This window comes from Peptostreptococcus sp. MV1, assembly GCF_000758885.1.
GTDB lineage: Bacteria > Bacillota > Clostridia > Peptostreptococcales > Peptostreptococcaceae > Peptostreptococcus.
Window position 1 is genome coordinate 1 of the sequence record NZ_JRNB01000083.1, and the last position, 50,600, is coordinate 50,600.

A 50,600-nucleotide genomic window follows, 5' to 3' on the forward strand; every position below is an offset into this window, starting at 1 on the left:
CGAACGGCACGCTCCGTGGTGTGAGAGGGAGGAGAAAGTCCTCCCTACTCGATTGGGAGTCAGGTCCTGTAGGATAAAAATAATTTATTTGGAGGAAAGTTATGGAAAAGTTGGGATTAAACGAGATCAGAAGTAGGTTTACTAAGTTTTTTGAATCAAAGGAGCACTATATAGCAAAGTCACATTCTTTGATTCCTAGCAATGACAAGTCTTTGTTGTTGATAAATTCAGGTATGGCGCCATTGAAAAACTATTTTTCAGGTGTAGAGATACCACCAAAGAACAGGATGTCAACAGTTCAGAAGTGTATCAGAACAGGAGATATAGAAAATGTAGGTGTGACAGCTAGACACGCTACCTTCTTTGAGATGATGGGTAACTTCTCGTTCGGAAATTATTTCAAGAAGGAAGCCATTACTTGGGCTTGGGAATTTATAACTGAGTGGCTTGAAATACCAGAAGAAAAAATTTGGGTGACAGTATATGAAAGTGATGATGAAGCTTATGACCTATGGAAAAATATGATAGGCTTCCCTGAGGACAAGATTGTTAGGCTGGGCAAGGATGACAACTTCTGGGAAATAGGCCTAGGACCATGTGGACCATGCTCAGAGATATACTTTGACAAGGGAGAAAAGTATGGTTGCGGTTGCGAAGATTGTAAGCCAGGTTGTGACTGTGATAGGTTCTTGGAATTCTGGAACCTAGTATTTACTCAGTTTGATAGAAAAGAAGACGGTAGCTATGGAGAATTAGACCATAAGAATATAGATACTGGTATGGGTCTAGAAAGAATGGCCTGTATAATGCAGGACGTGGATACTATATTTGAGGTTGACACTATAAAGTCTGTCTTGAATAAGGTATGTCAATTGGCAGGAATTACATACGGACAGGATGCTAAGAAGGACAAGTCTGTAAGAATTATAACTGACCATATCAGGTCTGTGGCCTTTATGGTTGGAGATGGAATACTACCATCAAATGAAGGAAGGGGCTACGTTCTTAGGAGACTATTGAGAAGGGCAGCTCGTCACGGTAGGCTATTGGCTATCAAGGGCAACTTCTTAAATGACATTGTGGATGTAGTATTTGAGACCTGTGGAGATGCATATCCAGAGCTAATAGAAAAGAAGGGCTATATCAAGAAGGTAATAGGTATAGAAGAAGAAAAGTTTGGTGAAACTCTTGAGCAGGGTCTAGAAATCTTGAAGTCATACACTGAAGAGTTAGTAGCCGCTGGTGGAGATACGATCTCAGGTAAGCAGGCCTTCAAGCTTTATGATACATTTGGTTTCCCTCTAGACCTTACTATGGAAATACTAGAAGACGAAGGTCTAAAGGCAGATACTCAAGGTTTTGAAATAGAAATGCAGGCCCAGAAGGATAGGGCTAGGGCAGCTAGAGGTAACAGGGAAGGCGATGCTTGGAAGGAAGACCCTCTAACATCATTAGAAGATGCTAGCTCAAGCTTTGAAGGTTACCATGACCTAGTTAAGACTTCAAAAATAAAGGCAATGGTAGTTGACAATGCCTTGGCCGATTCTATAGAAGAGGGAATAGAGGCAGCCATAATCCTAGACCAAACTAGTTTCTATCCAAACGGCGGTGGCCAGGTTGGCGACAAGGGGCAGATAGCAAGTGATAGGGGATTATTTGAAGTAGAGGATACTGTAAAAGGGGCTAACGGAAGCATCAAGCACATTGGTAGGCTTGTCAGTGGAGCATTTAGCCTAGGTGACCAGGTAGAGACAAGGGTAGACAAGTCCCTAAGAATGGATGCCGCTAGAAATCATACAGCTACCCACCTACTACACAAGGCCCTAAAGGAAGTCCTTGGAGACCATGTAAATCAGGCGGGTTCATTGGTTGAGCCGGATAGGTTAAGGTTTGATATAACGCACTTTGAGGCTATGACCAAGGAAGAAATTGCCAGGGTAGAGGCTATGGTAAATGAATTTATCCTAGAATCTCACCCAGTTACTGCTCAAATTATGAATATAAATGAAGCTAAGTCTATGGGAGCTATGGCCCTATTTGGAGAAAAGTACGGTGAAGAAGTAAGGGTAGTAAAGATGGGTGATTGTTCAGTAGAATTATGTGGAGGTACCCACCTAGATAATACTGCCCAGGTAGGTATGTTCAAAATCTTATCAGAAGGTGGAGTTGCTGCTGGCGTTAGAAGGATTGAAGCTATAACAGGCAGGGCTGTATACCACTACTTACTTGCAAAAGATTCGCTAATTGCCAACATTAGTGATATAATGAAGACAAGGGAAGATAACCTAGTTGTTAGGGCTACTTCAATAGTTGATGAAAACAAGCAGCTAGAGAAGGAAGTACATGATCTAAAATCTAAGATGAGTATGCAAAATGCTGGTAATGCTCTAGATGATAGTATAGATGTAAATGGAGTCAAGCTTCTAACAGCAAAATACGAAGATATGGATATGGATACCCTAAGAGAGGTGGCAGACAACCTAAGAGATAAGTTGGGTACAAGTGTTGTAGTCCTAGCAAATGTAGCTGGTGATAAAATCAACTTTGTAGCAACAGCTAGTAAGGATGCTATTGAGAAGGGTGCCCATGCCGGCAATATAGTAAGAGAGGTTGCCAAAATCGCTGGAGGTAAGGGCGGTGGTAGACCTAATATGGCCCAGGCCGGCGGAAGTGACAAGACTATGGTAGACCAGGCTCTAGCAAGTGCCCATAAGGTGGTTGAGTCACAGATTAAATAGTAGCAAGGAGGTTACTTATGGAAAAAAATTTAGAATACACAGTGAAATTTGAAACCTTGAATCAGGACAAGATGACTGTAGCCCAGACTATAGAGTATGTATATGACGCTCTAATAGAAAAGGGATACAACCCAGTCAACCAGATAATAGGATACATCCTATCAGGTGATTCAAGTTACATTACTAGCTACAAGAATGCCAGAGCCGCTATCAAGAGGTTCGAAAGAGATGAAATTCTAGAAGAAGTAATAACTAAATATTTGCATATAGAGGAGTAAGAGTTATATGTTTAAGAAAAGTTTGGCCTTGATAGTTTGCCTAGTCATGGTTTTTGGACTAGTAGGTCCTGGACTTGCTGAAGCTTCCCAAAAAGAGGAATCAGTATTTGCTACTGAGCGGGCAATGACTAGGGGAGAAATTGATCCAAAGGCCGATAACAATACTGCCAAGAACAAGGGCAAGGTAATACTTATTGACTTGAATAGGACAAATTACGAAAACCTAAAAAATATAAAGTTTTTAGCTGGCAGGTTAGAAAAGAGTGGCTACCTAGGTATGATGAATATCAGGGGTGACAAGGGCTACGATGACAGAAGAAACTATGCTAGTATGGGTGCAACAGGTAGGGTTAATATCCTGCCTGATACACCTGTGAACTTTAGCCAGTTTGAGGGCAAAAACCTATACAGGTATGCTACAAGTCAATCTCCTAAGAAGATAAATATGCTGGGGGTAAATAACGTAGACCAGTACAACCAGACCAAGGGTGAATTCAAGTCAAAATTGGCTTATCTAGGAGATACACTAGTCTCTAACGGAAAAAAGGTGGCTGTTCTAGGCAATAGCGACTATATTGATATGAACACAGGTCAAGAAATAAGAAATAGGGACTTTGCCCTTATGGTTATGGACAGCAGGGGTAGGATTGCCGACGGAAATGTAGACCTTATAAACAAAAAGGACCAGACCTTCCCCTTTGGTATATCTACTGACTACGATAGGTTGAAGAAAGACACTCAAAACTACTACAAAAAGTCGGATTTTTTGATGGTAAACCTAGGTGATACCTATAGACTAGATGAGTACAAGGTCAACCTGAACAAGAAGACCTATACTAGGATGAAGTACAGGATATACAAGCCTATTAGTAATTACTTGGAATATGTCTTTGATATGGCTGGCCCAAATGACACAATATATATAATGGGTTCATTTCCTAGCAATTTAGACTATGCCAACAACAGGAGATTGGCTCCCCTAATTAGGTTTGATATGTCTGAATCTAGTAAGGGGCTACTCATGTCATCTACTACTAGAAGAAAGGGTATTTTTGCAAATTTAGACCTGGGTGTAGATATATTAAATAGGTTCGGCCTAAAGAACCCTGAAATGGTAGGGCGTGTCCTAACAAACAAGCCTATGGACAATAGGGATGACTATATGGCCAAGGAGTACAAGAAAATTATAGCTATATCATCTATTAGGATGTCTATCATAAACATATATGTAGCTGTAATATCAATATCTTGGATACTAGGGGCCCTTGCCCTATGGCAGAGGGACAAGCTGCCTAAGAAGCACAAAAAGAAGATACTAAACTTCCTAAAGGAAATGGTTAAGTTGGGTCTAATAATGCCACTAGCCTTCCTGTCAGCCCCAATATTAAGGCCAGGTAGCCAGGTGCAGATTGCCCTAGCCATAGTATTTATGACTGTCTTACTGTATATACTAGGCAGTAAGATTTTTAAGGGTGATGACTTGAAACAGGTCGGTTTTTATTCTATCCTCATGATACTTTTGATAGTTATAGACTCTGTAATATCAACACCTTTGATGCAGAGTAATATAATGAGCTATGACCCTATGATAGGAGCTAGGTATTACGGGGTAGGAAATGAGTACGAAGGGGCGACTATAGGTAGTGCAATATTGGGTCTTGCCATATTGCTTGAGTATAAAAAGATACCTAAAGCTTGGGTGGCTATCTTCTTATTTATCGTTTTGATTACATCAGCCTATCCGAGTATGGGGGCCAATGTAGGTGGGGCCATTTCAGAATCAATAGCCTATATAGCCTTTGTATTAATGATATTTGGTGTGAAAATAGACTTCAAAAAGTCTATCCTAGTTGTACTTGTTTCTGGTTTAATTGTAGTAGTCTTTGCCGCAGCTGATATAATGTTGGGGTTAGGTTCTCACCTTGGTAACTTTATAAGACAGGTGCTAGCAAATGGTCCAATGGAGATATTTACAGTATTTGCTAGAAAAATTGATATGAATATACAGTTGGCCCAGACAACAGTATGGGTAAATATCCTATTGATAGGTTTATTAATACTAGGATTTACAATCTTTAGACCAAATAGGAACTTCTCCTATATGAAGGAGAGCCACAAGATAGTCTATGATGGATATCTAGCAATAGTTGTCGGTTGCCTAGTCACTTTATTGGTGAATGACTCAGGTATAATAGCAGCGGCTACAGATTCGATTTATTTGTTGATACCTATCATAATAATATTGATAAACAAATTCAATCAAAAAGAAGACAAGTATATTAATTAGGATAAGTAGGTGTAGATGTGTTAAGTGGAAGAATAATGGGGCTTGATATTGGCGACAATACTATAGGTGTCGCTGTCAGTGACCTGATGGGTATGACTGCCCAGGGTGTCACTACGATCAAGAGGTCCAGCAAAAAAAAGGATATAGAAGCCTTAAGGCAAATAATAGAGGAAAGACAGGTAAACCTGATAGTATCAGGTTTGCCTAAGAATATGAATGGGACTATCGGTCCCCAGGCAGAGAAGGTTATGAAGTTTTGTGACCTTATGAAAGACGAATTAGGTCTGGAAATCAAGTTCTGGGATGAGAGACTGACAACTGTATCAGCAGAAAGGATGCTGATAGAGGGAGATGTCCGCAGAAAAAATAGAAAAAAGGTCATAGATAAGCTGGCAGCTGTCTTAATCTTGCAAGGTTATCTTGATTCAATTTAATTTCGCTTAAAGTGTCAATAGAAAACATTTTTCTATTGACATTTTTTGAGAATTGATATACTATTAATGTAAGAAAGTTATCAATTGAAAAGGACGGCGATAAAATGGAAAATAACAACACAATGGAATTACTAAAAGAAAAATTAAAGGCAACAGGTTTTAAGATTACACCACAGAGAAGGGCTATAATCGAAGTATTGATAAACAATGAAAGCTCACATATGAGTAGTGAAGAGATATACGACAAGGTTCGTGTGAACTGCCCAGAAATAGGTCTAGCTACAGTTTATAGAACTATGCAGTTACTTGATGAGATTAATGGTATATCCAAGTTGAACCTAGATGACGGTTGTATCAGGTATGAAATAAACGTTGAAGGCGAGGATACACATCATCACCATCACTTGATTTGTAGAGAATGTGGCGCTATCATAGAGGTTAAGGAAGACCTATTGGATTCTATAGAGGCTACTGTGGAAAATAACTACAATTTCCAGATAAAGGACCACGACCTAAAGTTCTATGGACTTTGTAGCAATTGTAAGGATAAATAGTTGTCAGTAGAAAGTGATTATATTAGAAAATCAGATTTGAATGAAATTTAATATTAACAAGAAACTCAATAAATAAAAAAGCCCATGACATTGGTAGGTAAGTTTTAACCTCCGATAGTCATGGTTTTTTTATAGGATTAATATTTTATAGGTCTAATTTATAGTCTTCGTCCTTGATAAGGCCACGTTTTTTCATTATATTTGCCACTAGAAGTGACAATGTAGCAGGCAGTACAACATGTAGAAGTATGATTATAATTAGTAGGTGAAGCTTGTTCATCTGACCAGACATAGTCTGCCATGTCATCAACTGACCTACTAGTCCTGATGTTCCCATACCACCACCAGCAGGATTGTTCTGCATTTTAAATACTAGGGTAGCAAGAGGTCCCAAGATAGCGCTGGCCACAATTGGTGGCAACCATATAATAGGTTTTCTCATTATATTTGGTACCTGTAGCATGGATGTACCCAAGCCCTGGGCCAAGAGTCCATTCCAGCCATTGGACTTGAAACTAATAACAGCAAAGCCTATCATCTGGGCTGAGCAACCAACTGTTGCGGCACCTGCTGCCAGACCAGAAAGAGATAGGATTATTGAAAGGGCTGCAGAACTAATAGGAAGTGTCAAGATGATACCCATCAGGACAGATACTGCTATACCCATTAAGAATGGCTGTAGCTCTGTTGATACACGTATAAATTCTCCCAGACTTGCCATGGCCATAGCCAGGTAAGGTCCTACAAAATAGGCTACCATGCCACCTGTAAGGATTGTTACCAGTGGTGTGATGATAATATCTACATTGGTCTTGCCGGATACTAGACGACCGATTTCAGCGCTGACTACAACGGCTATAAAGGCACCTAGAGGGTCTCCTGCACCGGGTAGGATCAGTTGCATCTTGTCACTAAGTAGAAGCCCATTTGAAAAGGATCCTCCAAAGGCACCCAAAAGTCCTGTCACACTAGATGCTAGAATAACCAGCTTAGGTGATTTCAAGGCATGGGCTACACCTATACCTATGACTGGCCCAGTTAAAGACATGGCTACTACAGCTACTGTGAGTAGGAATGTAGCTATGCCACCTGTAAAGATACCGCTGATCTGCTTAATAATAAGTCCGATAATAAGAGTTGAAAACAAGCCCAAGGCCATACCGTTTAGGCCCTGTATCAGGTATCTATCGAATAATCTCCAGGCCAAAGAATCTTTGTTTTTTGACATATTAATTTACCTCCGATAATTTAGTAATATTTATGAAAATACAATGTATATTAGTGTATATACACATATATATTATATATTGGATTAACCTCAAAAGCAAGAATTAGATAGGACAAAATAGGGACATATAGGAGGGGTGTGTTGAGTTTATTTAATTTTTAATATATAATTTATCTTGAGAATTTTAAATGAATGGAGTTTTTATATGAATTTTAATAATATAAAATATGAAAGGATCGACTATGATTCAGTCAAAAAAGTATACGAGGAAGCAAATTCAAAGATAAGGTCAAGTACGGACTTCGAGGAAATCAAGTCCATAATATCAAGCTTGAACAAGACTAGGGTCCACCTTCAAACTATGAAGGAAGTAGCTGCCATAAAGTATTCTATAAATACAAAGGATGACTATTATGTGGAGGAAAATAAGTACTGGGATGAATATGGACCACTCTACCAGGACCTGGACTATAACTTTTACCAGACTCTTTTGCTTATAGATTTCAAGGACGAAATAATAGAGGAGTACGGTCAACAATTTTATAGCTTGATGGTCTGCCAGGTTAAGAGCTTTTCAAAGGATATAATAGGTCTCTTGCAGGAGGAAAACAGGTTGATGTCCGATTATACGGCCCTTTTAGCATCAGCCAAGATAGATTTTGATGGTAGGGTATGCAACCTATCAGATATGAACTACTATATGGAGTCTCTGGATGATTCAGTGAGAGAGGATGCAATAAGGGCACATACTGGTTTTTTTGAAGAAAATGAAGAACACTTCGATAATATATTTGATGGACTAGTTAAAATAAGGCACCAGATGGCCCTTAAAATGGGTTATGACTCCTTTGTTGATATAGGATATTATAGGATGCGGAGAACTGACTATGATAGGCATATGGTGGCTGATTTGAGGGAAAGGGTATTGGATACTTATGGACCAAAGGCCCAGGCCCTCTACCATGACCAAGCCAAGAGAATAGGCAGGGATAAGATTGACTATTTATGTGAAAAGGTTGAATTTCCTGACGGTAATGCACAACCCAAGGCAGATGCCAGTCAAATATTTGAGTCCGGCAGACGTATGTATTCTAGCCTGTCAAAAGAAACCAAGGAATTTTTTGATTTCTTGACTTCAAATGACCTTTTTGATGTAGAGGCAAGGGAAAATAAGGCCATGGGAGGATATTGTACAGTCCTGCCTGAATACAAGATGCCTTTTATATTTGCCAATTTTAATGGTACTGTGGACGATATAGATGTCTTGACACATGAAGCAGGTCATGCCTTCCAGATGTATATGTCTAGACATATAGAAATGCCAGAATTGATATTCCCTACATTGGATTCCTGTGAGATACATTCAATGAGTATGGAATTTTTCACCTATCCCTGGATGGACCTTTTCTTTGGTGATGATGTTGAAAAGTACAAGACCTACCATTATGCATCTGCAGTGAAATTTTTACCGTATGGGTGTCTGGTAGACCATTTCCAGCATGAAATATATAAAAATCCAGATATGAGCCCAGCCCAGAGGAAGTCCACTTGGAGGAAGCTAGAAAAGAAATACCTTCCTTATAGGGATTATAGGGATTTGGATATTCTCAATAGGGGAGGTTACTGGTTTAGACAGGGGCATATCTTCAAGGACCCATTTTATTATATAGATTATGTATTAGCTCAACTTTGTGCCTTGAATTTTTATAAAAAAATGCAAGAAGATTATAAGCTGGCTTGGGAGGATTATATAAAGATATGTAAGTTAGGTGGCAAGTATTCATTTTTAAATTTAGTAAAAGTTGCAAATATCGATAATCCTTTTAATTAAATTAGGTAAAATAGGACAATGATGTTTGACTTGACAAAAAATTAAAAAGATTATAAAATGGAGTGTGGGAGTATATCCCTACAAAAATTTATGATTTGAAAGCTGGAATTTTTGTTAATATGCGAATAAACGAATATTGAATGAAAATGAACTTTGAAAACAGAATAAGACAAAGGAGGTGGACGCAATTATACCTTATATAATAATAACTGCTATAGTGGCAGTATTACTAGGGCTATTAATTGGTTATGTTATCAGAAAAAATATCTCTGAAGCCAAAATCGGCCAGGCAGAAAATCTTGCCAAGGAGATTGTTGAAAAGGCGAACAGGGATTCTGAAACTGTGAAGAAAGAAAAACTTCTAGAAGCTAAAGAAGAAATTCATAGATTACGTACTGAAGGCGAAAAAGAGAACAAAGAAAGAAGAAACGAAGTACAGAAATATGAAAAGAGAGTTTTACAGAAAGAGGAGACTCTAGATAGGAAGATTCAGTCTTTAGAGCAGAAGGAAGTGAACCTACAGAGGAAAAATGAGGCAGTTGCGAGAAAAGAAAGTGAAGTAGAGGAAATAAAGGTCCAGCAACAGCAGAAATTGGAGAGTATATCAGGCTTTACGACAGAGGAAGCCAAGGAAATCATACTTTCTAATGCAGAGAGAGATGTCAGAAGAGAGATGTCTCTGATGATAAAGGAAAAGGAGGCCCAGGCCAAGGAAGAAGCTGAGAAGAAGGCTAGAGAAATCATTGGCTATGCTATCCAGAAATGTTCTGCAGACCATGTTGCTGAAACTACTGTATCAGTAGTTAACCTACCTAATGATGAAATGAAGGGTAGGATAATTGGTAGAGAAGGTAGAAATATCAGGGCTTTGGAAACATTGACTGGTATAGACTTGATAATAGACGATACTCCAGAAGCAGTAATCCTATCAGGCTTTGATCCAATTAGGAGAGAGGTGGCCAGGATTGCTCTTGAGAACTTGATCAGTGATGGTAGAATACATCCAGCTAGAATTGAAGAGATGGTTGAAAAGGCTAAGAAAGAAGTCCAAAACATCGTCAAGGAGGCTGGTGAGCAGGCCATGTTTGATACAGGCGTGCACGGTCTTCATCCAGAGCTTGTCAAGCTACTAGGTAGACTTAAGTACAGGACTAGTTATGGTCAGAACGTATTGAAGCATTCTGTTGAGGTTTCTATACTCGCAGGTATCATGGCAGAGGAAATTGGTGCAGATGTCAAGCTAGCTAAGAGGGCTGGTTTGGTGCATGATATCGGTAAGGCTGTTGACCACGAGATAGAAGGTACACATATAGAAATAGGTATGGACCTATTGAAGAAGTACAAGGAATCAAAGGATGTAATACACGCAATGAGTACCCACCATGGTGATTATGAGCCACAGACAGTTGAGGCTGTCTTGGTTACAGCTGCAGACGCTGTTTCTGCTGCTAGACCAGGTGCGAGAAGAGAGACTCTTGAAGCTTATATCAAGAGACTTGAGAAGCTAGAAGAAATAACTAATTCATACGAGGGTGTAGAAAAATCATTTGCTATCCAGGCAGGTAGAGAGGTCAGGATAATGGTTAAGCCAGATTCAGTAAGTGACGAAGAAATGCACTTATTGGCTAGAGAAATGACTAAGAGGATAGAAGAAGAACTAGAATATCCAGGTCAGATCAAGGTAAGTATAATTAGGGAAACAAGGGCTACTGATTACGCAAAATAAGCAATTGTGAGATTAAAAAAGGAACCAAGAGGTTCCTTTTTTGTGTATAAAGTTAAATTATATGGTATAATAATGAAACAAGTATATTTGTTTCTTACTATTAAATGGGAGGTATTGGTTTTGAAAAAGTTCACAAATATAGTTTCAAATCTTGACGCTCTAAAACTAAAAAAGGTTGAGGAATTTATTTACAATAATGTAGATGACAAGGTGTTTATACTTCCAAAGGTAGTGCCTTTTAAGGGGGTAAATACAGACATGCTATACATAAAAGATAATAAAATTCTGTTTATAAAATTTATGGATACTACAGAAGACTTATTTTCTTTCTTGGATGAAGAGATTCTTGAGATAATGAAGGAAGAATTTGAGTTGATGTGTGAAAACATGTCTAGATATTTCCCACAAATTGCCTATAACTACGTTTTTGTAATGCCATATATAGATTATATAGAGGACACATATGGTATGGATGATTTTGTTAAAGAAAATATTATATGTGGATCAAGAGTAAAAGAGTTGATAACTGAAGATGATATAAATTTTGACCAATATCTAAAAGAAGCAAATGATGAAATTAGCCTTTCAATGTACCTATTGAGGATTTGCACGGAATATTTTGCTTTTACTACAGGTGTAAATACAAGCAACAAGTTAAAGAAAATCAGCTTTCATGATAAGTATCTAGACTATAGGTTTGCCCTGATGGATGACGAACAGATAGTAAATATAGCTTCGGCCAACTACGGTAATCATGCTATCCTAGGTGGATCTGGAACAGGTAAAAGTGCTGTTATGATGGGTAGGGTCATAAAGTTATCCAAGATATACCCCCACCACAATTTTTTGATACTAACCTTTACAAAACAACAGGTCAATAAGTATATTGAGCTCTTGGACATATTAAAGGTTGATACAGAAAATATAATGGTATACACATTTAGTTCATTTATATTCAAGCTTGCCAAGATAAACAATCTGGTAATAGACTATAATTTAGTTAAGAGTCACTATGACAAGGCCTTTGCTAATATCATGAAGCAGGTGGATAATTCTGTCAAGAATAAGAAGATGTTTAAGGGTATATTTATTGATGAAGCAGAGAATATGAATGAAGACGATATCAAGCTGATATACCAATTCTTGTACTCAAGCAAGAGGGTATTTAATGTGAATGTCTGCAAGTCATATAATATAAATAATAGTCTCAATATATACAAGTGTAAGATTAAGGAAGACATAGAGTATGAAGATGAACTTTTCTTGGAAAAGAATTATAGACAGTCTGAAGAAGTAGTTGACTTTATCAATCGCTTCTGTGATAGGTCAAATGACTATATAAGGTCCCTGAGGGACAATATCTCCAGTACAATTTTTATGAAGACCAAGTCCATATACAAGGGTGGTATGAATGTAAACATACTAAAGGTTGATGACCTAGATGACCAGATACATTCTGTTATATGGGAGATCCAGCACCTTATAAAGGATTGTGGATTTAAGCCAGAGGACATAGCAGTTGTCTACCCATTTAATAAGAAAAAATTAAAGAATGGCAAGATGATATACTTCCAGTATATGCTGAGAAAGTCATTGGAAGATGCAGATATAGCCTATATGTATGCAGATGACACTGTTACCAATCTTACGCCAAAGACAGGTGTTACCATTTCCAACATATATTCGATAAAGTCCCTGTCATACAAGGCCATTATTATATGTGAACTAGAGATGCTCTACAACCACAAGGTCAATGCAGAGGACCAGGACTACCAGGTAAATGACTTCGTGGGTGACCTCAACAAGGTATATACTGCCATGACAAGGGTAGAGAATTACCTGTCAATCATAGTATCATATGATAGGGATTCCAGTGATATATTCAAGCTTTTGATGGACTAAATAGATCTAGCTGGAAATGTTAGTAAAATACAAGCGTTTTATAAGAGATAATAATGAGGATAAAATAGACAAATAAATTAAAAGAGGTTTAGCATACCGCCATATGTAGGTGGGAGCTAAACCTCTTCTATCTTTACTGGTCCAAGTGGCCAGTTATTTTTTTACTTATTTTATCCCAATATTGCAAAGTATAAAAATACGATTATACCTAGGATAATTCTATAAACACCAAAGGCCTTGAAGTCGTGCTTTTTGATATATGACATAAAGAACTTGATAACTATGACAGATACAATAAAGGCCACTAGTGAACCTACAAACATTACAAACCATTCAAAGCCTGTAAATGCAAAGCCTGCCTTCAATAATTTTAACAGGCTGGCACCCAACATAGTTGGTATAGCTAGGAAGAATGAGAATTCTGCAGCTATAAACCTAGATGTACCGATTAGGGTAGCACCTATGATAGTTGAGCCTGACCTAGAAGTACCTGGTACTAGGGCTAGGCATTGGAATAAGCCTATCAAAAGAGCCGTCTTGTATGATACCTGACTAAATTTTGTAATCTGAGGTCTCTTGTGCCTGTTTTCTATCCAGATCATAATTACACCGTATATAATCAAGGCTCCTGCTACCACAGAAGGTTTAAAAAAGATTTGATCTATCTGATCTTCGAATAGTACTCCTATGATACCAGATGGTAATACGGCAATCAAGACCTTTATCCAGAGGTCCCAAGTAGCCTTTTTTGCCTTTGGACTCTTCCTGCTTGAAAACGGATTTAGCTTATTAAAATATAGGATTAATACTGCTAATATGGATCCAAACTGTATAACTACTAAAAAGGTATCTATAAATTTCTTTGAGCCTGCCAGGTGTAAGAACTGGTCGACCAAAATCATATGTCCCGTGCTACTGACTGGTAGCCACTCTGTTATTCCCTGGACAATACCGAGGAAAACCGCCTTAAAAATTTCTAACAAAAATACATCCTCCTTTTGTAAAATTCTACTACTAATAGTACCACAAGAAAGGTTATAAATCAATGATTTGACTTATAAAGATTTTATTAAAAAGTCCCCCAGGAGACTTAAATCTGGCTGGGGGAAAAAAATAATTGTATCTATGTAGTTTTACTTATGGCCAGCAGCCTTGTAGGCTTCTAGACCAAGCTTCATGCATTCAGCAGCGGCCTTTAGGTCATCAGCATTAAGTATGTAGGCTAGTCTCACTTCATCTCTTCCTAGTCCAGGAGTAGCGTAGAAGTTTTCAGCTGGTGTAGCCATTGTAGTTGCACCATTGTGTCTGAATTCATTTAGCATAAAGATTACGAAGTCTTCTGCATTTTCTACTGGAAGCTTGACCTGCATATAGAAGGCTCCTGTTGGCTTTTCACAAACAACACCAGGGATTTCCATGATTGCATCGTATAGGACATCTCTTCTGTGGCAGTATTCCTTATTTACTTCTTCAAGGTAAGACTTTGGTGTCTTGTATAATTCTGCTGCACCAACCATTTCTAGTGTAGGTACGCATAGTCTTCCCTGACAAAGTTTTAGAACTTGGGCTATGAAGTCCCTATTCTTACAAGCTAGAGAGCCTATTCTAGCTCCACAAGCAGAGTATCTCTTAGACACAGAGTCAACAATTATTACCCTGTCCTCAACATTTTCTAGGTTACCAAAGCTAGTATACTTCAATCCATCATATACAAATTCCCTGTATACTTCGTCAGCTATTATCCATAGGTCTTTTTCTATAGCTATTTCTGCTAGCATCTGCATCTCTTCAAGAGTATAAATAGCACCAGTTGGGTTACCAGGATTTGAAAGTAGGATAGCCCTAGTGTTTTCGTCAATGCTCTTAAGAACTTCTTCCTTAGCTGGTAGGTGGAAGCCATTTTCAGCTCTTGTAGTAATAGGATTTATCTTAACGTCTACGCAAGTTGCAAAACCGTTGTAGTTAGTGTAGAAAGGTTCTGGTATAAGTATATTTTCACCAGGATTGCAAAGTGTTAGCATAGCAAATAGTAGGGCTTCTGAACCACCATTAGTTATTAAGATTTCACCATTTTCAAAGTGCATATCATAAGTCTTGTAGTAGTCTATCATAGCAGACACTAACTCTTCAGAACCAACTGAATCTGCATAAGCTAGGACAGATTCATCAAATTCTCTGACAGCCTTCATAAAACCTTCTGGAGTCTTGATGTCTGGCTGTCCAATATTTAAGTGATAAACCTTGACACCGTCTTTTTTTGCTGCTGTTGCATATGGAACAAGCTTTCTTACTGGTGAAGCCTGCATTGAACCAACTCTGTTTGAATATTTCATAATTTTCCTCCTGTATATCTAAAAGTTAATAACGTTTTCTTACACAAGAATAATATAACACAAAAGTAGAAGAAAATAAACAATTATTGAATATATTTATAATTTAACAAAGTGATACTGGCTTTTTTAGAGGTTTTGACTAAGGATTATGTTTGTAAAGGCCATAAAAACTATAATTTATTGATTTTGTTTTATCAGAGGTGGGTTTTTATTAAGCCTTATATGGTATATAATATAGCTAATAGATTATTGTGAAAGCTAATATGAGGTGAAGTTATGAAAGAGATGAGAAGAGACCAGATAACAGGTGATTTGATTATATATTCTAGCTACAGAAATAAGAGACCACACGATACTGTCAAAATTAATAAAAAAGAGGAAGATGAAGGAAAAATAAACAGTGATAAGTGTCCGTTTTGCAGAGGAAACGAGCACTTAAATGATATACCTACCTATCTTATAGAAGAGGATGGAGAATGGATAGCCAAGTCTGTGAAAAATAAATTTCCTATAATTGATTTGGAAACAGAACATATTTTTGGAGAGCACGAGGTCGTAGTCGAGACATACAGGCATAATGGAAGCTATTATAATATGTCTCTTCAGGAGTTCAGCAATGTTTTTGATATGTATATAGATCGTTATAAGGGCTTATCATCCAGGTCTGGGATTGAGTATATAAATATATTTAAGAACTCTTTGAGGGATGCCGGAGCTTCACTTATGCACCCACATTCACAGATAGTATCTTTTAACCTTATACCTGCTGAGATAATCAAGGAACTAAAAGTAGCACGATCCTATATGGAGCATCACCATGAGAATTTATATGATCATATAGTAGAAAGTGAGATTAGTCATGCCAAGAGATTGGTCTATAACGGAGAAAAATTTTTGGTGTTTATACCCCAAGCTACTAGATATAATGGTGAAATAAGAATAATATGTAAAGAAGAAAAGAAGATTGACCAGTGGAGTCAAGATGAAATTGGTGAAATATCATATATATACAAGAAACTTTTTAAGAAGTGGGAAGAGTATAATGACGGTGAGATTGCATTTAATGTAATTATACACACATATCCTCTGAGTGGTGACTATGATGACGTATTTAGGACGCATTTTCATATTATACCTAGAAAGTTTAATTTTGGAGGATTTGAACTTAGTACCAACTTATTTGTGTGTGGCACAGATCCAGAAGAGTTGGCAGCAAGTTTAAGATTTTACTAGTAGGTATTATATTTTAAGTTAGTTTTTGAGATAAATTGACTCAATTTACTTGAAATTATTTACAAGTTGATATATAATGTAAAAAAACAAAATGCGAATATTAAATGGAGTTATTCAATAATAATTCATATATTTTAGGAGGAAATATGTCAAGTTTACTGTACTATATAAAAAAAGAAGATCATTCAAGTGAAAGATTAAAGAAGATACTTGAGGAGAATAGATATATAAAGTTTGTTTCACTGATGGGTGTAGACCTAGGTGGTAATGCCACTGATGAAAAGATACCAGTTAAGTTGGTTTTGGAAGATGTCGAAGAATTTTTGAATGCGTCTATACAGACTGATGGATCTTCAGTTGAGCTTTATAATATAGCCACTCTAAACAATGCCAAAGTAGACCTAAAGGCTGACCTAGATGCGGTATGGTTTGTGGACTATAATCACGATTTTATAGATGAAGAGACTGGTTGTCCGGTTGGAACCTTGAAAATACCTGCATTTTTAATACACGATAACAAGAAGGTGTGTTCTAGGGGTACCCTTGAAAGAGCGGATAAATATTTTAAGGATAGCATAAGTGATATAATAAAGAATAATCCTCAAATTCTAGAAAACACGAACATTGACAGTCCGGATGATATAGAAAGTATTGAATTAACATCAGCTACTGAATTGGAATTCTGGGTTAATACGCCAGAAGACAAGGCTGACTTGGAAAAATTATTCGTATCGCAGAGTTTGAAAGAGCAATATTGGAAGAGGACGCATGGAGTAATTAGAACTTGTCTGGAAAAGTGTCTTATAGCCTTAGAAAATTATGGGTTGGAGCCGGAAATGGCCCACAAAGAGGTTGGAGGTATCCACAGTTCTATAAATATAAAGGGTTCTACAAATCACGCCATGGAACAGCTTGAAATTTCTTGGAAGTTCAATACGCCTCTTCAGGCAGCAGATAATGAACTATTGGTAAGGGAAATAGTATATGATATATTTGAATCAAGTGGTTTGGAGGTCAGTTTCAAGGCCAAGCCAATTCATGGTGTAGCAGGTAGTGGTGCCCATGCCCATGTCAGTGTGGCGGTCAAGCTAAAAGATGGAAGTTTTGTCAATCTATTTGCACCTAAGGACCTAAGACAGGATTACTTGAGCCCTATAGGCTATGCGTCTTTGATGGGTATGCTGAAGAACTATGAGGTACTAGCTCCAATAGTTACTAATACAAATGATGGCTTCAATAGGTTGGTACCAGGCTTTGAGGCACCTGTATGCGTAGTTACATCACTAGGTCATACATATGATACACCATCTAGGAACAGGTCTGTCTTAGTTGGTCTGATCAGGGATATAGAAAAACCAAAATCATTGAGGTTTGAGTTGAGATCACCTAACCCACTATCAAATAAATATTTGGTAATAGCTGGTTGCTACCAGACTATGTTGGACGGTATTAAGGCAGTCGCAGAGGCTGGTCAGTTTGATACTAAGGTATTGGAAGCTGAGTTGTCAAAGTCTCCTAGTGACAAGGGATTCTACCTAGAAGAGGGTAGGGCTTACAGGGATGAAAATAATGTATTCAACTACTATACACTTGAAGAAAGGAATAGTAGGTTTGGTCAACCACCAGCAACTGTATATGAGGCTATGCTTGCATTTGAAACATATCCAGACAAGTTGAAGTCATTGACACAGGGTGCAGTATTTACCGATGCAATTATAGATTCCTTCAAGGTTGGTTCACTTGACAAGTGGAAAAAGAAATTATCATCAAGGATAATAGATAGGAATATTAGGCTTTTGACATCCTTTGTAAAGCTGCACACAAATGATAATATGGATGCCATAGATGAAGTAATGTGGGATGCCATAGAGCAGATTAAATATGACCTTATGAAAAATACCCTAAAGGGTCCATCAATCTATGGAATGATAAAGAGTGCCATAGATATCGGTAACTACAAGGAGGCTTCCGACCTACAGATAGAGGCCAAAAAAAAGATGGAGGAAGTCCAGCAATTGTATGTTAATTATAGGAAAAATATTTTATAAGTAGAGCTTCCTAAGACCTGCCCAAGTTAGATAGAGAGCTTAAAATATATTTAAATAATCTAGTTAGGATAAAAAGCACAAGTAGAAAATGGAGGTTACATGTCCTTACATAGACTATCATCTGTTAATTAGACTCTGGTTCTAAGAAAGTGATAAGTCTATCGTGTAAATATGTGACCTCCATTTATTTTTTACTTTAATCGAATATTATATTTGGCAAAGTCTTCCTAAGAAGTCTTCAAACATTATTCCATCGTTTCTATCTATTCCATCAAGGCTAGCAGTGTAGTTTACTGCTTCATATATAAAATCAGTGGCAACCTGGCAACTATGACCTATATCAAAGCCCCTAGTGATAAGGGCAGTAACTATTGAAGTAAATATATCTCCAGTACCACTAAAACTCATCTTGTTGTATGGCTTGCCGATCTTGGCCATAGTATCAGTATGCGCATCATATGATACATTATAGATATACCCATCAACGAGGAAGCCTGTAATTATAACTAGACCAGGCCCTTGTTTAGCCAGGTCCCTACAAATGTTTTTTAGGTCGGTATCACTATAGTCGAAATAGTTAGAATCTAGTCCCAACAATAGGTTTGCCTCAGTTATATTAGGTGTGATTAAATCAGCCATTGACACCAATTTTTTCATCTCCAAAACATAGTCACTGTCGAAAATAGGGAACATAGTTCCTAAATCACCGAGTACAGGATCCACAACAACTAGGGCTTTTGGGTTTAAATTTATTAAATTTTCAACCAACTTGATTTGTTCAATCGATCCCAAAAAACCACTATAGATGGTATCAAATTTTTGCCCAAGATCTTGCCAAGTTTTGATATATTCTTGGATTGACGATGTAAGGTCTACAAATGTGTACTTTGGATATCCAGTTTGACTAGATAATACAGATGTAGGCAGCGGGCAACACTGGCACTTTAGAGCTGAAATAAGAGGCAGGGCAACAGTGAGTGAACACTTACCTATACCAGAAATATCATTTATACAAGCAATTTTTTTCTGCATAGCAATTCTCCGTTCTAAATATATTTTCAATAACTATTATATCATCTATATAATCTAATGTCTAAAAATACTGCGGGGTGGTTTATATTTTGAGAAAAAAATAATACTTGTATGGAATGTATGAAAAATTTTAAAATTGTAAAAAAATATTTAATATTTCTATCATTTTTATTGACTTAAACTCATAAGTATGTTATTGTTAGAGAGTAGTGAATCACGAAAAGAAAGTGGTTCATAGTTTTAGGAGGAAGTTAATGAAAATCGGAACAGTAAAATGGTTTAACAACGAAAAAGGATTTGGATTTATTTCAGTTGAAGGAGAAAATGACATATTTGTACATTTCTCAGCAATTCAGGGAGATGGATACAAGTCTCTAGAAGAAGGTCAGAAGGTTGAGTTTGAAGTCGTAGATGGCACAAAGGGACCTCAGGCTGCGAATGTAACAAGAATATAATTTGAGATTTAAGATATAAAACATATATTAAGTAAAGAATTTTATCAAGATTACATTGATGGACCAACATAGTTGGTCCATTTTTCATGTAAATTTTTAATTTACTAGATATCTCTGTAAAAAAATGTTATACTTAAAAGTAGGGATAGGTTGAAAATATTCTAAAAGGAATAAAAATCTATAATTAATAAATATATTTATTCAAAATGGATATAGAAAGATGATTTTAAATATATTAGGAGGTTTGGTTATGAACATAATGTTTTTCATTACGCCAAAAAAAGATGTAGTAAGTGTAAGCGACAAGGATAATTTAAAGACAGTCTTGAAGACGTTAAACGAGCACAAGTTTTCTTCTGTGCCAATTATCAATGCTGAGGGAAATTATATAGGAACAGTTAAAGAAGGAGATTTGTTGTGGTATCTTTACCAGCAGTCTTCTTTTGATGATAGGTTGATGGAGACTACCAATATTATGGATGTACCTAGGAGGTCTACTAATATAACAGCCAAGGTGGATGCAAATGTTGAGGACCTATTGCATATCTTGATTAGCCAAAACTTTGTTCCGGCCATAGATGATTCTAATATATTTATTGGCATAATAAAGAGAAGAGATGTAATATCCTATGCCTATGACAAGATTAAGAACGATGAGGGATATATGAAGGACTTTTTCCATGCTAGAAAGTTGTCCGTTAAGTAGATAACTGAAGTACGCTTTTATAGTAGAGCTAACTAATAAGGAGGGGATTTTATGTATAAGGAGAAAATGGTAACCGGTGCAATGATTGCAACTATGCTTTCAGCCAGCCTAGTAGCTGCAATGGCAATTGACAATGTAGTATTTGAAGATACTAACATATAATATAAAAAAGGCTCAGTACTTGCTACATGTACTGAGTCTTTTGGATTTAAATAATATTTAGAAGGTATGAGACCTAATTCATATGAAGATTACTTCATATTATTTCTTGTAACGACTACACCGATTTTACCTACTGGATTGTAAGTAATCTGTACCAATGTATTTTTCTTTAACTTTTCTAGGTCTTCACCACCATACTTAAGGTCTAGCTTGATTGGCTTTTTTCCCTGCTTGATTAGGACTGTATGACCGTCCTTGCCTTTTTTCTCAAGGCTGATAAGATTACCCACATAAGGAGTAAATTCCTGGTATTTCTTACCTTCATTCTTTAAGTAGAAGTATCCACCCACTGCTGCTAGAATTTCTAAACCTAAAAGTGCCCACCAAGGAATCTTTGCAACTACTCCTATAACTATCAATACTACCATTGCTACGATTGGAATAATAGCCTTCTTCATCATTAATTTTCCGATTATGTCGTTTGCCTTTTTTTCAGGACCAGTCATAGTCTTCTGTCTTGCATACTGGTCAGCAAATCTATCTCTTATGCCCATAATTAGCCTCCGTTTCCTATAATTTCTTAAAATAATATATAAAAATACTATACTATTTTAACATAGATTGTTGGAAAATAAAAGGTATAATGTAAATATTATGCGATTTCATTAATTTGAATTTATTTTTTCAGAGATAAATTTTAAGATTGAAACTTGACTATAGAGGGCCTATTTTGATACTATGAGGGTGTAGATTGGTTTGAGAATAAAGTTTTGTATATAATATGTATATAATATATTAGGGTGTGGTATAGGTGTCTAGACATAGTTTGAAAAAAAAGAAGAAAGAAAAAGAAAAAATAGGTTTTATTGAGATGTACTTTAGGTTGGTCAGTCTCTTATTCTGGCCTGTTTATTGGTATAAGTGGACGGTTATAACAGTAGAAAATTACAACACAATACTTTTTAAGATTTATGGTGTTCTGGATATTCTCTTTATATTTCTATTGCTAGTTTTCTTTTTGTTTAAAAGAGACAAGAGGTGGTGGTACTTTATATTTTCCCTATCGATGGCTACCTGCTATTTGGTTTCCCTTTACAGTTTTATAATGGTTCCTGTCGATATTAACTGGCTTTATATCAAGATAGGTACTATAATTATAACTATGATAATATCTTGGAATCTATTGAGAAGAGAGAAAAATGACATAGGTGTAGTAGGTTTATTGACAGGTGTATTACTGCTGATAATGACATATTTTTATTAAATGTTTTGAAGTGATTAATAATATTTATATGCAAAACATTATTTGTACTTTTAAATAAGGGTTCTAATAGCAGATATATATGGACATAAGTCATAAAAAATGCTATGATACTAGATGTAAGACAATAGAAATTATTAGGAGGACGAAATGGAAGAATTAGATTTTTTAGCTAAAGTTGGCGACAAAGTTATAACTCAGGAAGACCTTGAAGCTGCTATTGCTAGCTTAGATGGATATCAGAGACAGCAGTTCGATAATGAAGAAGGAAGAAAGAGAATCTTGGCTGACATGATAAACCAGGAATTGTTCTATCTTGATGCAATAGAAAAGAAGATGGATCAGGATGATATATTTGTAAATGAAATGGAATTAGTAAAGGCAAATATGTTGAAGCAGTACGCTATCAATGCTTGTTTGGCTGCAGTTGAAATAACTGATGATGAAAAGTTAGCCTACTATGAAGAGAACAAGGATGAATTCAAGGAAGATGAATCTGCTAGCGCTAAACATATCCTAGTAGATAATGAAGAATTGGCCTTAGAAATAGAAAAGAAGATAAACAAGAAGGAAATATCTTTTGAAGATGCAGCTGTAGAATACTCTTCTTGCCCATCTAAGTCTAATGGTGGCGCCCTAGGTACATTCGGTAGAGGTCAGATGGTTCCAGAATTTGAAGAAGCTGTCTTTACTATGCCTGTTGGAAAAGTATCTTCTCCTGTAAAGACTCAGTTTGGTTACCACCTAATCTTAGTTGATGAGCGTAAGGAAGCTAGACAATTAGAATATGAAGATTGCAAAAAGGATGTAGAACAGTCTCTTGCATTCAAAAAGCAGAACGAAGCCTTCCTAGCTAAGATGACAGAGTTGACTGAAAAGTACAAGGACATCTTAACTATAAAGGGAGTAGAAAAGTAATCTATAATTTTAAATTTTATGCTTGATATTAATAAGGGGGATTCGTCCCTCTTATTGTGTTTTTATGAAGTTTTTGTAAATTTACTAGTAGACTACTTTAAATCTGCTAATTAGTGGTATAATACGAGGTATGAGAACTATTTTAGAAAGGATACACTATGAAGAAAATACTATCATATTTTACAAGGCATATACCGGCAATACTATTGATGATATTGGTTTTGGGACTACAGGTTAGGTTCGAGCTACTTTTGCCCCAATATACGTCGAATATAGTAAATGTAGGTATACAACAGGAGGGTATAGAAAATTCCATACCAAGGGTTATGGATGAGCAAACTTATGCTATCTTACTTTCCCTGTCAGAGATCAGTCATAAGAATACAATAGCCAAGTCTTATGAGAGGTGGGTTCCTAGTGAGAGTAATGAGCAGAGTAAAAAAATAGAAAAAAGTAATAAAAATTCAGGATTGATTGACCAATCCAAGCGTGATAATATATACTATCTTCTAAAACCGGAAGTAAGTGAACATAAGTTGGACGAATATATGGCCAATTCATTGGTTAATTTGGCTTCATATATGGCCAGTAATTCACAAAGTGCAAGCATGGGACCTGGAGCCAAGGCTATGGCAGGTTTGGTCAGGGATAAAAATATGCCTGACTTTATGAAAAAGCAGGTGAGTATCAGGGTTGTTGGTCAGATATACAAGAATCTAGGTATTGATACAGGAAGTATGCAGAAGTCATATATGTGGAGGACGGGTGCTACCATGCTGGTTCTAAGTGTTATGGCCGGTTTATTCTCAGTAGCAGTGAGTTTTATAGCTGCTAGGGTGTCTACCAAGGTATCAAAGAGCTTGAGGCATGATTCCTTTAGGAAGGTCTTGAAATTTTCTAATAATGAGATGGACAAGTTTTCCATATCATCCCTGATAGCTAGGTGTACAAATGATATACAACAGATTCAGCAGTCCTCTATACTTGGTTTGAGGTTTGTCTTCTACGGACCATTGATGGCTATTGGGGCCTTCAGGAAGGTATTTAAGCTAGAAGTATCTATGCTTTGGATAATTGCCCTGGCTATTTTAGTGACAATCATGTCTATAGCAGTAATAATGATATTTGCCATACCTAAGTTCAAGATAATACAAAAGGTAGTAGATAGGATGAACCTAGTTACTAGAGAATTCATATCAGGAATAGAGGTAAATAGGGTCTTTGGAACTGCAAAATACGAGGAGGAAAGGTTTGATAGAGTCAATACTGAACTCACTGGAGTCAACCTTTTTATAAATAGGATTATGTCGCTGATGCAGCCTTTGATGGTGTTTATAATGAATGGGGCAACCCTCTTGATTATATGGTTTGGGGCCAAGCAGATAGACCTAGGTCATATCCAAGTCGGTGATATGATGGCCTTTATCCAGTATACTATGCAAATTATAATGTCCTTCCTATTTATTACAATGATGTCAGTAATGCTACCAAGGGCCATGATAAGTGCAAACAGGATTAGTGATGTATTGACAAGTGATATAAGCATAGAGGACAAGGGTACTATAAAGGCCTTTGCCCAAGAAGGAAATTTGGTATTTGAAAAAGTATCCTTTAAGTATGAGGGTGCTTTTGAAAATGTACTAGAAGATATTTCGTTTGAAGCTCAAAAGGGAAAGACAACAGCAATAATTGGTTCTACTGGCTCAGGTAAGACTACCATTGTAAATCTAATTCCTAGGTTCCTTGAAGCTACTAGTGGCAAGATATATCTTGATGGTGTAGAAACAAGGCAGATTCCAATGGCTGTCCTAAGAAGTAAGGTTTCAATAGTTCCTCAGAAGTCAGTCCTATTTTCAGGCACTATAGCGTCTAATATAGAATATGCCAAGACTATTAGGAGCTATAAAAAGATTAAAAATGCGGCGGAAATTTCCCAGTCTATGGGCTTTATAAATGCCAAGCCTGATGGTGTAGATGCCAGTGTGTCTCAGGGAGGTACAAATTTATCAGGTGGCCAAAGGCAGAGACTATCTATAGCTAGGGCCATTGCTAGAAATCCTGAAATTTTGGTCTTTGATGATAGCTTTTCAGCCCTAGACTCCAAGACTGATAGGATGCTTAGACGTGAAATTCATGACAAGTTGGGAGACAAGACACTGATTATAATTGCCCAGAGGATAAATACTATCATAAATGCAGATGAGATAATCGTCTTGGATGATGGTAAGATAGTGGGCAAGGGTAAACACCAAGACCTTCTAAAGACTTGTAGGGTTTATTACGAAATAGCTGAATCACAGTTGACAGAGGAGGAATTGAGAAATGCTAAATAGAAAAAATAAAAACAGGTCCTCTGATATAGGCAAGAAGAATAATAGGAGAAAAGTTAAAAGTACAGCAAAAAGTGCCAATAAAAAGTTCAAGGAAGATAAAAAAGATATAAATTTCTCTAGAACTATGAAGAGGTTACTTGACTATACTAGGGGAGACAAGATAAATATTATAATGGTATTTATCTTCTCGATTGTATCCACTATCTTTGCCATAGTAGGCCCCAAGATAATGGGTAAGGCTACAACTGAGATATTTAATGGCTTGGTCAGCAAGATTAAGGATGGAGGCCAGGGCATAAATTTTAATAATATACTTAAGATAGTAGTCATTCTGGCAGTCCTATACATAGTCAGCGCACTCTTCTCATATGTTCAGTCGTATATTATGAGTGGGGTTGCACAGAGAATATCTTACAGGTTGAGGGAAGAAATATCACAGAAGATAAATAGGCTACCCATGGCCTATTTTGATAAGAATAGCAAGGGAGATATTATATCAAGGGTGACAAACGATGTAGATACACTTAGTCAGACTATGAACCAGAGTTTGATGCAGATGATCACTTCTATAGTAACAGTAGTTGGTGTATTTATAATGATGTTATCTATTAACTTTTGGATGACACTCGCAGCCCTAATAGTATTACCTTTGACCATGTTGGTTCTATCTTTGATTATCAGGAAGTCCCAGGTCTTTTTCAAGCAACAACAGAAGTACCTAGGAGACATTAATGGTAAGATAGAAGAGACCTTCTCTGGACAAAATATAGTCAGGGGCTACAATGGTGAAAAGTTTGAGATAAATGAATTTGACTCTATTAATAGGTACCTCTATGATACAGGTTGGAAGTCACAGTTTCTGTCTAGTATCATGATGCCTATAATGAATTTTGTGGGTAATCTAGGTTATGTGATAGTATCCATCCTGGGAGGCTATATGGCAATTAATGGCAAGATAGCAGTTGGAGATATCCAGGCCTTTATCCAATATATGAGGTCCTTTACTCAACCGCTCAACCAGATAGCCCAGATAATGAATTTACTCCAGTCTACGGCAGCAGCTGCAGACAGGATATTTGAATTTTTGGATGAGGATGAAATAGACCTATCCAAGAAGGATGTGCTCGAAAAGGAAGTAGAGGGCAATATTAGCTTTGACCACGTAAGGTTCGGCTATGATAGTGATAATATCATTATCGAGGATTTTAGTTTGGACGTGAGGGCAGGTCAGAAGATTGCAATAGTTGGTCCTACAGGGGCTGGAAAAACGACCCTGGTAAAACTATTGATGAGATTTTACAAGCTCAATTCTGGAAAGATTAGCATAGATGGTGTGGATATAGACACGCTTGACTTGGAAAACTATAGGAAGAATTTTGCAATGGTGCTCCAAGATACATGGCTATTCAGTGGAACCATAATGGAAAACCTAAAATACGGTAAGCTGGATGCTAGTGATGAAGAAGTTTATAAGGCTACAAAGGCTGCTCATGTTGATAGATTTATAATGACTCAGAAGCAAGGGTATGATACAATATTAACAGAGGACTCGAAGAACATATCTCAGGGGCAAAAACAGTTACTGACAATTGCCAGGGCTATACTTTCAAACCCAAAGATATTGATTCTAGATGAAGCGACGAGTTCTGTTGATACTAGGACAGAGGTCCTAATACAGCAGGCCATGGATAATTTGATCAAGGATAGGACTAGTTTTATCATTGCTCATAGATTGTCCACTATTAGGGATGCTGACTTGATTTTGGTCTTGAATGAAGGGGACATAGTAGAACAGGGTAGCCATGAAGAACTCTTGGCTAAGAATGGTTTCTACAGTAGCCTATATAGGTCACAGTACGAAGAATTGGAAGGTGCTAATTGATATGAAGATAGATTGGAATAGAAAATATACTACCATAGCTGTTTATGCAATAATTGTGATTGTCTTTGGAATTTCATTTTGCTTGAGTGTGATGAAGTTTTCAAGGTTGAGTGAGCTGACGTCTACCTTTATATCGATTTTGAAACCATTTATTGTAGGCTTTTCCTTAGCCTACTTACTAAACTTCATACTGGAATTTTTAGAAGGCAAATTTATTCTGAAATTATTGCCAAATGCAGGCAAGAAGACAAGAAGATACCTTTCAATGATTATTACATATGTTTTGGTTACAGTGTTTGTATTTTTATTCTTTAAATTCATATTTCCTCAGGTTGCAGAGAGTATAGTAAGACTAGTAACAGATTTCCCTAATATAGTTAACCAGATTTATAACTATGTTGATAAATTTGTAAGACATATTGACCTACCACGTGCAACTAGGTTGGCTGTAAACCAGAAGGTTAATGAAATAGGTAAGTCTGCTATAGACTTTGCCACAAATTTTGTTCCTTACCTTGCTAATTTCTTTTTAAATATAGTAAAAAGTATATGGAATTTGATTTTGGGTATAATCATATCTATTTATATATTAGCCGACAAGGAAGGTTTTTTCCACATGTGCAGTAAATTCATATTTGCCATGTTTTCTAAGGAAAGTTCTGACAATATATTAAAGGTAACTAGGCTTTCTAATGACATATTTGGCAAGTTTATTATTGGAAAAATTATAGACTCTATTATAATAGCAATAATAACCTTTATAATATTGACTATTGTAAAGATGCCTTATGTAATTCTGTTGACATTTATAATAGGTATTACAAATGTGATTCCATTCTTTGGTCCATTTATAGGAGCAATACCATCAGTGCTTTTAGTACTGATGGTAGACCCAATAAAAGCACTATGGCTAATATTGATTATATTCTTGATTCAGCAGCTGGACGGCAATGTGATAGGACCTAAGATACTAGGAGATTCCATAGGGATTTCATCATTTTGGATCTTGTTTTCCCTATTAGTAGCTGGAAAATTCTTTGGTATAATAGGTATGGTTATAGGAGTACCTTTGTTCGCTGTGATTTATACCATGGTTGGTGAAAGTGTAAATAACAGACTGAAAAAAAAGGGCTTGATAGGTTCTGTAGAAAATAAAAATAAATAAAAATGAAAAATATAGCTGGTCTAGAGTTTGTATATACAATATGATAAACTCTGTTCCAGCTATTTTTATTTCTATTAAAATTAGATTATGATTAGGAGTGCAAATACTTGTTGTTAGCTGGTTTTAAACTAGAGTAATTTGAATGTGTTTTTTTCGTAGTCTATTAGGCCATCATCTTTTAATCTGCTGAGCTCTCTAGAGAGTGCAGACCTATCCACACCTAAAAAGTCTGCCATATCCTTTCTAGAATAAGGTATAATGAAGATATTTTTACCCTTCTTGACCTTATTTAGCTCTAGAAAATGTAGAATTTTTTCCCTAATATTTCTCCTAGACACAATATCTATTTTTGAAAGAAGTATGAGATTTTTATCTGCAAATGTATGTAGGAGTTTGGATATAATTTCTTGCTTATCTTTTATCAGGTCCAGGTCACCTATATTTTCTATTGATAAGAGTTGTTCTGTGTTTATCAAGAGAAGAGTAGACTTCTTGTTAGTAGTCGCTGTTACAGGACTAATCTTTCTGCTAGTGAAAGAGAATACCTCAGCAAAAATTTGGTTTTCACCGACCGAGTCAATGATGTTTCGATTTCCATATTCGTCAGTTTTGGAAAGTATAACCTCACCCTCTAGCAGAATACACATATTTTGATAGTATTCACCTTCATTGAAGATGATTTGATTTTTATCAAGTTGTATAAGTTTTGAATTAAAGGAATTTAATATTTTTTCTAAAGCATCTTCGCCCAAGTGTGAGAATAGGTTTATTTTATTTAATTTTTCTAAGTACTTTTTTTCAATCATATTTACCTCCTGTGTCTTGCTTCTATATTATATATTATTTATCTACAACTAGTATGTAACTATTATATCAAATATTAGAAAAAAGATGAATAAATCTTATTTTTATTAAATTGAAATAAAAAAACAGCTAGAATAATTATCAAAAAAATATATATAGGCGGTTTATTTTGTTTTTTAAAGGATATAAATATGAATAGAGATATTTAGATACTTAGTTATATAAAAAGGCTTGTAACCTTTGCCTAGATATATGGATTAGTTTTAGGATTAATAGGAGGAGTTTAAAATGAAAGAAGTTGCTATTTTAGCAGGAGGATGCTTTTGGTGTATGGTCAAGCCGTATACATCTTATGAAGGCGTTGAAAAAGTTGTAAGTGGATATATAGGTGGACACAAGGAAAATCCAAGCTACAAGGAGGTTTGTGCTGGAGATACTGGACATTACGAGGCTATTCAGATTTTCTTTGATAATGACAAAATTACTTTTAAAGAGATACTAGACATTTTTTGGAAGCAGATAGATCCGCTAGATGGGAATGGCCAATTTGCAGATAGGGGTAGTCAGTATAGAACAGCTATATTTTATACAAGTGATAGACAGTTTGAAGAAGCTAAAGAATCTAAAAAAAATATTGAAGACCTTTACTATGGTGGAAAGCAAATCGCAACAGAAATAATAGAGGCCAGTCAATTTTATCCTGCTGAAGACTACCATCAAAATTACTGCAAGACTAATTCCAAGCACTATAGTGTATACTACAAAAATTCAGGAAGATACAATTTTGTCAAGTCTAATTGGGATAGAAACAATTTAGGTAGGGACGATTTGAGAAAGAGGTTGAGAGACATAGAATTTGAAGTTACACAAAACGATATGACAGAGGTTCCTTTTGAAAATGAATACTTTGATAAGTTTGACAAGGGTATATATGTGGATGTTATAGATGGAAGACCCTTATTTACTTCTAAGGACAAGTTTGATTCAGGTTGTGGTTGGCCGGCATTTAATAGACCTATAAAGGATACTGTTTTGATGGAGAGAACAGACTATTCATTCGGTATGGAGAGGACTGAGGTCAGGTCGGCAGGTTCTAACTCTCATTTAGGTCATGTTTTTAAGGATAATCCAAATTCTGACACTGGTCTTAGGTATTGCATCAATTCAGCCGCCCTAAAGTTTATACCTTATGATAAAATGGAAGAGTGTGGTTATGGTGATTACAAAAAATATCTAGACTAGGTTCAGTTTTAGGTATAGGGCCTATATAAGTGCCTAGCTGTATAGAGTATTTAGCCATACTTGCACAAAATATTTTCAAGGAGATTGTTTATGTTTGAAACAGAAACTTTATATTATAAGGATAGGCATATGAGTAGGTGTCAGGCTGAATTACTATCTCTGGATGTAGATCAGGGATCTATATATATGGTCTTTGATAAGACTATTTTTTTTCCAGGAGGTGGCGGACAGGCCCAGGATAGGGGATATATTCTAGATCCAGCTGGACTCAAGTTGGAGGTATGTGGATTTAAGGAAAGTGACAAGTTAATTTACCACAAAGTTAGATTAGCCAAGGATAGTTCTGATTTATTATTTAAGGGTAATAAGGAAACTATTATGTCCGATGAATGCGATTACATAAGGTCTAATGTTAGTCTGGGTACTAAGTTTGATATGGTTTTGGATTGGGATCATAGGTTAGATGGTATGCAGCAACATACGGGTCAACATGTGCTGTCAGGTGTATTTTACAAGCTTTTTTCTAGGAACACCTTAGGCTTGCATATAGGTAAGGATGTATCACAATTGGATATTGTAGGGGAATTTGACGACGAAATGGTCAAGCGTGTTGAGAGGTATGCCAATTATGTGATATCCCGTGATATGTTGGTGGATAATTATGTTTTAGATAAGGAACAAGTGGCTGAGACTCATACCAGGAGACCATTGCCAAATACAAGTGGAGATATAAGAATTTTAAAAATTGAAGACTTGGATATAAATGCGTGTTGTGGTGTTCACTGCAATACTACAGGTATGTTAAGGCTAATAAAAATCAAAAAATACTATAGACATAAGGGTAATACTCGCTTTGAATATTTGTCGGGTGCAAGGGCCATATCATATTTGTTAGACAGGGATGACTACTTTAGTCAGATACTCCTAAAGTATGATACAAATGAAGTGAATATATTAAAAGCTCTTGGAAATTTGGAAAGTAAGAAAGATGACTTTGCAGAGAGGAACAAGATTCTTTTGGACTACTATCTAGAAACCAAGTCCAAGAAACTATTAGATGGTGCTGTAGAGAACTCAAAAGGTATCTTAGTAGTCAAGGAACAACTTGAAGAAGAGGATTGGATGGTTGAAGCTTTAGCCAAATATATGACGAATAGGCACAAAGTTATAGTTATTTTAGCCAGTCTAAGCCAGTCTTCTGCTAGGGTATTTCTACAGATAGATAAAAAATTAGCTAAGGAAAACTCCATAAAATTAGCTAGTGTTTTTAAAGAGTATGCTAGCTTAGCAGGTATAAAGGGTGGTGGCTCTGATTTTATGGCCCAGGGACAGGTTCTAGATAAAAAAAATGTTGACAAATTTATAGATAAAATTTATTCTATATATATTGGTCTTTAATTACAGACAATAATAATTTAGATAGGTATGTAGAGCTACTTAGTATGATAGGGTATCTTTACTTTTATGGGAGGAAATAATGTCAATTTCAGGATTGGTTATTTTGATTATTCTATCTTTGCTTGTGGTCCTATTCGTTATAGGCAAGGATGGAAGAGGAGTGAATAACTATATTGTAAGAAATACGGCTGCAGTTTATAGTTTAATACTGTCTCTTTTAGCTATAATAAAGTCAAACCAGGGCATGGTTCAAGGTTTTTATATGGGACTATTGTCATTTATATTGTCACTCTTGGTACTTACTGTGTATAAGAAAAAGTACGATATATGCAGGATACTCTTGGTGATTAGTATAGTTCTGGCTACTATTGCTACATATTTTTCTTACATAAACTAAAATAAAGTAATCATGACCACCTAGTTAGGTGATTGTGATTACTTTATTTTCATTAGTTCAAAACCATTTACTTGCAGTGACTCTATTTTTTCTGACTTTATTACGGAATCAAAATAAATCTTGTTCCTTTCATTTGGATATGTGAAATATCCGCTAGCATAAATGCTAGGTCCGTTTTTATGTATAGAAGAGGTGATCACTTCTAATTTACCATCTGTCCTTACGCTAGAAACTATTTTTTTCTTTATTAGATTTTCGTACTTGATTGTTTCTTTTACATCAAGCTTATTGTCTATACTAGTAAATTTTGAAGGCATAGTATCATATGTCTTATAATTTACAAGCGTTTTATATATTTTTGAGCCTGCTAAGACTACAAAAATAGTTACGATGACCAAGTATATAAAAATTACCCAGGCTGGACGAGGTTTCTTTATTAGTTTTTTGTTTTTTAGATTTCTAGTTTGTTGGTTGATTTGTTCCCTCATCCTGTTAATATCGTAGACGGTATTACCTTCGGGCATAGGTCTTGGTGGTTTATTTTGAGCCTGCTTGGATGCGTAGGCCTTCTTTTTTTCGGCAAAGTTTATAGTTTTATTATTTTTTTTATCCTTAGCCATGGCTCTACCTCCTGTCAAGTATCAATTAATTCTAATTATATTAAATTTGTCAAGTCAAGTCAATCTTTTAACTGAAGATAGGATAAAAATAATGCTAATTCTAAAAAATAATTTCTTAATTGGATGGTAAGCATTAAGTAATTATGATATCATAGAATTGATAGAATATGGGTCATTGGCCCAAGAAGGTAGTGATGTAGATGATATTTATAGGAAATAGATATGAAATAACTGATAGACCTGTTTATATTGAGGAAAATAAGTTATACAACGCCTATGATTCCGAGAAAAAAATTGATGTTAAGATTAAGATTATAGAAAATAATAGGTATATAAGCTTAGACTTTATACCAAATCTAATAGATGAGAGTATGATAATTGAAGAATTGAGGTCTCCATACATATTAAAGATATTGGATGTCGGCGTTCATAGAACTGTTGATAACCTATTATATTATATAGTGTATGAAAATTTTAGGGGAGTGTCACTTACTACTCTAAATAAGGGTGCCTATCTACATATGGATGCATTGATAAGGATAGCTACTCAGACTGTAAAGGCTCTGCAGGCGTATTATAGCTTGGGTAAAAAGCATGGCTCATTGAGGCCTGACAATATTTTGGTCAATGAAAGGTACGAGATAAAGATAGCCGATTTTGGTATTACAGAGGCCAACAAGGGGACAAATGTCAGGTGTTCAGGCAACCTAAAATACCTGTCACCATCTCAGCTTAGCATAGATTTTACGGATATAAAGACAGACCTATACTGTCTAGGTGTAATCTTGTATGAGTCGGTTTTTAAAAAGTTCCCATTCAACGACGCTCATACAGAAAAACAATTGATAAAGTCTATTGATAAGGGGGTTATTTGGGCCAAGATTAATACTAATGGCCTGAATAAGGACTTTGTTGATATAATAAAACGCCTCTTAGAGAGAAACGACAACTTGTGCTATAAAAATTACAATGAAGTTCTTTTGGGCTTGAGTCATTTTATGTACAAGACTTCTAAAATAGATATTCAGGCTATAAGAGAAGAAGAGGAAAAACCCCATTTAGAATCTGTTTTACATAAAACAGGTCGTGTGAGTCCGGATGATTTTTACAAGACTAGGCAAATGTACTTATCTGATATACACAAGGAATTGGACAACAAGAGTATAGATGATATGAAGATTGTCAAAAACGGGCAAGCTGACAAGAAAGATTATAATAAAAAGGACAGAAAAAAGACATCCCTACTTGTCATAGTGATAATTCTAATTGTCATGATGATTTTGCCATTTATTAATATGTTTTTATAAGAATTAGCCCATGCATAAAGCCTGGGCTTTTTATTCGTAAAATTCTTTCTTATATGGTATAATGTAATTTAGCATATTATGCGATTTGGTGGTGATTAAATGAAGATTAGGACTTTAGAAGTATCTGAAGTAAATGAATATATCAAGAAAGTTTTTTTAGATGATCCCATTTTAAATAGTCTTAAAATAAGGGGCGAGGTATCAAATTTTAAGATTCATTCTAGCGGACATGTATATATGACTTTGAAAGATAAAAATTCAAAGATTAGGTGTATGGTATATAGGTCAGACTATAATAAGGACCTGGGCTTGAATAATGGAAGCAAGATAGTAGCAGATGGCTATATATCTAATTATGTGAATGACGGTTCCTACCAACTTTATATAAAAAATATATCTCTCGAAGGTATGGGGAACTTGTACCTTGAGTTTTTGAAACTAAAGGGAAAATTAGAGAAAGAAGGGCTTTTTTCCAGCAAGTATAAGAAAACTATACCTAGATTTCCAAAAGATATAGGTGTAGTTACCTCAGAAACGGGTGCAGTTATAAGAGATATAATAAATGTTGTAACTAGAAGATACCCAAAGGTAAATATCAAGTTGTATCCAGCCTTGGTTCAAGGGAAGGAATCGGTGGCTAGTCTAATAGAAGGTATTAATTTTTTTAATCAGGAATGCCCTGTAGACACTATTATTATAGGTAGGGGTGGTGGTTCTCTTGAAGAATTATGGTCATTTAATGATGAAGAACTTGCAAGAGTAATATTCTCATCACATATACCAGTAATTTCTGCTGTAGGTCACGAAACTGATTTTACTATATGTGATTTTGTATCAGATGAAAGAGCACCAACACCTTCTGCAGCAGCTGAGATAGCAACTCCAAATCTAGCTAGCTTGATGAAAGACCAAGAGCTTATGGCCAAGCGTATGGCAAACTATATAAATAATAGAATCATCTTGGAAAAACATAAATTGATTTCTAATATGGATAGGTTTAGTCAATATGCAGATAGGTATATGTTAGGAGATAGATATATGGCTCTTGATAGGATTTTTGACAAGATGGGTGTTAGTTTCATGAACTACATTTCTAAAAAAAGAGATGAGATGAATTTGTACGGTGCAAAGATGTCTAGCCTGAACCCATTTGCTATATTTGACAGGGGATATTCAATAGCCCAAAAGAATGGTCAGATAGTGTCCAGTGTAGATAATGTTGTTGATGGAGATAGGCTGGAGATTAACTTAAAAGATGGAGTGCTTGGCTGTCAGGTAAGTGATATAAATAAAATTTAAAATAGGATCGGGGTGGCGATTTGAATATAGATACTGGAATTAATTTAAAGGATATAGATGTGGAAAGCTTGTCTTATGAGGAGGCTTTTGACATGATGAAAGAACTGGTTAATAAACTAGAAAATGGCCAGGTGAGTCTTGAAGAATCTCTCAAGTTGTTTGAGGAGGGGACAAGGCTGTACAGGCATTGCAATTCAATACTGGAAAAAACTGAGATGAAGATAAGTAAGTTTAATGAATATAAGGAAGAGGTAGAGGTGGACTAATGGATTTCATCAGTGAATTAAAGAATAAAAGTGATTTTATAGAGTCTGAGATATATAGCTATCTTCCAGTTGAAGAAGGCTATCAAAAAACGCTTTTTTCAGCCATGAATTATAGTTTTAAGGCTGGAGGTAAAAGGTTAAGGCCCATATTAATTATGGAAGCATATAGCTTGTGTGGTGGAAAGGGTAGTGATTATATACCATATTCAGCTGCCATAGAGATGATTCATACCTACTCACTAATCCATGATGACTTGCCAGCCCTTGATAATGATGATTTGAGAAGGGGCAAGCCAACTAATCATAAGGTATTTGGAGAGGCCATGGCTATATTGGCCGGAGATGGACTTCTAAATTGGGCCTATGAGATAATTTTGAACCAGGCGGTAAATTCTGACAATAAATCTGCATCAATCAAGGCATGTAAGGCAATAGCAGATGGGGCTGGTATTTACGGTATGGTAGGTGGACAGGTAGTAGATGTTGAAAGTGAGTCAAAGGAAATAGATATTCAGTGTCTGGAATTTATTCATTTGAACAAGACTGCTGCTATGATTATCGCCTGTATGAAGGCAGGTGCCTACTTAGCTGGTGCAGATGACGATACTGTAAAAAAATTGGAAAATTATGGAAAGTGTATAGGTTTGGCCTTCCAAATTGCAGATGATATCCTAGATATTGAGGGTGACGAGAAGGAATTAGGCAAAAAAATAGGCAGTGATATTGATAATGACAAGGCTACCTATCCGCATATAGTTGGGATGGAAAGGTCTAAAGAGCTAGCTAAAGATTTGATTGATAGGGCTAAATTGATAGTAAATGATTTTGAGAACTCAGAATTTTTAGCTTCATTAGCCGACTATATTATTAACAGAAACAAATAGTGTGATATGGAGGAAGTATGAATTTTTTCAGTGATATATTTAGCAATAATATATTATGGGTTAGCGTATTAGCCTGCTTTTTGGCCCAATTCTTAAAGATTTTTTCAGGTGATAAGAGGGTTGAAATTAGTAGGATAATAATATCTGGTGGTATGCCTAGTTCACATAGTTCATTTGTTTCTTGTATGTCGACAATGATAGGTTTAAAATATGGTTTTTCATCAGATATATTCGCAATAGCAGCAGTTGTATCAACGATTATTATGTATGATGCTTCTGGTGTAAGGCAGGCTGTAGGCAAGCAGGCTACAATTCTCAATCAATTGATAGAGGACTGGCAAAATAATAAGGAAATAAAACAGGAAAAACTGAAGGAATTAATGGGACATACTCCAAAGCAGGTTTTCTTTGGTGCAATATTAGGTATATTAATCGGCCTGATATTCTAGTAAATTAAGGTGATAATTATGTATGAATTAATAAGTGGGGTAAATTCCCCATCAGATATAAAAAAAATGAATAAGGAAGAATTAAATGACCTTTCTAAGGATATTAGAAAGTTTTTAATTAAAAAAGTTTCAGCAAGAGGTGGGCATCTGGCATCTAACCTAGGTGTCGTAGAATTGACTCTAGCCCTGCATAAGGTATTTAATAGTCCCAAGGACAAGATTATTTGGGATGTAGGTCATCAAGCCTATGTCCATAAGATACTGACAGGTAGAAAAGATGGATTTGACTCACTAAGACAGTATGGAGGCATGTCGGGCTTTCCAAAAGAGTCAGAAAGTGAGCATGATATATTTGATACTGGTCACAGTTCTACGTCTATATCAGTGGCTTTGGGTCTGGCTTGTGCAAGGGATATACAAAAGGAAAATTACCAGGTGATAGCTGTAATAGGCGATGGCGCCTTTACGGGTGGAATGGCTATTGAGGCCTTGAATAACCTTGGATATTTGAAAAAGAATATGATAGTAATCTTAAATGACAATGAAATGTCTATAGATAAGAATACAGGGGCCTTTTCATCCTATATGTCAAAGATAATGATGAATAGCGATACCCTTATTATGAAGGAAAATTTAGATAAATTTATGAATATGACCCAAATTGGTAGCAAGATATCCAAGAGGGCCAATAGGTTGACGGATTCTATACTTACTAGTCTATCACCATCAGAGTGTGGTCTAATTGATGCTTTGGGAATCAAGTATTTTGGTCCGGTTGATGGACATAACATAGAAGAGTTAGTAGAAACTCTTGAATTTATAAAAAATGTAGATGGTCCTAAATTTATCCACGTAAAAACAGTTAAAGGCAAGGGCTATAAATTTGCTCAAGATCATCCTGAAGACTACCATGGAGTTGGGAAATTTGACTATAGACAAGGTGTAAAGTCAGGTAAGAAGAGGTCTATATCATCAATAGTTGGTCTTACCCTAGCAGAGATGGCCAATTACAATGAAAGTATTGTAGCTATTACAGCTGCCATGCCAACTGGAACGGGTTTAAATATATTTTCCAAGCTACACCCAGATAGGTATTTTGATGTAGGTATAGCAGAACAGCATGCGACTACATTTGCGGCAGGGCTGGCAAAGGCTGGTATGAAGCCGTATTTTGCAGTATATTCTACCTTCCTGCAGAGGGGGTATGACCAGTTGATACATGATGTATGCATTACAGGCAAGCCGGTTACTTTTTTAATTGACAGGGCTGGACTGGTAGGTAATGATGGTGAGACCCACCATGGTATATTTGACCTTTCATACCTAAATCCAATACCAAACCTTACAGTTATGGCCCCTATGGACAGTCAGGAAATGATAGATATGATTAGATTTTCTGAGAGAATAGACAGTCCTCTGGCTATTAGGTATCCAAGGGGAAGTGAGTACGTCATAAGTCAAAAAGACTATGACTTTTGTAGGATAGATAGAGAAGGTTTGGATTCTTATTCGATAGGTAAACCTCAAGTTCTCATCGATGAGCTAGGAACTGGCATAAATGAAAATAATTTGAAAAAAGTGGCTATAATAAGTATAGGAAATATGATGAAACCAGTACTTGATTGCCTGCCTGCTTTAAGGCATAAGTATATGGAGGGTCACGATGGAAATAACTTTGAGCTTATCTTATTAAATGCCAGGTATTTGAAACCGCTGGACGAAGAAGCTTATTTAGACGTATTGACAAGAGTAGATCATGTAATTACCCTAGAGGATAATGTGGTTACAGGAGGATTTGGTTCCAATATTTTGAAGATTATATCAGACAATAAATTGGGTACAAAACTAGATATCTTTGCAATACCTGAGAGGTTTATAGAACATGGTGATACGGACATATTGATGGATGAGCTAGGATTGTCAGCAAGTAAGATTGGGCAAAGAATACTGGATATCATCGAATAAGTGGTTCCTAGTCAGATAAATGGAGGTAGCTATGAAGAAAAGAATAGATGTATTATTGGTCGATATGGGCTTTTTTCCCAGTCGTGAGCAGGCGAGAAGGACTATAATGGCCGGTAATGTTTTTGTAGATAATCAAAGAGTGGACAAGGCAGGAACGCCAGTCAAAGTTGATTCAGAAATTGTTGTAAAGGGTAAACCACTGGCTTATGTAAGTCGTGGAGGACTCAAACTAGAAAAGGCTATGAATAATTTTGATCTTAGTTTAAAAGGCAAGGTTTGTATGGATATTGGTGCATCAACAGGAGGATTTACAGACTGTATGTTGCAAAATGGAGCAGTCAAAGTTTATTCAGTTGATGTAGGTTATGGTCAATTGGCATGGAAGTTAAGGCAAGATGAGAGAGTAGTCTGTATGGAAAGACAGAATATTAGGTTCTTAGAGCTAGATGCCCTTGATGAAAGACCTGATTTTGCCTCAATAGATGTCTCATTTATATCACTTAAGCTCGTACTTCCAAAGGCCTGGGAACTTTTGAATGAGGCTGGTAGGCTAGTAGCCCTTATAAAACCCCAGTTTGAGGCAGGAAGAGAAAAGGTAGGCAAGAAGGGGGTTGTAAGAGAAAAATCAACCCATGTAGAAGTAATAGAGATGGTTTCTCAGGTTGCCGTAAAGGAAGGTTTTAAAATACTTGACCTCGACTTTTCGCCTATAAAGGGTCCAGAAGGTAATATAGAGTATCTAATTTATCTTGAGAAGACTGATAAAAAGATAGAGTACATTGATGAAGATCAACAAGCTAGCTTACTTGATGAGTATGAAGCCTATCATGATAGGGTAGTGGATTTGGTGGATAGGTCACATTCATTAGATTAGTAGAGGGAGGATATTGATGATTAAGGAACTGTATATGAAAAATTGTGCCTTAGTTGAAGAATTAAGGGTAGATTTTGGTAGTATGTTAAATATATTGACAGGGGAAACTGGTTCAGGCAAGTCTATAGTCCTAGAAGGTTTAAATTTGTGCATAGGCGGTAAGTATGACAGGTCTTTTTTAAGGAAGGGATGCGAGAAAGGCTTGGTAGAATTACTTGTAATTACCGACAATGAAGCCATCAATGGCTTGTTGGATGAATTTTCAATACCATATAGAGATAATGAGTTACTTGTATCAAGAACAATATTTAAAGATGGAAAGTCTGCTACAAGGCTAAATGGCAGGTCTATTAGACTAACAGACCTGAAAACTATTATGATGTCTATAGTTGATATTCACAGTCAACATCAAAATCAGGCCCTGTATAATAGGGATAGGCATTTAGAATTTTTGGACTTGTACGGCAAGGAAAATTTAAAAAATGTAATGTCAAGTTACATGTCTAAATTCAAAGAGTATACAGAAATTAAATCAAAAATCCTAGAATTAAATGATAATATGACTGAGAGAGAGCTGGAGAGAGAGATAGATCTTTTAAAGTACCAGATAGATGAGATTGAAAAGGCCAATCTCGATGTTGATGAGTATGAGACCTTGAAAATAAAGTACAAAAAGTATTCCAACCAGGACAAGATAAATACAGCTATATTAACTGGCTATGATAACTTGAAATCTGGAGAACTGAGTGTTCAAGACAAGTTAGGCAAGTCCATATCCGCTTTAAAACCCGTTTCTGATTATGATACGGAGTTGGAGGATATTTTAGAAGGCTTAGAGAATATAATGTATCAATTAGAGGATGTTGATGCTAGTATGAGGTCCTACATAGATAAAAATGAATACGATCCACATACTTTAGAAGAAATTCAGTTGAGGATGGACTTTATAAATTCTATGAAAAGGAAGTATGGGGATAGAATAGAAGACATACTAGAATATAAGCTAGAGATGAAAAAAAGACTCTACAATATAGAAAATAGGGAAGAACGTAAGCAGGCTTTATTGAAGGAAAAGGAAAAAATAGAGGCTGATTTAGATAAAATAGGAGGAGACCTGACTAGTTCCAGAAAGTTGGTTGCCAAACTCCTTGAAGAGGACTTGTTAAAAGAATTAGAGTCTCTTAATATGAAAAATACAAAATTTAAGGTAATATTTAACAAAGTAGGTTACACTAGTAGTGGACGTGATGACGTTGAATTTTATGTTTCATTTAATTTAGGAGAAAACCTAAATCCGCTTAGCAAGGTAGCGTCCGGAGGCGAAATGTCACGTTTTATGTTGTCATTCAAGAAAATTTTGTCTGATGTAGATAAGATAGAAACTATGATTTTTGATGAAATAGATACTGGTATAAGTGGTAGAGCTGCCCAGGTTGTAGGTGAGAAGTTGGCCCAAATGGCTAAGCATAAGCAGCTAATATGTATAACTCATCTACCTCAGATAGCTGCATTTGCAGACAATCATTACTATATAGAAAAGAATGTAGAAAATGATAGGACGTACACCAGTATAAGTGATCTTAGCTATCACGATAGAGAAAAGGAAATTGCTAGGTTGATTTCCGGTAAAGTTATAACAGAAAAAACCTTAGAACATTCTCATGAAATGATTGAGTTGGCTAAGAAGACAAAGGCATAGGAGGTAATCATGCGGGTAGAAGGTAAGTTGAAAAAGGACAAGAAAACTAAAAAGCTCGCTAAGCGAATTAATGCAGGTGAAATAGCCCTAATAAACCATGTCGATTTGGATGAGGTGGCTGCCAAGTCTTTGGTTGAAGCAAAGATAAAATTGGTAATAAACGCCGCGGAGTCCATAAGTGGTAGATATCCGAATGTTGGTCCATCGATACTGATGAAGGAGCATATATTAATAATAGACAATATTGGTATAGAGGCCTTTGATGAACTAAATGAAGATGATGAAATAGTCATTGAAGATGGGATTATATACAGGCAGGATAAGAAAATAGGATCTGGGCAGGTGATGGATGCAAGTCTTATTTTAGAAAAGACAAGACAGGCCTATGAAAACCTAGAAGTTGAGTTGGATAGGTTCATAGACAATACAATTGAGTATGCAAAAAGAGAAAAAGGTTTGATATTAGGTGATGTAAAAATACCACCTATGAAAACTGATTATAATGACAAGCATGTCCTAGTAGTGGTTAGGGGTCACAATTATAAGGATGACCTAGAGGCCATGATATCCTACATTGAAGAAGTCAAGCCAATACTGGTAGGTGTGGACGGCGGTGCAGATGCAATTCTTGAGTTTGGATATAAGCCTGATGTAGTTGTTGGTGACATGGATAGTGTTACAGATGAGGCACTGAGGGCTGCCAAAGAAATAGTAGTCCATGCCTATACTGACGGCAGGGCGCCAGGCTTAAAGAGAGTAGAAGATTTGGGGCTAGAAGCCGTAGTATTTCCATCTCCTGGTACTAGTGAGGATATAGCCATGTTGGCAGCTTATGAATATAATGCCAAGTTAATAGTAGCTCTTGGAACCCATTCCAATATGATAGACTTTTTGGAAAAGGGTAGAAAGGGTATGGCCTCTACATTTTTGGTTAGACTCAAGATAGGGTCTAGATTGATAGATGCCAGGGGTGTAAGCATGCTTTATAAGAGCCGTTTGAAGTTAAAGTATATATTTGCCTTGATAGCAACAGCATTATTCCCTGTAGTTATAGTGGCTAGCCAGTCTCCAAAGGTTCAAACTCTTATGCAATTACTGAGTATAAAAATAAAATTATTGTTACAGATATAATGTAGATGTGGAGGAATAAATTATGCATATAAATTTTAAATATTTTATTGTGTCTATAGGGGCTATATTCTTGGCCTTAGGAGTTGGCATATTGATAGGTACAAGTATGGGGTCCAGCGTGGATATTCAAGAGAAAAATGCAGCTATTGTAACAGATATAGATAAGCAGTTTAAGATCTTAAAAGAAAAAGATGACAAGCTTAGTCAAGAAAATAAAAACTTGCTTGCAAAGCTAGATAATGTTAGAGACTTTATATCTGACAAAGAAGATATCTTAACTGGACAAAAATTGTCAGGCAAAAAGCTTGCCATAGTATCTTTCAATGAAAAAGCTAATATGGATAGTGTAAAAAATGCACTTACTAGTTCAGGAGCAAGTATAGACTTAGAGGTACAAATAAGAGATGAGGCTATGAATCCTGCCAACATAGACAAGCTTAATAGCAAGTTAAGTAAGAAATTCACTAAAAAAGAAGAAGTGGTAAGTTTTATAGCATCTTCAATAAAAAATGCCTCTAATATGAATACTTTGAATAGCCTAGCAGAACTTGGCTTGATAAAGATAGGCTCATATACAGGTACATTTGCCAATATAAATTCAATTATTGTATATAATGGAACAAATGCAAGTGAAAAAAATAAATTTTCCGGCCTAATCAAGCCTATAATAGAGCAACTAAAGGAAGATAAATATATGTTGGCCCTTGCATCCAAGGGAGAAGGTTCAGGTTTAAAAGATTTTTCTAAGATGAAGATATCAACTATAGACAATATAGATGAGGCTGCTGGTAGAGTATCAATGATTGAACTACTAGCTAGTTCAAATATTATTGGAAACTTTGGTAGTAGCCTGGAAGGTGACAAGTTATTGCCAGTAGGAAAATAGGAGGTATATATGTTTACGAGTGTAATAATACCAGCCTATAATGAGGAGTCTAGGATAAAGGATACTCTAGATGGTATTAAAGATATAGAAATAATAGATCAGATTGTGGTTGTAGATGATGGTTCTAGTGATGGTACAGCCAAGGTTATAGAAAATTATAAGTCTAATAAGTTGGTATATGCCATACAAAATCCCAACCAAGGAAAGGGTCATGCCCTGGAGAAGGGTTTAGAACTCGCTAGTAAGGATGCAGATATTATAGTATTTTTAGATGCAGATGTAGGAGTGACATCATCTGAAATAGCCAAGGTTATCAAGCCAGTATTAGAAGGCCAATGCGATGTCTCTATAGCAAGATTCAAGCCGGCTAGCAAGAAAGGTGGCATGGGCTTTGTAAAGAGGTTGGCCAAGGATTCTGTCTATGAGATGACAGGGGTTGAATTAAATGCTACCATATCAGGACAGAGGGCCTTTAGGAGAGAAGTCATATCCCGATTTGACCATATGCCAGAGGGATATGGAGTAGAAGTCGGCATGACAATAGATATATTAAAGTGGGGTTATACAATCAAGGAAGTAATGGTTGATATGACCCACAATGAGACAGGCAGAGATTTAAGTGGTTTTATTCATAGGGGTAAGCAGTATTTACACATTAAAAAAATCGTGAAGCAGAAAAAACGTGAGTGGAGGTAGCCATGTATACATATTTGATGACGATAATGTTATTCTGTGTGGGTGTAGTAGTTACTTTGATTTCTATACCTATGATAAGTAAAATGCTAGATAGAAGTGGTATGATAAGACAAAATTATAGGGGAGATATGATACCAGTAGGTTTGGGTATTGCTTTTATACCTGCCCTTGTGATTAATTCTCTTATACTGATATATTCTAATATTGTTCCAGATAAGATATTGTTGGTTTATATGCTTTTGTTTGCTTCTATAGCTATGTCATTTGCAGGAATTATTGATGACAGCCTAGGAAATAGAGATGTAACTGGTTTAGTAGGTCATTTCAAGGCACTGTATAGGGGCAAATTGACAACGGGTGCATTTAAGGCCCTTCTAGGAGGCTTTGTTGGGTTGACAATAGCTGTTACTATTAGTAAATCTATACCTAATATAATAGTTGCAACCTTGTTAGTGGCCTTGTCAACAAATATGATGAATTTATTTGACTTGAGACCAGGTAGGGCAATAAAAGTCTACATTATTTTATCCATAATAATATTTATCGCAAGTTCAAAATTTGAAAGAGAAGTAATGATGTTGATAGTACCAGCAGTGCTTGCATATTTCTACTTTGATTTAAAGGCCTTGACTATGATGGGTGATGCTGGATCAAATGTTTTAGGTGTTTCATTAGGTGTCTTTATAGTGTCTTCGTTTAATCTGCCAGTTCAAATAGTTTGTCTGATACTTTTGGTACTGATTCACGCATTAACAGAAAAGTTTTCTCTAACTAAGATTATCGAACAAAACAAGATTTTAAATTACATAGATAGGTTGGGAAGGGGTTTGTAAATGATTAGTAAAAGATTAGCCAAGGTTGTTGAAATTATAAGCCAGAATGACTTAATAGAGGATATAAGAGTCGATATAAAAGGTAGTATAGAAAAAGCCTACAACTATGTACAGTTGACTGGACCAGTGGCTATAGGAGATGAGGTAATAGTAAATACTACCGCAGTAGAATTGAGCCTTGGTACAGGGGGGTTTCATTTTGTGATATCTAATTTTAATCAACCTGAATCAAAGTTCACACAAGGTGGTCATATTATGAAACTGAGATATACTCCTTTTCAGATAAAGGTTGATTCTGTTGAGGAACAGGGCAGTCCATATCACGATATCTTTAATGATTTTGTCTGCTTGGACGGTATGCCGGTAGCTGTTGGAGCCCTGCATAGTATAGTTCCAGTATTTGCAGCTACATTCAAGAGGATGTGCCCAGATAAGAGGCTGGTATATATAATGTCGGATGGTGCAGCCCTTCCTATGGCCTTTAGCAAGAATGTTGATAATTTGAAGAAGATGGGACTAATAGATAATACAATAACATATGGCAATGCTTTTGGCGGTGATTATGAGTGTATAAATATTTATACTTCCCTGATAACTGCCAAGGAAATATGTAAGGCTGACTGTGTCTTGGTGGCCATGGGACCGGGTATAGCTGGTACAGGTACCAAGTATGGCTTTAGTGGTATTGATCAGGCAGTGATTATAGATGCGGTTGAAAAGTTGAATGGTAGGTCATACATTATACCTAGGATTAGTTTTGCTGATAAGAGATCTAGACATAAGGGTATATCACATCATACTCTTACCATATTGAGTGAAATAACTAATAAGGCCACAAATTTAGTCATTAATTCCTTGTATGAGCCTAATAAATTAAGTATAATAAAAGAGCAAATCCTATTAAATAGTGTTGCTGAAAAACATAGGGTCGACTTTGAAAAGTACGACAAAACGAAAGCAGACCTAGAACATTATGGTTTGAAGGTTAAGAGTATGGGTAGGTCTTATGATGAGGATGAGGAATTCTTTGTTGCAGCATCTACGGTTGCATATAGGATATCTAAGCTTTTTTAGTTGGAGCTTCGGTGAAAATTTCTAGTATTTAATATATATTAAGATTGGTAAAATATAGTTTGAATAGGAGGGTACTATGGCTGATTTGTATGATAATGTGTTAAATAGTGTAAAATACATTAAAAAGAGTTATATGGGTGATATAGATATAGCCCTAATATTGGGGTCAGGTCTATCATATTTGGTAGAACAATTTGAAAACAAGATTGAACTAGCCTATAAGGATATACCAAATTTTCATACATCTCAAGTAGAGGGTCACGAAAATACTTTGGTAATAGGTGATTTTTGCGGTAAAAAGGTATTGGCCATGAAGGGGAGGTTTCACTACTATGAGGGCTATAGTCAATCAGATATTACTTATCCGATAAGAGTTTTTAAAGGGCTAGGAATCGACAAAATATTAGTAACTAATGCTGCTGGCGGATGTAATGAGGACTTCAAGCCAGGAGATTTGATGCTTATAAGGGACCATATTAATTTTAGCGGGTCTAATCCTTTGATTGGTCCAAATGACGATAGGTTGGGGACTAGGTTTCCGGATATGACCAAGGCCTATGATCCACAAGGTCTTGAGTTGATGAAAAAGTGCGCAGGTGAATTGGGGTTCGATGTTCAAGAGGGAGTTTATATGTTTTTCTCAGGCCCTAGCTATGAAACGCCTGCAGAGGTAAGGTTAGCGGGAATTTTGGGGGCTGATGCTGTAGGAATGTCAACAGTCCCAGAAGTAATTGTGGCCAGGTATTGTGGTATGAAGGTATTTGGAATATCATGCATCACCAATATGGCGGCAGGTATCACGGGGGAAAATTTGAATCATGAGGAAGTGATAGATACTACAGATAGGGTAAAATCAAAATTCTCTTCCTTAGTTAAATTATTTATAGAGAAAGTTTAAGATGGAGGATTGGTATATTGAGTACAAATAATGCTAAGAATAAGCGAAATAAAAAAAATACGAAGAAAACTAAGCATAGGCCAAGAATTAGGATTTTTAGGTTGGTAATTTTGCTATTTATTTTGATAGGAATGCTTTCCTTGGGTGGCAACCTATATTATAAGTATGCCTCAAAGGCTGTAAATCCAAATGCAACCGCCAGCAAGATTGTAGATATACCTGCAGGTGCAAATGTAAAGCAGATTGCATCCATATTGAAAGAGCAGGATATGATTAAAAACAAGAGGGTATTCGTATCAAATGTAAAGGATACTGGCAAGGCAGAGCAGATAAAATCGGGTAAGTACAAATTATCTCAAAATATGTCGAATGACCAGATTATTGATAAATTACTAAGAGGAAAAATATACCAAGACGGGATTAAAGTTACAATACCAGAAGGTAGTATATCTACTGAAATAGTAAATATACTAGTGAAGAAGAAACTTGGTGACAGAGAAAAATTTGTTAAACTATTTAGGTCACCTAGTCAGTTTTCTGACAAGTACAGTTTTTTAAAGGACAAGAGAATATCTACACTTGAAGGTTTCCTATATCCAGAAACTTACTATTTCAAGAAGGGTATCAGCGAAAAAGATATTTTTGACAAGATGATTAGTGAGTTTGACAAAAAATACAAGCAGAATATAAGCGCTAACGTTGCTAAAAATAAGTACAATTTTTATGATACTATCATAATGGCATCTATAGTAGAAAAGGAGGCTGTAAAGGATGAGGATAGACCTATTATAGCTAGTGTATTCTACAATAGGTTGGCCAAGAATATGAGGCTTCAGTCTGATGCAGTACTCCAGTATGGTCTACCAGAGAGAAAAGGTAAGGTCCTATATGCAGATTTGAAGGTCAAGTCTCCATACAATTTGTATTTAAATGATGGACTACCACCAACACCTATAGCTAGTCCTGGTATAAAGTCAATGATAGCAGCGTCTAGACCTAGCAAGACAGATTATTTGTACTTTGTAACAAATGTCAACGGTGTAAATTCATATAGCAAGACTTTTGATGATCATAGTAAGAATGCTGATAAGTATCATAAAGAAAGAGATGCACAAGAAAAATCTGAACAGGACAAGAAAACTGAAACAGACAAGGGAACACAGGCTAGTTATAGCAATGACAAAAAAACAAAAACTAACTCGGAAACGGGTAAAACAAACTAGATTGTGACTGTATTGCAGGGAGGGTAAGCTTCCCTGCTTTTTAAAGGAGTGAATTAGGTGAGTAATATTGTTAATGACAAGGTGGAAAATTATATAAGAGAAACTTTAAGGCCCAGCCAAGGACTATTGAGAGAATTGGAAGTATATGCGGAGGAAAACTCTGTACCTATAATCCATAAGGAAGTTGCAGATCTATTAAGGGTTTTATTGAAGTTGAAAAAACCAAAGAAGATATTAGAGTTGGGATGTGCTATAGGATATTCATCTTTGCTTTTTGCCGATGTATTAGATGGGGATGTAGAAATAGTAACTACTGAAAGAAATCCAGTAATGTTGGAAAGGGCCCAAGAGAACATAAAGAAGGCCGACATGGAGGATAGGATAAAAATATTGGTTGGTAACGCAGAGGATACACTAAAGGATATTGAAGGAAACTTTGACATGATCTTCATAGATGCTGCCAAGGGGCATTACAAGCTGTTTTTTGATATGCTGATAGACAAACTAAACCACGGTGGTATAGTAGTGTCTGACAATATCCTATATAAGGGCATGATTGCCAGTGATGACTATGTAGTCAGAAGAAAGAAGACTATCGTTAAAAGGATGAGGACATATCTAGATTATATATGTGATTTAGAGGGTATAAGTACATCGTTGATACCTATAGGTGATGGATTGGCTATATCTTACAAGGAATAGGTATTTAAAATAATATTGATTATATAGTTATGGTCTACACAAATAGACCGTGTGTGTGAATACAAGCTAGTAAAAATAATGAAAAGGATGGTATAAATGGAAAGAGTAGAATTATTAGCTCCTGCAGGAGATTTAGAGAGATTAAAGATTGCTATAGAGTACGGTGCAGACGCCGTTTACCTGGGTGGCGAAAATTTTGGTATGAGGACAGCTGCAAAGAACTTCTCAAATGAAGATATAAGAGAAGGGGTAAAGTTTGCCCATGCTAGGGGTAAAAAGGTATTTGTAACAGTAAATATAATACCTCATAATGAAGATTTTGAAGGATTGGAAGAATACCTAATAGAATTGGAAAAGGCTGGTGTAGATGCACTTATAGCATCAGATCCAGGTGTGATATCGGTCATCAAGGCAAGAGTGCCTAATATGGAAATCCACCTGAGTACCCAGGCCAATACTACAAACTACCATAGTGCAAACTTCTGGTACCAGCAGGGGGTAAAGAGGGTTGTTATAGCTAGGGAACTGTCATTTAAGGAAATAAGGGAGCTTAGAGACCATATACCAGCTGATATGGATGTAGAGGCCTTTATGCACGGGGCAATGTGTATATCATATTCAGGAAGGTGCCTGATCAGCAACTATATGACAGGCAGGGATGCAAATAGGGGTTCATGTGCCCAGTCATGTCGTTGGAAGTACAGTTTGGTGGAAGAGAAGAGACCGGGCGAATACTTCCCTGTATACGAGGACGAAAGGGGTACCTTCTTCTTTAATTCAAAGGACCTATGTATGATTGAATATATACCTGAGCTAATAGATTCGGGTATCACGAGCTTGAAGATTGAGGGTAGGATGAAGACTGCCTACTATGTGGCAACAGTTGTCAGAGCCTATAGGATGGCCATAGATGCCTACTACGAAAAGGGAGCTGACTGGAAGTTTGATCCAATGTGGCTAGATGAATTAAAGAAGGGTAGCCATAGACATTTTACTACAGGTTTTTACAATGACAAGCCTGGTCATGAGGAACAGAATTACGCATCTGCATCATATGTAAGAAATTTTGACTTTATAGGCATAGTTGTAGATGGACCTGATCAGGAAGGATATGTGACTGTAGAACAGAGGAACAAGATGGTGGTTGGAGACAAGATTGAGATAATCGGACCGTATACAAAGACTATTGAAACAGAAATTACTGAGATGTTTGATGAGGGTATGACACCTATTACAGAAGCTCCTCATCCAAGACAGTTGGTAAAGATGAGACTTCCAGAGAATGTTGGTGTCAACTTTATGCTTAGGAAGGCTATAGAAGAGAAATAGTTAGTATTTTACATAGTGCAATAGACTAATAAAAAAAATATATTTAGTGGTATAGGAAAAGATATTGGTTCTTTGTCAACTAGCGTTGATGAATAAAATCCGAAATTTATGCGACAGC

General features: G+C 36.2%; 44 protein-coding genes. 37 read left to right on the plus strand and 7 right to left on the minus strand.

Going from position 1 to position 50,600, the window contains the following annotated elements:
- The first annotated feature begins 101 nt into the window (after window positions 1-101).
- From alaS to HMPREF1639_RS06025, 5 genes are all read left to right on the plus strand, one after another.
- Window positions 102-2,738, plus strand: coding sequence for an alanine--tRNA ligase (alaS, locus tag HMPREF1639_RS06005; RefSeq protein WP_036764435.1), 2,637 nt, complete (start codon window positions 102-104; stop codon window positions 2,736-2,738).
- Between the two features lie 17 nt (window positions 2,739-2,755).
- Window positions 2,756-3,016: an IreB family regulatory phosphoprotein gene (locus tag HMPREF1639_RS06010; RefSeq protein WP_036764437.1), complete on the plus strand. Its 261-nt coding sequence runs from the start codon at window positions 2,756-2,758 to the stop codon at window positions 3,014-3,016.
- Window positions 3,017-3,023: 7 nt separating this feature from the next.
- A complete protein-coding gene (locus HMPREF1639_RS06015) occupies window positions 3,024-5,303 on the plus strand; it encodes a hypothetical protein (protein ID WP_036764438.1) in 2,280 nt (759 codons plus the stop codon).
- Window positions 5,304-5,320: 17 nt separating this feature from the next.
- Window positions 5,321-5,737, plus strand: coding sequence for a Holliday junction resolvase RuvX (ruvX, locus tag HMPREF1639_RS06020; protein WP_084572479.1), 417 nt, complete (start codon window positions 5,321-5,323; stop codon window positions 5,735-5,737).
- A gap of 104 nt (window positions 5,738-5,841) precedes the next feature.
- The gene (locus HMPREF1639_RS06025; protein WP_036764442.1) at window positions 5,842-6,291 is read left to right on the plus strand and encodes a Fur family transcriptional regulator; all 450 of its coding nucleotides are present in this window, start codon (window positions 5,842-5,844) and stop codon (window positions 6,289-6,291) included.
- 145 nt (window positions 6,292-6,436) lie between these two features.
- On the opposite strand, the gene HMPREF1639_RS06030 is transcribed toward HMPREF1639_RS06025, so the two are convergent.
- Entirely contained in the window at window positions 6,437-7,519 is a 1,083-nt protein-coding gene (locus HMPREF1639_RS06030) for a PTS transporter subunit IIC (protein WP_036764443.1), read from the minus strand.
- A 205-nt stretch (window positions 7,520-7,724) separates the two neighbouring features.
- On the opposite strand from HMPREF1639_RS06030, the gene HMPREF1639_RS06035 reads away from it, so the two are divergent.
- The 3 genes from HMPREF1639_RS06035 to HMPREF1639_RS06045 all read left to right on the plus strand — a co-directional run bounded on the left by HMPREF1639_RS06035 (window position 7,725) and on the right by HMPREF1639_RS06045 (window position 12,978).
- The gene (locus HMPREF1639_RS06035) at window positions 7,725-9,350 is read left to right on the plus strand and encodes a M3 family oligoendopeptidase (protein WP_036764445.1); all 1,626 of its coding nucleotides are present in this window, start codon (window positions 7,725-7,727) and stop codon (window positions 9,348-9,350) included.
- 187 nt (window positions 9,351-9,537) lie between these two features.
- A complete protein-coding gene (gene rny / locus HMPREF1639_RS06040) occupies window positions 9,538-11,076 on the plus strand; it encodes a ribonuclease Y (protein ID WP_442956600.1) in 1,539 nt (512 codons plus the stop codon).
- A 120-nt stretch (window positions 11,077-11,196) separates the two neighbouring features.
- A complete protein-coding gene (locus HMPREF1639_RS06045) occupies window positions 11,197-12,978 on the plus strand; it encodes a UvrD-helicase domain-containing protein (protein WP_036764449.1) in 1,782 nt (593 codons plus the stop codon).
- A 170-nt stretch (window positions 12,979-13,148) separates the two neighbouring features.
- Here HMPREF1639_RS06045 and HMPREF1639_RS06050 read toward each other — a convergent pair whose 3' ends face one another.
- On the minus strand, window positions 13,149-13,961 hold the full coding sequence (locus HMPREF1639_RS06050; RefSeq protein ID WP_036764451.1) for an undecaprenyl-diphosphate phosphatase: 813 nt from the start codon (window positions 13,959-13,961) through the stop codon (window positions 13,149-13,151).
- A 150-nt stretch (window positions 13,962-14,111) separates the two neighbouring features.
- Window positions 14,112-15,311 carry a pyridoxal phosphate-dependent aminotransferase gene (locus tag HMPREF1639_RS06055; RefSeq protein WP_036764452.1) on the minus strand — a complete coding sequence of 400 codons (1,200 nt, stop codon included), beginning with the start codon at window positions 15,309-15,311 and terminating at the stop codon, window positions 14,112-14,114.
- Window positions 15,312-15,587: 276 nt separating this feature from the next.
- Here HMPREF1639_RS06055 and HMPREF1639_RS06060 point away from each other — a divergent pair, with 276 nt between their 5' ends.
- Together HMPREF1639_RS06060 and HMPREF1639_RS06065 are read left to right on the plus strand one after the other, a co-directional pair.
- Window positions 15,588-16,544 carry a galactose-1-phosphate uridylyltransferase gene (locus tag HMPREF1639_RS06060; protein ID WP_036764454.1) on the plus strand — a complete coding sequence of 319 codons (957 nt, stop codon included), beginning with the start codon at window positions 15,588-15,590 and terminating at the stop codon, window positions 16,542-16,544.
- Window positions 16,545-16,690: 146 nt separating this feature from the next.
- Window positions 16,691-18,592 (plus strand): glutamine synthetase, encoded by a 1,902-nt coding sequence (locus tag HMPREF1639_RS06065; RefSeq protein ID WP_036764456.1) that lies wholly within the window; start codon window positions 16,691-16,693, stop codon window positions 18,590-18,592.
- A 207-nt stretch (window positions 18,593-18,799) separates the two neighbouring features.
- On the opposite strand, the gene HMPREF1639_RS06070 is transcribed toward HMPREF1639_RS06065, so the two are convergent.
- Complete coding sequence (locus tag HMPREF1639_RS06070; RefSeq protein ID WP_156955956.1) at window positions 18,800-19,624, minus strand: pyridoxamine kinase; 825 nt, start codon at window positions 19,622-19,624, stop codon at window positions 18,800-18,802.
- 254 nt (window positions 19,625-19,878) lie between these two features.
- On the opposite strand from HMPREF1639_RS06070, the gene HMPREF1639_RS06075 reads away from it, so the two are divergent.
- Both HMPREF1639_RS06075 and HMPREF1639_RS06080 read left to right on the plus strand, forming a co-directional pair.
- Entirely contained in the window at window positions 19,879-20,079 is a 201-nt protein-coding gene (locus HMPREF1639_RS06075; protein ID WP_036764458.1) for a cold-shock protein, read from the plus strand.
- 250 nt (window positions 20,080-20,329) lie between these two features.
- Window positions 20,330-20,785: a CBS domain-containing protein gene (locus HMPREF1639_RS06080; RefSeq protein WP_036764459.1), complete on the plus strand. Its 456-nt coding sequence runs from the start codon at window positions 20,330-20,332 to the stop codon at window positions 20,783-20,785.
- A gap of 251 nt (window positions 20,786-21,036) precedes the next feature.
- Here the strand turns inward: HMPREF1639_RS06080 and HMPREF1639_RS06085 are convergent, their stop codons facing one another.
- Window positions 21,037-21,501 carry a hypothetical protein gene (locus HMPREF1639_RS06085; protein WP_036764461.1) on the minus strand — a complete coding sequence of 155 codons (465 nt, stop codon included), beginning with the start codon at window positions 21,499-21,501 and terminating at the stop codon, window positions 21,037-21,039.
- 257 nt (window positions 21,502-21,758) lie between these two features.
- On the opposite strand from HMPREF1639_RS06085, the gene HMPREF1639_RS06090 reads away from it, so the two are divergent.
- From HMPREF1639_RS06090 to HMPREF1639_RS06110, 5 genes are all read left to right on the plus strand, one after another.
- Window positions 21,759-22,211: a hypothetical protein gene (locus tag HMPREF1639_RS06090; RefSeq protein WP_052045438.1), complete on the plus strand. Its 453-nt coding sequence runs from the start codon at window positions 21,759-21,761 to the stop codon at window positions 22,209-22,211.
- Window positions 22,212-22,358: 147 nt separating this feature from the next.
- Window positions 22,359-23,126: a peptidylprolyl isomerase gene (locus HMPREF1639_RS06095; RefSeq protein ID WP_036764463.1), complete on the plus strand. Its 768-nt coding sequence runs from the start codon at window positions 22,359-22,361 to the stop codon at window positions 23,124-23,126.
- A 158-nt stretch (window positions 23,127-23,284) separates the two neighbouring features.
- Entirely contained in the window at window positions 23,285-25,459 is a 2,175-nt protein-coding gene (locus HMPREF1639_RS06100; RefSeq protein WP_036764464.1) for an ABC transporter ATP-binding protein, read from the plus strand.
- A complete protein-coding gene (locus tag HMPREF1639_RS06105; protein ID WP_036764466.1) occupies window positions 25,449-27,341 on the plus strand; it encodes an ABC transporter ATP-binding protein in 1,893 nt (630 codons plus the stop codon). Before HMPREF1639_RS06100 ends, HMPREF1639_RS06105 begins: the two co-directional genes overlap by 11 nt.
- Window positions 27,283-28,506, plus strand: coding sequence for an AI-2E family transporter (locus tag HMPREF1639_RS06110; RefSeq protein ID WP_242847294.1), 1,224 nt, complete (start codon window positions 27,283-27,285; stop codon window positions 28,504-28,506). The genes HMPREF1639_RS06105 and HMPREF1639_RS06110 overlap by 59 nt, the downstream gene beginning before the upstream one ends.
- 128 nt (window positions 28,507-28,634) lie before the next feature.
- Here HMPREF1639_RS06110 and HMPREF1639_RS06115 read toward each other — a convergent pair whose 3' ends face one another.
- A complete protein-coding gene (locus HMPREF1639_RS06115; RefSeq protein ID WP_036764469.1) occupies window positions 28,635-29,312 on the minus strand; it encodes a Crp/Fnr family transcriptional regulator in 678 nt (225 codons plus the stop codon).
- 286 nt (window positions 29,313-29,598) lie between these two features.
- Here HMPREF1639_RS06115 and msrB point away from each other — a divergent pair, with 286 nt between their 5' ends.
- From msrB to HMPREF1639_RS06130, 3 genes are all read left to right on the plus strand, one after another.
- Window positions 29,599-30,552, plus strand: coding sequence for a peptide-methionine (R)-S-oxide reductase MsrB (gene msrB, locus HMPREF1639_RS06120; RefSeq protein ID WP_036764471.1), 954 nt, complete (start codon window positions 29,599-29,601; stop codon window positions 30,550-30,552).
- A 90-nt stretch (window positions 30,553-30,642) separates the two neighbouring features.
- Entirely contained in the window at window positions 30,643-31,950 is a 1,308-nt protein-coding gene (locus HMPREF1639_RS06125) for an alanyl-tRNA editing protein (RefSeq protein WP_036764473.1), read from the plus strand.
- 79 nt (window positions 31,951-32,029) lie between these two features.
- A complete protein-coding gene (locus HMPREF1639_RS06130; protein WP_036764475.1) occupies window positions 32,030-32,347 on the plus strand; it encodes a hypothetical protein in 318 nt (105 codons plus the stop codon).
- A gap of 38 nt (window positions 32,348-32,385) precedes the next feature.
- Here HMPREF1639_RS06130 and HMPREF1639_RS06135 read toward each other — a convergent pair whose 3' ends face one another.
- Window positions 32,386-32,967 carry a hypothetical protein gene (locus HMPREF1639_RS06135; protein ID WP_036764476.1) on the minus strand — a complete coding sequence of 194 codons (582 nt, stop codon included), beginning with the start codon at window positions 32,965-32,967 and terminating at the stop codon, window positions 32,386-32,388.
- Between the two features lie 200 nt (window positions 32,968-33,167).
- Here HMPREF1639_RS06135 and HMPREF1639_RS06140 point away from each other — a divergent pair, with 200 nt between their 5' ends.
- The 17 genes from HMPREF1639_RS06140 to HMPREF1639_RS06220 all read left to right on the plus strand — a co-directional run bounded on the left by HMPREF1639_RS06140 (window position 33,168) and on the right by HMPREF1639_RS06220 (window position 50,482).
- Complete coding sequence (locus HMPREF1639_RS06140) at window positions 33,168-34,274, plus strand: protein kinase domain-containing protein (protein ID WP_036764478.1); 1,107 nt, start codon at window positions 33,168-33,170, stop codon at window positions 34,272-34,274.
- 99 nt (window positions 34,275-34,373) lie between these two features.
- Window positions 34,374-35,573: an exodeoxyribonuclease VII large subunit gene (gene xseA, locus HMPREF1639_RS06145; protein WP_036764480.1), complete on the plus strand. Its 1,200-nt coding sequence runs from the start codon at window positions 34,374-34,376 to the stop codon at window positions 35,571-35,573.
- A gap of 20 nt (window positions 35,574-35,593) precedes the next feature.
- Entirely contained in the window at window positions 35,594-35,839 is a 246-nt protein-coding gene (gene xseB / locus HMPREF1639_RS06150; RefSeq protein ID WP_084572480.1) for an exodeoxyribonuclease VII small subunit, read from the plus strand.
- Window positions 35,839-36,723, plus strand: a complete 885-nt coding sequence (locus HMPREF1639_RS06155; RefSeq protein WP_036764482.1) for a polyprenyl synthetase family protein — start codon at window positions 35,839-35,841, stop codon at window positions 36,721-36,723. Before xseB ends, HMPREF1639_RS06155 begins: the two co-directional genes overlap by 1 nt.
- Window positions 36,724-36,740: 17 nt before the next feature.
- A complete protein-coding gene (locus HMPREF1639_RS06160; protein WP_036764484.1) occupies window positions 36,741-37,172 on the plus strand; it encodes a divergent PAP2 family protein in 432 nt (143 codons plus the stop codon).
- A gap of 18 nt (window positions 37,173-37,190) precedes the next feature.
- The gene (gene dxs / locus HMPREF1639_RS06165; RefSeq protein WP_036764486.1) at window positions 37,191-39,137 is read left to right on the plus strand and encodes a 1-deoxy-D-xylulose-5-phosphate synthase; all 1,947 of its coding nucleotides are present in this window, start codon (window positions 37,191-37,193) and stop codon (window positions 39,135-39,137) included.
- Between the two features lie 31 nt (window positions 39,138-39,168).
- A complete protein-coding gene (locus HMPREF1639_RS06170) occupies window positions 39,169-40,011 on the plus strand; it encodes a TlyA family RNA methyltransferase (protein ID WP_036764487.1) in 843 nt (280 codons plus the stop codon).
- A gap of 16 nt (window positions 40,012-40,027) precedes the next feature.
- Window positions 40,028-41,710 carry a DNA repair protein RecN gene (recN, locus tag HMPREF1639_RS06175; RefSeq protein ID WP_036764489.1) on the plus strand — a complete coding sequence of 561 codons (1,683 nt, stop codon included), beginning with the start codon at window positions 40,028-40,030 and terminating at the stop codon, window positions 41,708-41,710.
- Window positions 41,711-41,719: 9 nt separating this feature from the next.
- Complete coding sequence (gene steA / locus HMPREF1639_RS06180) at window positions 41,720-42,841, plus strand: putative cytokinetic ring protein SteA (RefSeq protein WP_036764491.1); 1,122 nt, start codon at window positions 41,720-41,722, stop codon at window positions 42,839-42,841.
- Between the two features lie 22 nt (window positions 42,842-42,863).
- Window positions 42,864-43,727 carry a copper transporter gene (locus HMPREF1639_RS06185; RefSeq protein ID WP_036764493.1) on the plus strand — a complete coding sequence of 288 codons (864 nt, stop codon included), beginning with the start codon at window positions 42,864-42,866 and terminating at the stop codon, window positions 43,725-43,727.
- Between the two features lie 9 nt (window positions 43,728-43,736).
- Window positions 43,737-44,423 carry a glycosyltransferase family 2 protein gene (locus HMPREF1639_RS06190; RefSeq protein WP_036764495.1) on the plus strand — a complete coding sequence of 229 codons (687 nt, stop codon included), beginning with the start codon at window positions 43,737-43,739 and terminating at the stop codon, window positions 44,421-44,423.
- Between the two features lie 2 nt (window positions 44,424-44,425).
- Entirely contained in the window at window positions 44,426-45,256 is an 831-nt protein-coding gene (locus HMPREF1639_RS06195) for a glycosyl transferase (protein WP_036764497.1), read from the plus strand.
- Window positions 45,257-46,330, plus strand: coding sequence for a DUF3866 family protein (locus HMPREF1639_RS06200; protein ID WP_036764499.1), 1,074 nt, complete (start codon window positions 45,257-45,259; stop codon window positions 46,328-46,330). It begins immediately after the preceding gene.
- A 76-nt stretch (window positions 46,331-46,406) separates the two neighbouring features.
- The gene (locus tag HMPREF1639_RS06205; RefSeq protein WP_036764501.1) at window positions 46,407-47,228 is read left to right on the plus strand and encodes a purine-nucleoside phosphorylase; all 822 of its coding nucleotides are present in this window, start codon (window positions 46,407-46,409) and stop codon (window positions 47,226-47,228) included.
- A 17-nt stretch (window positions 47,229-47,245) separates the two neighbouring features.
- A complete protein-coding gene (mltG, locus tag HMPREF1639_RS06210) occupies window positions 47,246-48,451 on the plus strand; it encodes an endolytic transglycosylase MltG (protein WP_036764503.1) in 1,206 nt (401 codons plus the stop codon).
- A gap of 57 nt (window positions 48,452-48,508) precedes the next feature.
- Complete coding sequence (locus tag HMPREF1639_RS06215) at window positions 48,509-49,153, plus strand: O-methyltransferase (RefSeq protein ID WP_036764505.1); 645 nt, start codon at window positions 48,509-48,511, stop codon at window positions 49,151-49,153.
- A 96-nt stretch (window positions 49,154-49,249) separates the two neighbouring features.
- Entirely contained in the window at window positions 49,250-50,482 is a 1,233-nt protein-coding gene (locus tag HMPREF1639_RS06220) for a peptidase U32 family protein (RefSeq protein WP_036764507.1), read from the plus strand.
- The last annotated feature ends 118 nt before the right edge of the window (window positions 50,483-50,600 follow it).

Bases quoted from the DNA above. Each gene is read 5' to 3' on its own strand.
- HMPREF1639_RS06035 (WP_036764445.1), top strand. From the start codon at position 7,725: ATGAATTTTAATAATATAAAATATGAAAGGATCGACTATGATTCAGTC.
- HMPREF1639_RS06025 (WP_036764442.1), top strand. From the start codon at position 5,842: ATGGAAAATAACAACACAATGGAATTACTAAAAGAAAAATTAAAGGCA.
- HMPREF1639_RS06030 (WP_036764443.1), bottom strand. From the start codon at position 7,519: ATGTCAAAAAACAAAGATTCTTTGGCCTGGAGATTATTCGATAGATAC.
- recN (WP_036764489.1), top strand. From the start codon at position 40,028: ATGATTAAGGAACTGTATATGAAAAATTGTGCCTTAGTTGAAGAATTA.
- xseA (WP_036764480.1), top strand. From the start codon at position 34,374: ATGAAGATTAGGACTTTAGAAGTATCTGAAGTAAATGAATATATCAAG.
- HMPREF1639_RS06080 (WP_036764459.1), top strand. From the start codon at position 20,330: ATGAACATAATGTTTTTCATTACGCCAAAAAAAGATGTAGTAAGTGTA.
- HMPREF1639_RS06015 (WP_036764438.1), top strand. From the start codon at position 3,024: ATGTTTAAGAAAAGTTTGGCCTTGATAGTTTGCCTAGTCATGGTTTTT.
- HMPREF1639_RS06185 (WP_036764493.1), top strand. From the start codon at position 42,864: ATGCATATAAATTTTAAATATTTTATTGTGTCTATAGGGGCTATATTC.
- HMPREF1639_RS06135 (WP_036764476.1), bottom strand. From the start codon at position 32,967: ATGGCTAAGGATAAAAAAAATAATAAAACTATAAACTTTGCCGAAAAA.
- HMPREF1639_RS06075 (WP_036764458.1), top strand. From the start codon at position 19,879: ATGAAAATCGGAACAGTAAAATGGTTTAACAACGAAAAAGGATTTGGA.
- HMPREF1639_RS06220 (WP_036764507.1), top strand. From the start codon at position 49,250: ATGGAAAGAGTAGAATTATTAGCTCCTGCAGGAGATTTAGAGAGATTA.
- HMPREF1639_RS06190 (WP_036764495.1), top strand. From the start codon at position 43,737: ATGTTTACGAGTGTAATAATACCAGCCTATAATGAGGAGTCTAGGATA.
- HMPREF1639_RS06070 (WP_156955956.1), bottom strand. From the start codon at position 19,624: ATGCAGAAAAAAATTGCTTGTATAAATGATATTTCTGGTATAGGTAAG.
- HMPREF1639_RS06160 (WP_036764484.1), top strand. From the start codon at position 36,741: ATGAATTTTTTCAGTGATATATTTAGCAATAATATATTATGGGTTAGC.
- HMPREF1639_RS06140 (WP_036764478.1), top strand. From the start codon at position 33,168: ATGATATTTATAGGAAATAGATATGAAATAACTGATAGACCTGTTTAT.
- HMPREF1639_RS06170 (WP_036764487.1), top strand. From the start codon at position 39,169: ATGAAGAAAAGAATAGATGTATTATTGGTCGATATGGGCTTTTTTCCC.
- HMPREF1639_RS06200 (WP_036764499.1), top strand. From the start codon at position 45,257: ATGATTAGTAAAAGATTAGCCAAGGTTGTTGAAATTATAAGCCAGAAT.
- HMPREF1639_RS06205 (WP_036764501.1), top strand. From the start codon at position 46,407: ATGGCTGATTTGTATGATAATGTGTTAAATAGTGTAAAATACATTAAA.
- alaS (WP_036764435.1), top strand. From the start codon at position 102: ATGGAAAAGTTGGGATTAAACGAGATCAGAAGTAGGTTTACTAAGTTT.
- HMPREF1639_RS06085 (WP_036764461.1), bottom strand. From the start codon at position 21,501: ATGGGCATAAGAGATAGATTTGCTGACCAGTATGCAAGACAGAAGACT.
- HMPREF1639_RS06060 (WP_036764454.1), top strand. From the start codon at position 15,588: ATGAAAGAGATGAGAAGAGACCAGATAACAGGTGATTTGATTATATAT.
- msrB (WP_036764471.1), top strand. From the start codon at position 29,599: ATGAAAGAAGTTGCTATTTTAGCAGGAGGATGCTTTTGGTGTATGGTC.
- HMPREF1639_RS06195 (WP_036764497.1), top strand. From the start codon at position 44,426: ATGTATACATATTTGATGACGATAATGTTATTCTGTGTGGGTGTAGTA.
- HMPREF1639_RS06055 (WP_036764452.1), bottom strand. From the start codon at position 15,311: ATGAAATATTCAAACAGAGTTGGTTCAATGCAGGCTTCACCAGTAAGA.
- HMPREF1639_RS06100 (WP_036764464.1), top strand. From the start codon at position 23,285: ATGAAGAAAATACTATCATATTTTACAAGGCATATACCGGCAATACTA.
- dxs (WP_036764486.1), top strand. From the start codon at position 37,191: ATGTATGAATTAATAAGTGGGGTAAATTCCCCATCAGATATAAAAAAA.
- HMPREF1639_RS06105 (WP_036764466.1), top strand. From the start codon at position 25,449: ATGCTAAATAGAAAAAATAAAAACAGGTCCTCTGATATAGGCAAGAAG.
- HMPREF1639_RS06065 (WP_036764456.1), top strand. From the start codon at position 16,691: ATGTCAAGTTTACTGTACTATATAAAAAAAGAAGATCATTCAAGTGAA.
- HMPREF1639_RS06110 (WP_242847294.1), top strand. From the start codon at position 27,283: ATGGTTTCTACAGTAGCCTATATAGGTCACAGTACGAAGAATTGGAAG.
- HMPREF1639_RS06010 (WP_036764437.1), top strand. From the start codon at position 2,756: ATGGAAAAAAATTTAGAATACACAGTGAAATTTGAAACCTTGAATCAG.
- HMPREF1639_RS06095 (WP_036764463.1), top strand. From the start codon at position 22,359: ATGGAAGAATTAGATTTTTTAGCTAAAGTTGGCGACAAAGTTATAACT.
- HMPREF1639_RS06155 (WP_036764482.1), top strand. From the start codon at position 35,839: ATGGATTTCATCAGTGAATTAAAGAATAAAAGTGATTTTATAGAGTCT.
- HMPREF1639_RS06130 (WP_036764475.1), top strand. From the start codon at position 32,030: ATGTCAATTTCAGGATTGGTTATTTTGATTATTCTATCTTTGCTTGTG.
- steA (WP_036764491.1), top strand. From the start codon at position 41,720: ATGCGGGTAGAAGGTAAGTTGAAAAAGGACAAGAAAACTAAAAAGCTC.
- HMPREF1639_RS06115 (WP_036764469.1), bottom strand. From the start codon at position 29,312: ATGATTGAAAAAAAGTACTTAGAAAAATTAAATAAAATAAACCTATTC.
- HMPREF1639_RS06125 (WP_036764473.1), top strand. From the start codon at position 30,643: ATGTTTGAAACAGAAACTTTATATTATAAGGATAGGCATATGAGTAGG.